Genomic DNA, 45,232 nt, shown 5'->3' on the forward strand with positions numbered 1-45,232 from the left:
ACCGGTTCGGGATCGGCCACGCGACCTTGCAGGTGGAGACTGACGCGGAATGCCGGTTGGAGGCGCGGGGGACGGTGTAGCTCGACAGAAGCCGGTCAGAGATTCTGTGTGTAGAAGTCCAGTCCTTGCAGAGTCTTGTAGAGGCGGCTGCGTCCGCCAGGGCCTTTGTAGCCGTGCGTTCGCCAATAATACAGGTTCGCGACGATCAGATCAGACGGTGGAAGCGTTTCGGTAGCGGCCGTTATCGCGTTCTGGACATGCTGGATGAAAATGGCTTGTTTAGGATAGGCCGTGTTGTTGGCGGTTCGAAGGATGTCGTAGACGTTTTGCATGAACGCCACTGGTAAATTGGGCGCTTGCGCAAAAGCGCCGAACTGACTTTTGATTTTAATAATGTCGGTCTCATCCCGGGCATGAGGCGCGCCGAACGGTCCTGGATGCCGAAGCCTGTTCTTCAGAACCTGGCGCATCAGCCTCATCGCCTCAAAGGACAGGGCCTGATTATAACCGGGAAAATACGGAGCGGGCGCTTCATGAAAGAGCACAAGCTCAATCAGGCCGACGGTCGTCGTCGCCGGTGACAGGGCGAGATCAGCCATGTCGCACCATCACGAACCGGTCGCCATGTGAGCGGCAGGCGCGAACAATCGCGTTGGCGAACGCGCGGGAGACGCCACGAACGCCCTTGACGTCTTTCCAATCAGGATAGACTTCGCTTTCCAAGTCGAAAGAGGCAGCGCCCCAATTGCTGGCACCATCGATCTGGCGCTCCGCCGTTGGCGTATAGGCCAGCACGGCGTGGCCCTCGCTCCAGATCACATAAGCGAGGCGATTGGTGGGCCGCTTATCCGGGGGAAGATCGCGATAATCGGCGACGACGACGCAGATGTGATTGATCCGTACCGTGCCACCTTCATCGACAAGCGACTGTATCTCCCGCTTCATCCCAGGGAAACCGTCGACGCTGCCGATTTTGTGCCATGTCGTGGCAAGCGCCGGTGCCGTGATAAACGACGTCAGCAACGCGATCGTGATTCTAAGCATCAGACTGCCTCCTTTCAGCAACCGTTGCCTCGGCCGATCGTCGACATCGTCAATAAGCCCGCGCCACCGCGAACTCCACTGCCTCGACCATCGCGTCCTTGGCCGGGCAGGCGGGGAACAGCCCCAGCGCATCGATCGCGCGCTGGCCGTAGTGGCGGGCGCGGGCCAACGTGTCGTCGAGCGCGCGGGTGGTGCGGATGCGGTCGGATGCTTCCGCCAGGTCGGTATCGGCGATGCGATGGCCGCCGATCGCCGCCTTCCAAAAGCTGCGCGCCTCGGCGTCGCCACGCGCATAGGCGAGGATCACGGGCAGCGTCATCTTGCCCTCGCGGAAATCGTCGCCGGCGTCCTTGCCCATCGTCGACGCGTCCGAGACATAGTCGATCGCGTCGTCCACCAACTGGAAAGCGATGCCGAGGTTGCGGCCATAGGCGGCCAGCGCCGCCTCCTCGCCCTCCGGCCGCTCGGCCACGACCGCGGCGATGCGGCAGGCGGCGGCGAACAGCGCGGCGGTCTTGGCGTCGATGATGTCGAGATAGCGGTCCTCGCCCAGATCGACGCGGCGGGCGGCGGTGAGCTGGTTCACCTCGCCCTCCGCGATGATCGCCGACGCGCCCGACAGAATCTTCAGCACCTTGAGGCTGCCGTCCTCCACCATCAGCTCGAACGAGCGCGAGAACAGGAAATCGCCGACGAGCACGCTCGCCGCATTGCCCCAGATGATGTTGGCGGTGCGCTTGCCCCGGCGCAGGTCCGAGCCATCGACCACGTCGTCATGGAGCAGCGTGGCGGTATGGATGAACTCCACCGCCGCGGCCAAGCGGTGATGGCGTGCGCCGGTATAGCCGACCAGCCGCGCGCTCGCGAGCGTCAGCATCGGCCGCATCCGCTTGCCGCCGCCCGCGATCAGGTGGCCGGCAAGCTCGGGGATCAGCGGGATTTCCGACTGCATGCGGTCGAGGATGACGGCGTTGACCTGGTTCAGGTCGCCCGCGACCAGCCGCACCATCGGCTCCAGCGTCGGCGCACGGGCGGGGGTGAGCTGGTGGACGGTCGCCATGGCGCGAGCCTTGGCGGGGCGCGGGCGGGGACGCAACCCTTGCCCGGCGCCGCGCGGGCCCGCATGAGGGTGCGCGGGAGAGAAGCTGATGTCCGACGACGTGCTCACCGGCTATCGCAAGAGCATCGACAATATCGACGCGGCGCTGGTCCACCTGCTCGCCGAGCGCTTCAAGGTGACGCAGGCGGTCGGCCGCTACAAGGCGCAGTCCGGGCTGCCGGCGGCCGATCCCGGGCGCGAGGAGCGGCAGATCGCGCGGCTGCGCCGGCTGGCGCAGGAGGCGGAGCTGGACCCGGAGTTCTCCGAGAAGTTCCTGCGCTTCATCATCGACGAAGTGATCCGCCATCATGAAGGGCTGCAACAATGACGCGCTCGCGCGCGATGGGAACGATGACGCGCTCGCGCGCGATCGGCGCATGAGCTTCCTGCTGGCGATCGAGGGTGGCGACGGCGCGGGCAAGGGAACGGCGGCCGCCGAGGTGGTGCGCCAACTGAACGCCGACGGCTGCAGCGCCACATTGCTCTCCTTCCCCCGCTATGCCGACACGGCAGGCGGCTGGGCGCTGGGCGAGTATCTCGCCGGCCGTCTGCCGAGGACCGTGGAGCCCCGCGCGGCGGCCATGCTCTACGCGCTCGATCGGCTGGAATCGTCCGATGCGCTACGCGCGGCGGCGGCGGCGCACGATGTCGTGGTGCTCGACCGCTACATCGCTTCCAACCTCGCCTATCAGGCCGCGAAGGCGCCCGCGGCCGAGGCGGCGGCGCTGATGGCGTGGATCTGGGCGCTGGAGACGCAGACCTTCGGGCTGCCCGCGCCCGACCTCAACGTCTTCCTCGCCACGCCGGTCGACATGGCCCGGCGGCAGATCGCGATGAAGCAGCGGCGCTCCTACACCGACCAGGCGTTCGACCTGAACGAAGCGAACCTGACGCTGCAGGCGCGGGTGCGCGACAATTACGCGGCCTTGGCCGCTACCGCGTGGACGGGCCGCTGGACGACGGTCCACACCGCGACGAACGGCGCGATGCGGACGCCAGCGGACATCGCGGCGGAGATTGTCCGTGCCGTCCCGCTCCCTCAAGGGGAGAGGGACCGGCGAGCGTCAGCGAGCCAGGGAGAGGGGGCGAAGTGAGCAGTCCACCGAGCCCTCTCCCTGCTCGGCTGCGCCGAGCCGTCCCTCTCCCCTCGAGGGAGAGGGACTGGATGCGCGCGCTCTCCCTGCCGGCCCTGCTGCTGCTCGGCGCGGCCCCCTCCCCCGATCTCGCCCGCTGGCGCGCCGAGGCGGCGCGCGTCGAGATCACGCGCGACGATTGGGGCATCGCCCATGTCCACGGCCGCGGCGACGCCGATGCGGTATTCGGCGCGATCTATGCGCAGGCGGAGGACGACTTTCCCCGCATCGAGCGCAACTACCTGACTGCGCTCGGCCGTACCGCGGAGGCGGACGGCGAGGCGGCGATCTGGCAGGACCTGCGGCAACGGCTGTGGGTCGATCCCGCCGCGCTGCAGCGGCAGTATCCGGCCGCGCCCGCATGGCTGAAGGCGCTCTGCACGGCCTGGGCGGATGGGCTGAATTACTATCTCGCCACGCACCCCGACGTCCACCCGCGGGTGCTGCAGCGATTCGAGCCATGGATGGCGCTTTCCTTCACCGAGGGCTCGATCGGCGGCGATATCGAGCGGGTGAACCTGAAGGCGCTCGCCGCCTTCTACGGCGGACAGGCAAGCGCCGCCGCGCTGGCCGAGGCGGCCCGGCGCGATGCGGAGCCGAAGGGGTCGAACGGCATCGCCATCGGTCCCAAGCTCAGCGCCAGCGGCCACCCGCTCCTGCTCATCAACCCGCACACCAGCTTCTTCTTCCGCTCCGAGCTGGAGATGCGCAGCGACGCCGGGCTGCACGCCTATGGCGCGAGCACCTGGGGGCAGTTCTTCCTCTACCAGGGCTTCAACGAGCGGCTTGGCTGGATGCACACGTCGAGCGGCGTCGATACGGTCGACGAGTTCGCCGAGACGCTGGCGGAGAGCCGCGTCGGTCCACAGGCCTATCGTCGCGGCGGCACGATCCTGCACGTCACGGCCAAGCCGATCACCATCGTGTATCGGACCGCGAACGGCGGCGCCGCGTCGCGCACCTTTACCGCGCTCTATTCCGTCCACGGCCCGATCACGCGCGCCGAGGGTGGCAAGTGGATCGCCACCGCGCTGATGTGGAAGCCGGTGCCGGCGCTGGAGCAGAGCTGGCTGCGCACCACCGCGCGCGATCAGGCCGGCTATCTCAAGGTTGCGGCGCTCCAGGCGAACTCCTCCAACAACACCGTCTATGCCGACGCGGACGGCCACATCGCGCTGCTCTTCCCGCAGTTCGTGCCGGCGCGCGACGACCGCCTGGATCGGCGCAAGCCGGTCGACGGCAGCGACCCGGCGGCGGACTGGCGCGGCCTCACCCCGCTGGCGAAGCTGCCGCAGGTGCGCGATCCCAGGGCCGGCTGGCTCTACAACTCCAACGACGCGCCGTGGCGCGCGGCCGGCGCGGACAGCCCGCGACAGGGCGACTTCCCGCGCTACATGGACCAGGCCGGCGACAATTTCCGCGGCGATCATGCGACGGCGCTGCTCGGCCGCGCGCGGGCGCTGACGCCGATGGGCTTGCGGGATATCGCCTACGATCGCGGGATGCCCATGTTCCTGCCGCTGATCGAGCGATTGCGCGACTGGTTCACGCAGCACCCCGACGAGGCGAAGCGGGTGACCGAGCCCTGGGGCCTGCTCACGCGCTGGGACGGGCGCTGGTCGACGGCATCGGAGGCGACGACGCTCGCCAATTACTGGGCGGTGGCGCTGGCCGATGCGGCGGCGCACGCGCCCGAGCTCGGCGGCAACGAGACCGATCGCATCCGCGCCATGCCCGCAGCCCTCGTCTTCGCGGCGCTGGAGCGCGGCGCGGCGGCGGAACAGGCGGCGTGGGGCAGCGTGCACGTGCCCTGGGGCCAGGTGAACTGCTTCCAGCGTAACGACGCCGCCATCGTCCAGCGCTTCGACGATGCCGGCCCCTGCACGCCGGTTCCCTTCGCCAGCGCGCGCTGGGGCAGCCTCGCCTCGTTCGGCGCGCAGCCCTATCCGGGCACGAGGCGGTGGTACGGCACCAGCGGCAACAGCTTCGTCGCCATCGTCGAGTTCGGCCCGCGCGTGCGCGCCTGGTCGGTGACCGCGGGCGGGGAGAACGGTCTTCCCGGTTCGCCGCACTTCGCCGACCAGGCAGGGCGCTATGCGGCCGGCGATCTCAAGCCCGTCTATTTCTGGCCCGACGAGCTCGCCGGCCATGTCGAACGCCGCTACCGGCCGGGAGAGTAGGATGAGCCATTACGCCGACGAACTGGCCGAGCTGCAGCTGGCGCTGGTCCATGCGCAGCAGGCGGCGCAGCACTCGGGCGAGCGCGCCGTGCTGGTGCTCGAGGGACGCGACGGCGCCGGCAAGGACGGGGCGATCAAGCGCATCGTCGAGCACCTTTCCCCACGCGCGACGCGGGTGGTGGCGCTGCCCAAGCCGTCCGACCGCGAGCGGACGCAATGGTATTTCCAGCGCTACGTGCCCCACCTGCCCGCGGCCGGCGAGCTCGTGATCTTCAACCGCTCCTGGTATAATCGCGCGGGCGTGGAGGTGGTGATGGGCTTTTCCACCGCCGCCGAGCAGGCGGAGTTCCTGCGCGACGCCCCTGATTTCGAACGGATGCTGGTGGAGAGCGGCATCCGGCTGGTGAAGGTCTGGCTCGATATCGGCAAGGACGAGCAGAAACAGCGGCTGGACGCCCGCCGCGCCGATCCGCTGAAGGCGCTCAAGGTCTCGGATCTCGACGCCGTGGCGCAGGACAAATGGGCCGAATACTCCGCCGCGCGCGACGCCATGCTGGCGCGGACCTCGACGCCGCTGGCGCCATGGATGTGCGTCGCCGCCGATCACAAGCACAAGGCGCGCATCGCCGTGCTGCGCCATCTGCTGCGTCAGATCGCGCCGGCGGCGATCGCGGCGGAGGTGAAAGACCCCGATCCGGACGTGCTGTTCGCATTCGAGACGGCGGCGACGACGGACGGGCGGCTCGCGCCATAATCCTCCCCGGGACGAGAAGGATTACTCCGCCGCGATCGCCAGCGGTGCGGCCTGGGTCATGCGGTTCCAGGCGTCGAGCGCGGCGATCTTGTACGCCTCGGCCAGCGTCGGATAGTTGAACGTGTTCTCGATGAAATAGTCGATGCCGCCTTTCAGGTTCAGCACCGCCTGGCCGATATGGATCAGCTCGGTCGCGCCCTCGCCGATGATGTGGACGCCGAGCAGGCGATGGGTGCGCAGCGAGAAGATCATCTTCATCATGCCGGTGTCGAGGCCCATGATGTGCCCGCGCGACGTCTCCCGGAACCGCGCCGTGCCGACCTCGTACGGAATGTGGCGGGCGCGCACCTCCTCTTCGGTCAGCCCCACCGTGCTGATCTCCGGCACCGCATAGATTCCGTACGGGAAGTGGCGCGGCGGCGGCGCGGGCTGGAGGCCGAAGGCGTGGCAGGCGGCGAGCCGGCCCTGCTCCAGGCTGGTCGAGGCGAGGCTCGGGAAGCCGATCACGTCGCCCGCGGCGTAAATGTGGGGCACCGCGGTCCGCATCGTCGCCGGCTCGACCGTGATGCGGCCGCGCGCATCCGTTTCGAGACCCGCGGCGGCGAGGTTCAGCCGCGCGGTCGCGCCCACCCGGCCGGCGGCGAACAGCAGCATGTCGCTCGCCACGCTGCGGCCGTCCGCGAAGTGGCAGACGGGGCGGCCGTTCTCGATGACGATCCGCTCGGCCGCGCTGCCCAGCCGCAGGCCCACATTGCGGTAGCGCAGTTCGTGCAGGAACTCGGCGACGATCTCGCAGTCGATAAAGTCGAGGATCGTCTCGCGCGGTTCGATCAGCGTCACCGCCACGTCGAGCGCGGAGAAGATCGTGGCGTATTCGACGCCGATCACGCCCGCGCCCACCACCGTCAGGCTGCGCGGCAGCCGCGGCAGCTCCAGCAGCTCGTCACCGTCGAACACCGTGCAGCCATCGAACGGCACGTCATCGGGGCGGAAGGGCTGCGTGCCGACCGCGATCAGCACGATGTCGGCGGTGACGTGCCGCCCCTCGCCGTCCGGAGTCGTCACCGCAATCGTGTGCGGGTCGACGAAGCTGCCCTCGCGCGCCAGCACCTGCACGCCGTTGCGGCCGAACTGATGCTCCAGCACTTCGACCTCGTGATCGAGCGTCTTGTGCAGCCGGCACATCAGGTCCGCGGCGGAAATGTCCTGCTTCACGCGATAGCCGCGGCCGTAGAAGCCGCGCTCGCGCCAGCCCGACAGGTTCAGCACCGTCTCGCGCAGCGTCTTGGACGGGATCGTGCCGGTATGGACCGAGACGCCGCCGAGGCGCCGCCCGCGCTCGACGACGAGCACCGACTTGCCGAGCTTCGCCGCCTGCACCGCCGCGCGGCGGCCGGATGGACCGGAGCCGAGAACGACGAGATCATGGTGCTGGGAAGCCATGCCGGCGGGCGTAGCGGAACGGGGTTAAGAGTCCCTCATTCCTCCCCGGGACGGGGAGGTGGCGCGCGCGAAGCGCGTGACGGAGGGGGGGCCGATCCGGGCGGTGCACGTAGGCCGGAGCCCCCTCCACCACCGCCTGCGGCGGTGGTCCCCCCGCCCCGTCCCGGGAAGGATTTAGCGCCGCGCCACGGCGAACCCGGCGAAGCTCTGGCTGACCGGCATCAGCTCCAGCGCGTTGATGTTGAGGTGCGGTGGCAGCGTCGCCACCCACCAGATCGTCTCGGCGATGTCCTCGCCCGTCATCGGCGCCGCGCCCGCATAGAGCGTGTCGGATGCATCCCGGCTGCCGGTGCGCACCGCGGTGAACTCCGTCTCGACCATGCCCGGCTCGATCGAGGTGACGCGCACGCCGGTGCCCGCGAGATCGGCGCGCAGGCCGAGCGAGAGCTGGCGCACGAACGCCTTGGTCGCGCCATAGACGTTGCCCCCCGCATAGGGGTAGGTCGCCGCCACGGAGGACAGGTTCACGATCGCGCCCCGCCGCGCGATCAGGCCGGGCAGCAGACGATGGGTAAGCGCGGCGAGCGCGACGACGTTGGTGTCGATCATCGTCGTCCAGTCGGCGAGCGTCGCTCCTTGCGCGGGCGCGGTGCCGAGCGCCAGGCCGGCATTGTTGAGCAGCAGGTCGATCGCGGCCCACTCGCCCGCCAGCCCGTCCATCGCCCCGTCGCGCGCCGCGGCGTCGCGGATGTCGAAGACGAGCGGGAGCAGCGCGTCCCGCCCCAGCTCGTGCGCGAGCGCGTCGAGCCGATCGGCCCGCCGCCCGGTCGCGACCACGCGCCAGCCGCCCGCGACGAAGCGCCGCGCGGCTGCCGCGCCGATGCCCGACGTCGCACCGGTGATGAGGACGGTCTTCATGGTCTTGCTCCGGCAAATCGGGGCGGCGCGGCCGCGCTCAAAGGCCGAGCGTCCACGGCTTGGGCCGGCCGCTGGGATGCGGCTGCCCGTCCAGTCGCTGCGCGCGCAGGATCCGGACGGGTCGGGCGAGCAGCTGCCCCTTCATCGCGCCCGAGCCGCCGCCGGCCGGCTCGGCGAGGATGCGCTTCACCACGTCCATGCCGGTCACCACGCGGCCGAACACGGCATAGCCCAGGCGCTTGCCGTGCGCATCCATGCTCGGGCTCGGCCCGACCAGGATCGAGAAATTGCCCGTCGCCGAATCGGGCTGGTCGAAGCGCGCCATCGTCACCGCGCCCGCGACGTGGCGCAGCCGTGTGCGGCTGGTCCGCTCCAGCGGCACCGGCGGCAGCGTGCGGCGCGGGTCCGTGCCGATGCCGCCCTCGATGAAGCCGCCGCTGGTCGGTCCTCTGGATTTCGCGGCGCGGTAGAAGGTCGTGCCGTCGAACCGGCCGTCATCGACATAGAGCAGGAAGTTGGCCGCCGTCCGCGGCGCATGCGCGCCGTCGACCGCGATCACGATCGGCCCGTCCGAGGTGACGATCCGCACCCGCACCACGCCCGCCGGCGGGGCGGGCGCGGCGGCGAGCAGGGCGAGAGCGGCAAGGGCGAATGCGGCGCGCATGGCGTCGCCTCTAGCCCGCCGGGCGAGACGGTGAAAGGTCAGGCCGGCCGGAAGAGCGTCATCTTCTCCACCGGAACGCGATCCGCCGCCTCGCGCTTCAGCAGCACCCCCGCGCGCCAATAATGATAGATCGGCCACGGCCCCAGGCAGACGACGCTGAGCAATGCGTAACGCAACGACTCCTCGCCGAACCGCGGTCGCAGCTGCTCGCTCAGGAACCCGATGAACGTCGGCCCGAGCCCGAGGCCGATCAGGTTGATGCACAGCAGCGTGATCGCCGCCCAGGAGGCGCGCAGCTGCAGCGGCGCACGCCCCTGCAGCAGGCCGAAGGTCGGACCGAGATAGCTGGTGACGAACAGCAGCGCGAACCAGTAGCCGCCGATCGCGAGATGGCTGTTCCGGGCCAGGAACAGCATGGCGTAGGGCAGCGTGCCGATCAGGTGCAGCCCGACGATCATCCAGGCCTGCGCATGCAGGCCGTAGCGGCGCGCCAGCCGGTTGGCAACCTGACCGCCGGTAAGCCCGGACACCGTCGAGATCACGAATGCGACCGGCGCGACGATGAAGATGATGTTGGTCAGCGTCAGGTGCTGCGATCGCTGGAGGTAGGACGGGCCGAACGCGCCTTGCGCATAGCCGATGCCCGAGATCAGCGTGACGCCGGCGACCAGGTGACGCGCGATCGGATCGCGCCACAGCGACTTGAACGCCTCGCCCATGCCCGGCTGCGTGGCATCGGCCGCGAGCGGCGTGGTTTCGGAGAGGCCGCGGCGCGGTTCCGTCAGGAACAGCTTGATGACGATCGCCAGCACCAGCCCCGGCGCGCCGACCGCGAACATCGCCGCGCGCCAGCCATAGGCATGACCGACCGCGCCGCCGATGAAGGTCCCGGCGAACGCCCCGAGCGTGATGCCCCAGGTGTAGATCGCCATCGCCCCGGCGCGCTGCTCGGGCGGATAGAGATCGGCGATGATCGAGTGGCTGGGCGGGCTCGACCCGGCCTCGCCGACGCCAACGCCGATCCGCGCGAGCAGCAGCTGGGTGAAGTTCGCCGCCAGGCCGCACGCGGCGGTCATGCCGCTCCATAATGCCAGCGCGATGGCGATGATGTTGACGCGGTTGCTGCGGTCGGCGAGCCAGGCGACCGGGATGCCGAGCCCCGCATAGAAGATCGCGAAGGCGAAGCCCTGCACCAGGCCCAGCTGCGTGTCGGTGAGGTGAAGGTCCTTGCGGATCAGCTCCTGGATGATCGCGAGGATCTGCCGGTCCATGTAGCTGCAGAAATAGGCGGCGGTGAGCAGCCCGAGCGTCAGGCTGCGGCGGCGCATGGCGCGGTCGGGATCGGTTGCGTCGCCCGCCATCAGCGTCGCGTCCCCGCGGCGACCCGCGATCCGGCGATGCCCATCGACCCACTCCTTCTTGCCACCGCCCGACGCCTGTTTTCCGCTGCGTCTCCCGACCGGTTAGAAGGTGCGGTATGGCGACGCGGCCGTCAAGCGGCTTGACGGGACCGCCCGCCATCGCCCAACAGACGCACCCATGACGATCCGCAATCAGGCCTATGTCGCCGGCGCGTGGGAGCACCCCACCCGCCACGCCCCCGACAAGTCGACGCCGCAACTCCACGCCGAATGCGCGGCCGGCGCGCTCGCGGACGCGGGGCTCAGCCTCGCCGATGTCGACGGCTATTTCTGCGCAGGCGACGCCCCCGGCTTCGGCGGCATGTCGATGACGGACTATATGGGCCTGAAGGTCCGGCACATCGATTCGAGCGAGACCGGCGGCTCGTCCTACATCCTCCACGTCAATCACGCGGCGCAGGCGATTGCCGCCGGCCATTGCTCGGTGGCGCTCGTCACGCTCGCCGGCCGCCCGCGCACCGAACCCTTCCGCGGCTTCCGGATGAACGCCCCGGAAACGGCTTTCGAAGGATGGGTCGGTGCCACGACGCACAACAGCTACGCCATGTGCGCGGCGCGCCACATGTACGAATACGGCACCACCTCCGAGCAGCTCGCCTGGATCAAGGTCGCCGCCTCGACCCATGCGCAGCATAACGAGCACGCGATGCTGCGCGACGTCGTGACGGTCGAGGATGTGCTGTCCTCGCCGATGATCTCCGATCCGCTGCACCGACTCGACTGCTGCGTGGTGTCGGACGGCGGCGGCGCGCTGATCGTCGTGGCGCCGGAGGTGGCGAAGTCGCTCAAGCGTCCGCTGGTCGCGGTGCGCGGCGCGGGCGAGGCGGTGAAAGGCCCGGCGGGGGGCGTGAACCTGGACCTCACGACATCGGCTGCCGCCCAGTCCGGCCCCGCCGCCTTCGCGGAGGCCGGGGTCACGCCCGCCGACATCAAATACGCCTCGATCTACGACAGCTTCACGATCACCGTGCTGATCCAGCTGGAGGATCTGGGCTTCTGCGCCAAGGGCGAGGGCGGCCGCTTCGTGGCGGACGGCAACCTGATCTCCGGCGCGGGCAAGCTGCCGTTCAACACCGATGGCGGCGGCCTGTGCAACAACCATCCCACCAACCGCGGCGGCATCACCAAGGTGATCGAGGCGGTTCGACAGCTGCGCGGCGAGGCGCACCCGGCCGTGCAGGTGCCCGACTGCGACCTGGCGGTCGCGACGGGGATCGGCGGCTCGCTCGGCGTCCGCCACGGCGCCGCCACCCTCATCATGGAGCGCCAGTGATGACCATGACCGCAGAGCGCAAGCTGCCCGCGCCGGAAGCGAACGCCGAGACCCAGGCGTTCTGGGACGCGGCGCGGGAAGGCAAGCTGATGCTCGGCTATTGCCGCGGCACCGGCCAGTATTTCTACTATCCGCGCGCGCTCAGCCCGTTCACGCTGACCGACGATGTGGAGCTGCGCGAGGCCGCGGGCACGGGCGCGGTCTACAGCTTCTCGACGATGCGGCGGGGGCAGAACACGCCCTACACGCTCGCCTACGTCACCCTGGACGAGGGCCCGGCGGTGCTGACCAACCTGGACGGCGACGTCGACACCTTCGCGATCGGTCAGCGCGTGCGCGTCAAGTTCGCGGCCACCGCCGAGGGTGAGCCGCCCGTTCCCATGTTCGCGCCCGATCAGGGCTGATGGCGGACGCCGGCGCGGAGACGCTCGCCGAACGCGAGGCGGAATATGACGCGTTCGTCGACCGTCATCTGCGCCGCAATTACATCGGCAATTTCATCCACGGGATGCTCGGGCTGACCGGCTTCCGGCTGATCTACGCGCCCACGTTCATTCCGAGCTACATCAACCGGCTGACCGGCTCGGACGCGCTGGTCGGGCTCGGCACCTCGCTGCTCCAGCTCGGCGCGGTGATCTCGCCGATCTTCTCGGCCTCGCGCTTCGAGAGCCAGCCGAAGCTGCTGCCCTACGCCATCCGCACCGGCACGATGATGCGGGTGATGATCCTGGCGCTGGCGATCGCCGGCTGGTTCATCACGGGCCGGCACATGCTGCTGATCGTCACGCTGACCTGCTTCTTCCTGCTCGGCACGTTCAACGGCATCCAGCGCGTCGCCTTCCAGATGTTGATGGCGAAGGTCATCCCGATCCGCCGACGCGGGCGGCTGCAGGCGTGGCGCAACATCACCGGCGGGCTGATCGCGGCGGGGCTGTCCTACCTCGCCGGGGTTTACCTGATCCAGCGCGACATCTGGGGCAACGGCTACGCCACCACCTTCTTCGTCGCCTTCGTGCTGACCAGCCTCGGGCTGACCGCCCTCAGGTTCATGCTGGTCGAGCCGACGCCGGTGCGCCTGCCGCCGGCGATGCGGTTCATGGATCGGGTGAGGACCTTTCCCGTGCTGCTGTCCGACCAGAGCTATCGCTGGTTCATCGCGGCGGAGGCGTTGTGTGTCGCGGCGCGGATCGCGCAACCTTTCTACATCCTTTATGCCGGCCACGAGCTGCACCAGACCGGATCGGGCAAGCTGATCGGCGAGCTCAGCCTCGCCTTTCTGGGCGCTGACACCGCCTCCAACCTGCTGTGGGGCAATATCGGCGACCGCACCGGCTATCGGCTGACCTTCCTCGGCTCGACCGGCGTCTGGGCGGCCGGCATCGCGCTGCTGCTGTTCGTCCACCAGCCCTGGGCGGTGGTGCTGGCGTTTTGCGGGCTCGGCGCGGGCAATGCCGGCTATATGATGAGCCAGCAGACGATGGTGCTGGAGTTCGGCGAGCGCACCGACGTGGCGATGCGCCTCGCGCTGTCGACCACGATCGAGGGGCTGATCTCCTTCATCGGGCCGCTGATCGGCGGCCTCGTCGCGACCACGCTCGGCTACCCGGTGCTGATGAGTGCGGCGCTGGCCTTTCTCGGCGCATCGTTCCTGCTGATCCTGACCAAGGTCACCGAGCCCCGCCACCGCATCGCGCCGGTGATCGGCGATTCGGTCGGCGACACCGACTGAGCGCGTCGCGGCTCAGCGCGGCCGGAGCACCTGTTTCTGCGCCAGCGCGACGCACGAGGCGAAGCCGATCGGCCCCTGCTCGTCATAGAGCCGGCACGTCCCCGCCGCGATCCCGGCGTCCGCGTCGTGGTAGCTGGTCTCGAAGCCGATCCACTCGCCGGCGGGCAGGCGGTGCAGCATGAGCGCGACATCGGTGTTGATATAGCCCAGCCCCGCATCCCCGCTGTGCGCCCAGGGGCTGACGAAGTCGGCCATCGCGGCGACGCGCTGGTACGGGGTCGGCGCGAGCCCCGCGACCATCGGCCGCACCTCCTTCAGCCACGCGCGCCGCTGCCCCGCCTCGCCGAACGCCCCCGCGAAGGGGCGCACGATCCACGGCATCGGCCCATCGCGCAGCCGATCGGGCACGTCGTCGGGCGACGGCGCGTCCCACGGCTCGGGTTTCCATACCGCGCCCGGCGCGTTCTCGTCGGCGGCGAGGAACTGGCACGTCGCGCGGGCCATGTCGCGGTCGCCGGACACGAAGGTCGCGTCCACCACGCGGATGCGCCGCCCCTCGCGCACCACCCGCGTTTCGACCGTCACCGGATCGAAGCCGGGCAGGCGATAGAGATCGACGGTCAGGCGCGCCGGCAGCCATCCCGCGCCGCCATGCCGCCGTTCCAGCTCGCAGCCCAGCAGCCCCGCGACGACGCGGCCGTTGAGCGACTGCGGGTCCCACGGCCCGCGCGCGATCGGATTGGGCAGGAAGCGCTCGCCGTCCTGCTCGAAAAAGGCTTGTTCGGTCATCTTGCCCTGATGCCGCCCGATCCGCCCGAAGTCGAGAAATGCTGTGCGGGTTCGAGGCAAATGCTTCTCGACTAGACGGTATGCCAACGGCAGGAGACATCCATGACCACCCAGCGCTCCTCGACGCTCGCCGCCGCCAGCCTGGTCGCCGTCATGTTCATCAACATGCTGGGTTTCGGCATCGTCATCCCGCTGCTGCCCTTCTACGGCCAGTCGCTGCATGCCGCGCCGTGGCAGATCGCGCTCATCTTCTCCGCCTTCGCGATGGGCGGCTTCTTCGGCGAGCCGTTCTGGGGGCGGTTGTCGGATCGCTATGGGCGCAAGCCGCTGCTGCTCTCCACCGTCACCGGCACGATGTGCTGCTATCTCGCGCTCGCCTTCGCGCCGAACGTGACGATCGCCTTCCTGATCCGCTTCTTCGGCGGCATGGCGAGCGGCAACGGCGCGGTGATGCAGGGCTATATCGCGGACGTCACCCCGGGTGAGAAGCGCACGCGGCGGCTCGCCTGGATCGGGGCGGCGGCCAGCCTGGGGCTGGTGGTCGGGCCGTCGATCGGCGGCGTGTTCGCGCGCACCCATGTCGGGCCGGCCGGGTTCCGCATCCCGCTGCTGATCGCCGCCGCGCTGTCGGCGACCTGCCTCCTGTCGCTCATGCTGTTCATCCGCGAGCCGGACGTCGCCGACCGGCGGCTCCATCCCGCCGGGCCGAGCCGCTGGAAGGCGTTCGGCGAGGTCTCGCGGCACCCCGTGATCGGGCGGCTGATGCTGGTGACGTTCCTGGTCGGCTTCGCCTTCACCGGCATTGAATCGGTCTTCGGCCTGTGGGGCGAGGCGCGGTTCGGCTGGGGGCCCAAGCAGGTCGGCTGGTGCTTCGCCATCGCCGGCGCGGTGTCGGGCTTCACCCAGTTCTTCGTGACGGGGCCGCTGTCCGAGCGGTTCGGCGAGGCCAAGGTGCTCGCGGTCGGCATGGCGCTGACCGCGATCGGCGTCTCGCTGCAGACACAGTCGACGGGGCTGCCGATGACCACCGCGCTGATGGCGCTGACCGCGCTCGGCCAGTCGGTCAGTTGGCCCAATGTCGGCGCGCTCATCTCGCGCAATGCCGATCCGACGCGGCAGGGACAGATTCTGGGGCTGAACAACGCCTGCGGGGCGTTCGCGCGCTTCGCCGGTCCGCTCTCGGCGGGGCTCGCCTTCGCGCATATCAGCCACAACGCGCCTTTCGTGCAGGCGGCGATCGTGGTCGCGCCCGCGATTCTGCTGGCGCTGAGCGCGGTGGGGCGGGTGCGCGAAACCGAGGACAGCCCAGTTCCCACTCGGTCCTGAGTTCGGTCGCGACCCTTTAGCAGCCGCGCGGGCAGCCTAGCCCCGCTCGCGCGCGCGCCGATACGTGCCCAGCACCCGCACCCATTTGCCGTGGAAGCCCAGCTCGTCCAGCGCGCGATCGAGCCCCGGATCGCCCGGCCGCCCCTCGACATCGGCGTAGAACTCGGTCGCCGAGAAGCTGCCGCCGTGCTGATAACTCTCCAGCTTGGTCATGTTGACGCCGTTGGTCGCGAAGCCGCCCAGCGCCTTGTAGAGCGCCGCGGGCACGTTCCTCACCTCGAAGATCAACGTCGTCATCCACGGCCCCTCCCCCACCGGCCGCGGCCCGCCGCGCGCCAGCACCACGAAGCGCGTGGTGTTGTGCTCCGCGTCAGCGATATCGCTAGCGAGCACGTCCAGCCCATAGAGCGCCGCAGCGCCGGGCGGCGCGAGCGCCGCGGCGCCCGGATCGCCGCGCTCCGCGACCAGCGCCGCGGCGCCGGCGGTGTCGGGATAGCTCACCGGGCGCATCCCGTGCGCCTTCAGCCAATGCCGGCACTGGCCGAGCGCCTGCGGATGGCTGATCGCCTCCGTCACGCCGTCCAGCGGCGCGCCGTTCCTGGACAGGCCCATCAGCGCGTAGCGGATCGGCAGGAAGTGCTCGCCGGTGATGACCAGCCCCGATTCGGGCAGCAGGAAGTGGATATCGGCAACGCGACCGTGCAGCGAGTTCTCGATCGGGATCAGCGCGCAGTCGGCGCGACCTTCCTTCACCGCATCGATCGCGTCGGCGAAGTCGAAGCAGGGCAGCGGCAGCCCGTCCGGGAACGCCTCCGTGACAGCGACATGGCTGTTGGCCCCCGGCGCGCCCTGGAAGGCGACCGCGCGTCCAGGCGCGGCGGCGGCAGCCTCGGTCATCGCGGCGACCAGCGCGCGGGCGGGGGCGGGGAAGCTTTCCATCGTGCATCGCCCGTTACGGCGGGCTCGTGCGGCTTGCTAGGGCAGCGGGGCTTTTCTAAGGGCAGGAACGACTTGGCTTCGGGACTGCTGACGCGCATGGACAACAAGACCAACACCATCGCTGGCTGGACGCTGGCGGCGCTCGGCACGGCGCTGGGCCTGTCGATCGTGGGCGGCATGGTGTTCCGGACGGAGGCGCCGGAGAAGGCGGGCTATCCGGTGGAGGCGATGGCGGAAGCCGGCGGCGCGGCCGCGGTGGCCGAGGTGCCGATCGCGGCGCTGCTGCCGACCGCCGATGCCGCCAAGGGCGCCGAAGTGTTCAAGAAATGCGGGGCCTGCCACACCGTCAACCAGGGCGGCGCGAACGGCGTCGGCCCGAACCTGTATGCGGTGGTCGGCGACGCGATCGCGCAGGGCCGCGCCGGCTATGACTTCTCGGGGGCGCTGAAGGGCGTTGGCGGAAAGTGGGACTTCGACAAGCTCAACGCCTGGCTCACGTCGCCCCGCAAGTTCGCCGACGGCACCAAGATGACTTTCGCCGGCCTGTCCAACGAGCAGGATCGCGCCAACGTCATCGTCTATCTGAACAGCCAGGGCTCGAACCTGCCGCTGCCCCCGCCACCGCTGGCCGGTGCAGCCGCGGCGGGCAAGGACGCGGCCGCCGGTGGCAACGCGCCCGGTGGCGCTAAGGGCGGTGCCGGCAGGGGCGCGGCGCCGGGCGCCACCTCCGCCGTCAACGCCGTCGCGACCGATCGGCGCGCCGACACTGGCTCGATCGCCAACACCGGCACGCCCGCCTCGGGTGCACCGTCGGTCGACCCCGCCGCGGCGACGCAGGGAGCGAAGGTCGGCCGCTGAGCGGTAGCCGGCGACGACCGGCTGACTCGCTCAAGGCCGGCCGGCGGGTGGGCGCAGCAAAGCCGTGTCGTCGGTCGTCGCTGCGCTACGCCGGCCGGTCTTGCGCGAGTCGGGCGGACGTGGCCGCCTGCCGCGCTATGACGGCGGCGACGGCTCGGCCCTGGCCCGCTCCTCGTAGAAGCTGCGCACCACCTCCCACGCCTCCTCCGCCGTCTCCACGAACGTGAAGATGGCGAGATCGCGCTCGGAGATCACGCCTTCCTCGACCAGCGCGGGAAAGTTCACCACGCGCTCCCAGAACTCGCGCCCAAACAGCAGCACCGGGATAGGCTGGATCTTGCCCGTCTGAATCAGCGTCAGCAGTTCGAAGAGCTCGTCGAACGTGCCGAAACCGCCGGGAAACGCGGCCAGCGCGCGCGCGTGGAGCAGGAAATGCATCTTCCTGAGCGCAAAATAATGGAACTGGAGCGACAGCGACGGCGTGACATAGGGGTTGGGCGCCTGCTCGTGCGGCAGGACGATGTTGAGCCCCACCGACTCCGCGCCGACGTCCGCGGCGCCGCGGTTCGCCGCCTCCATGATCGACGGGCCGCCGCCCGAGCACACGACGAAGTGACGCATCCCGCGCTCGTCGCGGGGCAGGCGGCTGGTGATCCGCGCCAGCTCGCGCGCGATCTCGTAATATTTGCTCTTCGCGACCAGCCGCTCGGCGAGGCGGCGGCCCGGCTCGTCGGTCGCCATGTCGAGCATCGCCTGCGCCTTGTCGGGCTCGGGAATGCGTGCCGAGCCGTAGAAGACGAAGGTCGACGCGATTTTCGCCTCCTCCATCACCAGCTGCGCCTTGAGCAGCTCGAGCTGGAAGCGGACGGGACGCAGGTCCTCGCGCAGCAGGAAATCCATGTCCTGGAACGCGAGGCGGTAGGCAGGATGTTCGGTCTGCGGCGTCGAGATCGCCGATTTGGCGCTCTCGGCATCCTGCTTGGCGCGCGGGAAAACGCGGGAGGGAACGCGGGTGTCTGTCATCCCAGCCGGTTAGGGCGCGCGGATGACGGGCACAAGTCGCGACCGGTCACCGGCAGAACCGGGCGGCGTCGTCCTCCAGATGGAGGTGATTGGCGTGCGCGGCGTTGTAGTCGGGTGACAGCACCGTGCCGAACCGCTTGCAGGCGGAGCGATGGACGGCCTGCCAGAAGCCGCCGACCGCGGCATCGGCCGATCGCCAGTCGGCGAGCACCGTCACCCGCCGGCCGTCCGCGAGCCTGAACCCCGCGACGTCGATCGCGTTGGCGACGGCATGGCCCGAGCGCCGTCCGGCGTTGGCGGCGGAGCCGACGACGTTGCGGCATGCATAGCTGCCGAACGTGTCGACGCGCGCCAGCTCGCTGCCGAGCAGCTGGAAGGCCGCCGGCGCGACCGCGTTGCGCACCCAGGCGGCGAACGCCCGCCCCTCGCCGCAGCGCACCGCGCCCAGCCCGGCCACCGGCACGCCGATATCGGTCAGCTGCACCGCGCCGGTCAGGCCGCAGCCCTTGCCGTCGTCGCGGTCGGGCAGCGCGCGGAAGCCGACGCCCTCGCTGCGCAGGTCCGCCAGGCACTGCGCCGTCTCGCGCGCCGATGGGCGGGAGAGCGGCCCCTGCCCCGCCGGCCGTTCGATCCGCCCGCAGGCCGCGAGCAGAACGAGCATCGTCATGTCGGTCATGTGCCGGCATCCACGTTCGCACCCAGCCGTCATGCCGGTTGAGTGAACGATGGCGGATGCCGGGACAAGCCCGGCATGACGAACGGGTTGTGCGGCGCGGCCACCTGCCTTAACGCCGTCGACGGGCCACGCGGTCCCAACGCCGCGCGTGCTCTCTGCAAGGAGAGTTGCATTGACCGATACCCTCGCGGCCCCTGCCGCCGCCGTGAAACCTGTCGCCAAGCCGGCGCGCCCCTTCTTCTCGTCGGGTCCCTGCGCCAAGCCGCCGGGCTGGGACGCCGCCAGGCTCGCCACCGCCAGCCTCGGCCGTTCGCACCGCTCCAAAGTCGGCAAGCAGCGGCTCGCCTATTGCATCCAGCTGATGCGCGAGGCGCTTCGCCTTCCCGACACCCACCGCATCGGCATCGTCCCGGGCTCCGATACCGGCGCGTTCGAGATGGCGATGTGGACGATGCTGGGGGCCCGCCCGGTCACGACGCTGGCCTGGGAGAGTTTCGGCGAGGGCTGGGTCACCGATGCGGTCAAGCAGCTCAAGATCGAGCCGACGGTGATCCGCGCCGAATACGGCCATCTTCCCGATCTCGCGCAGGTCGACTGGGGCCACGACGTGCTGTTCACCTGGAACGGCACCACCAGCGGCGTGCGCGTGCCGGACGGCGACTGGATCGCCGCCGACCGTGAAGGGCTGAGCTTCGCCGACGCGACCTCGGGCGTGTTCGCCTACGACCTGCCGTGGGACCGGATCGATGTCGCCACTTTCTCCTGGCAGAAGGTGCTGGGCGGCGAGGGCGCGCACGGCGTGCTGATCCTGGGCCCACGCGCGGTCGAGCGGCTGGAAAGCTACACCCCCGTGTGGCCGCTGCCCAAGGTGTTCCGCCTCACGGCCAAGGGCAAGCTCACCGAAGGCGTGTTCGCGGGCGAGACGATCAACACGCCCTCGATGCTGGCGGTCGAGGATGCGATCTGGTGCCTGGAATGGGCGCGCGATCTCGGGCCGGACGGCCTCAAGGCGCGCGTCGCCGCCAACGCCGCCGCGCTCGATCGGATCGTGGCGGCGCGCGACTGGCTCGGCCACCTCGCCGCCGACCCGGCGAGCCGCTCGCAGACCAGCGTGTGCCTGACGGTCGCGGGCGCGGACGAGGCCCTCATCAAGAAGATGGCGGCACTGCTCGAAGGCGAAGCGGCGGCGTTCGACGTCGCCGGCTATCGCGACGCCCCGCCCGGCCTGCGCATCTGGTGCGGCGCGACGGTCGATGCCGCCGACATCGCCGCGCTCGGCCCGTGGCTCGACTGGGCCTATGCCGCGGCGAAAGGCTGATCGCTTCGTCCCTCTCCGGACAGGGGAGAGGGACAGCTCGCGAACGTGCCTCTCACCTGCCCCTCACCCTGGCGCTGACGCGCCTGTCCCTCTCCCCTGCAGGAAGAGGGTAGAAGGAACATCCCATGCCCAAGGTGCTTATTTCCGACAAGATGGACCCCAGGGCCGCCCAGATCTTCCGCGAGCGCGGGGTCGAGGTGGACGAGATCACCGGCAGGACGCCCGACGAGCTGAAGGCGATCGTCGGCCAGTATGATGGCCTCGCGATCCGCTCCGCGACCAAGGTCACCAGGGCGATCCTCGACGCCGCGCCGAACCTCAAGGTGGTCGGCCGCGCCGGCATCGGCGTCGACAATGTCGACATCCCCGCCGCCTCCGCCAAGGGCGTGGTGGTGATGAACACCCCGTTCGGCAACTCCATCACCACCGCCGAGCACGCCATCGCGCTCATGTTCGCGCTCGCCCGCCAGCTGCCCGAGGCGGACGCCTCCACCCAGGCCGGCAAGTGGGAGAAGAACCGCTTCATGGGCGTCGAGCTGACCAGCAAGACGCTGGGCCTGATCGGCGCGGGCAATATCGGCTCGATCGTCGCCGAGCGCGCGCGGGGCCTCAGGATGCGCGTGATCGCCTATGATCCGTTCCTCACCCCCGAGCGCGCGGTGGAGATGGGCGTCGAGAAGGTCGATCTCGACACGCTGCTGGCGCGGGCCGACTTCATCACGCTCCACACGCCGCTGACCGATCAGACCCGCAACATCCTCTCCGCCGAGAACCTGGCGAAGACCAAGAAGGGCGTCCGCATCATCAACTGCGCGCGCGGCGGGCTGATCGACGAGGCGGCGCTGAAGGCGGGGCTCGATGCCGGCCACATCGCCGGCGCCGCGCTCGACGTGTTCGTCGACGAGCCGGCCACCGCCTCGCCGCTGTTCGGCACGCCGGGCTTCATCTCGACGCCGCACCTCGGCGCGTCGACGACGGAGGCGCAGGTCAACGTCGCGATCCAGGTCGCCGAGCAGATGGCCGATTTCCTGACGTCGGGCGGCATCACCAACGCGCTGAACGTGCCCTCGCTGTCGGCGGAGGAGGCCCCCAAGCTGAAGCCGTACATGGCGCTGGCCGAGAAGCTCGGCAGCCTGATCGGCCAGCTGGCGCATGGCGGGCTCAGCGGCATCGCCATCGAGGTGGAGGGTGCGGCGGCCGAGCTCAACCAGAAGCCGATTACCTCGGCCGTGCTCGCTGGGCTGATGCGCGTCCATTCGGACACGGTGAACATGGTCAACGCGCCGTTTCTCGCCAAGGAGCGCGGCCTCGACGTGCGCGAGGTGCGCCACGATCGCGAGGGCGACTACCACACGCTGCTCCGGGTGACCGTGACGACCGACGGCGGCGACCGTTCGGTGGCGGGCACGCTGTTCGGCGACGCGGCACCGCGCCTGATCGAGCTGTTCGGCATCAAGGTGGAGGCGGACCTGGCCGGGCCGATGCTCTACGTCGTCAACGAGGACGCGCCCGGCTTCATCGGCCGGCTCGGCTCGCTGCTGGGCGAAGCGGGCGTCAACATCGGCACCTTCCACCTCGGCCGCCGCGCGGCGGGCGGGGAGGCCGTGCTGCTGCTCTCGGTCGACGAGCCGGTGACGGCGGACCTGCTGGCGCGGGTCAAGGCGCTGCCGGGGGTGCGAACGGTGATGGGGCTGACATTCTAGCTCTCGTCATGCCGGGCTTGTCCCGGCATCCACGTTCGACCAAGCGTTTAAGCCGATCGGCGCTAACGACGGTGGATGCCGGAACGGGCCCGGCATGACGAGGGAATGATGACCGCGCTCCTGCCCTCTGGTTTCCACGATCGCCTGCCACCGCATGCCGACGCGGCGGCGGCGCTGGAGGCGCGGGTGCTGGGCGTCGCGCACAGCCATGGCTATGAGCGCGCCGATCCGCCGCTGGCCGAGTTCGCCGACGGGCTGGCGGCGCGGCTGAAGGCGGGTGGCCTGCGGGATGCGGTGCGCTTCGTCGATCCGGTCAGCCAGGCGACGCTGGCGATCCGGCCGGACCTGACCGCGCAGATCGCCCGCATCGCCGCGACGCGGATGGGCCATCACCCACGCCCCGTGCGCCTGTCCTATGCGGGGTCGATCCTGAAGCTGCGCGCGCCTGAGCTTGCTCCGGCACGGGAACGCCGACAGATCGGCTGCGAGCTGATCGGGCTCGATACCGTCGCCGCCGCGCAGGAGATCGTGGGCGTCGCCGCCGAGGCGCTCGCGGCGGCGGGTGCGACGGGCGTGTCGATCGATTTCACGCTGCCCGACCTCGTCGACACGCTCGCCGCCGGGCCACTGCCGGTCGCGCCGGAGCGCGTCGGGGCGCTGCGCGACCGGCTCGACGCCAAGGACGCGGGCGCGGTGGCTGAGATCGCGCCGGCCTATCTGCCGCTGATCGAGGCGGCCGGGCCGTTCGACGCCGCGCTCGCCCGGCTGCGCGCGTTCGACGCCGCCGGCGCACTCGCCTCGCGCCTCGCGGGGCTGGGGCGCATCGTCGCGGCGCTCGGGCCGGACGTGCAGCGGACGCTCGACCCGACCGAGCGGCACGGCTTCGAATATCAATCCTGGCTCGGCTTCTCCCTGTTCATCGCGGGCGCCCCGCGCGAGGTCGGCCGCGGCGGCGCCTACACGATCGTCCACGAAAGCGGCGCGGAGGAGCCCGCCACCGGCTTCTCCCTCTTCACCGACGCGCTCGCCGCCGATGTGGTCCCCGAGCGCCGCCGCCTCTTCCTGCCGCTCGGCACCCCGGCGGAGGTAGGGGCCGCCATGCGCGCCGAGGGCTGGGTCACGGTCGCAGCGCTGCAGCAGGGCGACACGTCCGCGGCGCAGCTCTGCACGCACGAGTGGCGAGACGGCGAACCGCGTGGGGTGGCTCGGCCGTAGCGGTTGCTCGGGTGTTTAGCTGCCGTTGCGCTGGGGGCGGTTCATTACCGCCCTGACGGACAACCCGGTGAACAACGCAATCGCGATCGTCGGAAGAGCGACGTAGACCAGAAAGCCTTTGTGGCAATCACGGCCCGTGGCGCAGTCGCCAAGCGCATCCACGAGAACGAGAATACCGAAGAGCGGCGCGCCGACCAGCGCGGCGGCGGCGCTGCCCCACTTGCCACCCCGTGTAACGCCACCTCGGTAACCATCCATCTTGCGACTAAACGCGCGCGGGGAAGGTCCGCCACTGGAAGCGAGCGGATGGGCGGCACCCGCGCAAGCCGACAAGGTCACTGGCTTCCTGCGTTCCACCGCATGGCTGCGTGGACGCTCGGCCCGGCACCGTTTAACGCGCCCCCGCAACAACCAGGAATAAGCGCGTGGCCAATGTAGCGGTGATCGGCGCCCAGTGGGGCGACGAAGGCAAGGGCAAGATTGTCGACTGGCTCGCCGAGCGTGCCGATCTGGTGGTGCGGTTCCAGGGCGGGCACAATGCCGGGCATACGCTGGTGGTCGGCGGCGAGACGTTCAAGCTGTCGCTGCTGCCATCGGGCATCGTCCGCGGCACGCCCTCGGTGATCGGCAATGGCGTGGTGCTCGATCCCTGGGCGCTGCGCGACGAGGTGGGCCGGCTGCAGGCGCAGGGCGTCACCGTCACGCCGGCGGTGCTGAGCGTGGCCGAGACCTGTGCGCTGATCCTGCCGCTCCACGGCGAGCTGGACGGGCTGCGCGAGGACGCCAGCGGCGCGGGCAAGATCGGCACCACGCGGCGCGGCATCGGCCCCGCCTATGAGGACAAGGTCGGCCGGCGCGCGATCCGGCTGTGCGACCTCGCGCACCTCGACGGCCTGGAGCCGCAGCTCGATCGGCTGCTCGCGCATCACGATGCGCTGCGCGCGGGCTTCGGCGAGGCGCCGATCGACCGCGCCGCGCTGCTCGCGCAGCTGCAGGACATCGCCGCCTTCGCGCTGCCGTTCGCCAAGCCGGTGTGGCGCGACCTGAACGAGGCGCGCAGCCGCGGCCGGCGCATCCTGTTCGAGGGCGCGCAGGGCGTGCTGCTCGACATCGATCACGGCACCTATCCGTTCGTCACCTCGTCCAACACCGTGGCGGGCGCGGCGGCGGCGGGATCGGGGCTGGGACCGGCGGGCGTGGGCTTCGTGCTCGGTATCGCCAAGGCCTATACGACCCGCGTCGGCTCCGGCCCCTTCCCGACCGAGCTGGACGACGCGATCGGCGAACGACTGGGCACGCGCGGGCGCGAGTTCGGGACGGTGACGGGCCGCAAGCGGCGCTGCGGCTGGTTCGATACGGTGCTGGTGCGCCAGTCGGCGGCGGTCGGCGGCATCGCCGGCATCGCGCTCACCAAGCTGGACGTGCTCGACGGGTTCGAGGAGGTGCGCATCTGCACCGGCTACCGCCTGCGCGGGGCCGAGCTGGACTATCTGCCGCCGCATTCGGCCGATCAGGACGCGGTCGAGCCGGTTTACGAGACGGTGGAGGGGTGGAGCGAGTCCACCGCCGGCGCGCGCAGCTGGGCCGATCTGCCGGCTGCCGCGATCAAATATATCCGTCGCGTGGAGGAGCTGATCCGCTGCCCGGTGGCGCTGGTCTCGACCAGCCCCGAGCGGGACGACACGATCCTGGTCCGCGATCCGTTCGCGGACTGACACGCCCGCGCGCTTGAAGACGAACGGCCGGGCGGTGCGCCCGGCCGTCGTCATAGGCTTACTTCGGCGTGGCCGTCGTGCCGCCGGCAGTCGAGCCCGCCGTGCCGGTGGTGCCCGTCGTCCCGGTGGTGCCGGTCATGGTGCCCATCGTGCCCGTGGTCGCGCCGGTGGTGCCGCCCATCGTCCCGCTCATCCCACCGGTCGTGCCGGCGGTGCCCGGCGAACCCGGGGTGTCGACGCCGGTGGTGTTGCTGCCGGAGGTGCCCGTCGTGCCGCCCATCGTGCCGCCCATCGTGCCGGTGTCGGTCGTGCTCGACCCCGTGGTCGTGCTCGATCCGCCCGAGCGACCCCGCGAACCGCGGCGCGACGCGCGGGTTCCCGTCCGCGTGGATGTGCTCGAAGTGCTCGACGGCGTGCTGGCAGACTGGCCGGACATGCCGCCGGTCTGACCCATGCTCGTGTCCGACGTACCGGTGGAAGACCCGGTCGAGCTGCCCATCGTCGAGCCGGTCGAGCCGCCCGTCGTCGAGCCCGTGCTGCCCGAGCCCGAGGTCGTCTGGGCCAGCGCGGCAGTGCAGAACAGCAGCGGCATGGCGGCCGCAATCATATAGCGTTTCATAGCAATTCTCTCCTTGAGGATACAGAAACTCAAGGTAGCTCAACGTATTGGTTAAGGCCGGGTTCCGGCCAGCTCAGCCGCACTGGGCGCGGTGAAGCAACGCCTGGTCCGCAAGCACCAGCGCCATCATCGCCTCTACTACCGGCGCACCCCGGATGCCGACGCAGGGATCATGGCGGCCTTTGGTGGCGATGGTGGTCGCCTCGCCGGCGCGCGTGATCGTCTCGACCGGTGTCAGGATGGAGCTGGTCGGCTTGAACGCCACGCGCAGGCGGATCGGCTGGCCGGTGGCGATCCCGCCGGCGATCCCGCCGGCATGGTTGGCAAGGAAGCGCGGGCCTTCACTGCCGGGCCGCATGGCGTCGGCGTTCGCCTCGCCGGTCGCGGCGCCGGCCGCAAAGCCGTCGCCGATCTCCACGCCTTTCACCGCGTTGATCGACATCGCCGCCGCCGCCAGCTCCGCATCCAGCTTGGCGTAGAGCGGCGCGCCCCAGCCGGCCGGCACCCCGATCGCCTCGCACATCACCACTGCGCCCAGCGACGACCCCGCCTTGCGCGCGCCGTCGACCAGCGCTTCCCAGCGGACGGCGGTGTCCGCATCGGGACAGAAGAACGGATTGCAGTCGATCTCCGCATCATCGAACATGGCGGGGTCGATCGCATCGCCGCCGATCGCCTCCACCCAGGCGCGGACGCGGACGTGCGGGATCACCAGCCGCGCCACCGCGCCCGCCGCCACCCGCGCCGCCGTCTCGCGTGCCGACGAGCGCCCGCCGCCGCGATGGTCGCGAACGCCGTATTTGGCGTCGTACGCATAGTCGGCATGGCCGGGGCGATAAGCCTCGGCGACCTCGCGATAATCCTTCGAGCGCTGGTCGACATTCTCGATCATCAGGCTGATCGGCGTTCCCGTCGTGCGCCCCTCGAACACGCCGGAAAGGATGCGGACCTGATCGGGCTCGCGCCGCTGGGTGGTGAAGCGCGACTGGCCGGGGCGGCGCCGGTCCAGCCAGGGCTGGATGTCCGTCTCGGCGAGCGCCAGCCCCGGCGGGCACCCGTCCACCACCGCGCCCAGCGCCGGCCCGTGGCTCTCGCCCCAGGTGGTGAAGCGGAAGACCCGGCCGAAGGTGTTGAAGCTCACGCGGCCTGCGCCGGCGCTCCGACTACCCAGCGATCGGAAAGAAGGGTTGCCACCGCGATGTCCTCATCGATGCCGTCCCAGTGAATCCCGCTGGGCGACAGAAAACAATCCTCACGCGCGGCAGGCGTTGCATGAAGAAGCCTGGGGAACCAGACCAGCGGAACACCGATCGTACGCCCGTCCTCAAGCGTCACCCACATCGAGTCGTCGTCAAATCTGACCATTGTCGGCTCGGGCGAAGAATGCGTTCCACTCACGTTCGATCTCCTCACGCCGCTCGACGACGATCTGCTCGATGAGGCGCAGCTCGCGCGGGTCAAGACGGCGGTTATAGGCCATCCTCAACACGGGATACAGCCACAGCTTCGCCGTGCCGCCAGGTCTCGACACGTGTATGTGCACCGGCTCCCTCGGACTGCCCTCAAACGAGAAGAAGTGAAAGCGATAGCCTGACTGACGGAAGATGACCGGCATCTACACCAGCGCGATGTCCGGTGCGTCCTCCGCCTTCATGCCGATGACGTGGTAGCCGGCGTCGACGTGATGAACCTCGCCCGTCACCCCGCTGGCCAGATCGGACAGCAGGTAGACGCCTGCGCCGCCGACGTCGTCGATCGTGACGTTGCGCTTGAGCGGCGCGTTCAGCTCGTTCCATTTCAGGATCAGGCGGAAGTCGCCGATGCCGCTCGCCGCCAGCGTCTTGATCGGGCCGGCGGAAACGGCGTTCACCCGGATGCCGTCGCGGCCGAGATCGACCGCCAGATACTGCACGCTCGTCTCCAGCGCCGCCTTCGCGACGCCCATCACGTTGTAGTGCGGGATGACCTTCTCCGCGCCGTAATAGCTCAGCGTCAACATGCTGCCACCCGGGCGCATCATGCGGGCGGCGCGCTGCGCCACCGCGACGAAGCTGTAGACGCTGATGTTCATCGTCAGCAGGAAGTTGTCGAGGCTGGTGTCGACATAGCGGCCGCGCAGCTCGTTCTTGTCGGAGAAGCCGATGGCGTGGACGACGAAATCGATCTGCGGCCAGGCGACGGCGAGCGCGCCAAAGGTGCGGTCGAGCGCCGCCATGTCGGCCACGTCGCATTCGAACAGCCGCGCGATGCCGAGCTCCTCGGCCAGCGGGCGGACCCGCTTCTCCATCACCTCGCCCTGATAGCTGAACGCCAGCTCGGCGCCCTGCTCGGCCAGCTTCCTCGCGATCCCCCAGGCCAGCGACTTGTCGTTCGCCAGGCCCATGATGAGCCCGCGCTTGCCCTGCATCAGTCCGGTCACGTCTTCACTGCCCCCGCTTCCGCTCCCGTCGCCACATCGTCGGCCTTCTGCGCCGCGTCGCCGCCTTCTTGCGCCGCCTCGCGCGGTTCCGCCAGCGCCGCGTTCAAGTGCGCGCCGAAGACGAAGCCGAGCCCCACCAGCCAGAAGAACAGCAGCATGACGACGACCCCCGCCAGACTGCCATAGGTCGCGCCATAGCCCCCAAGCAGCTTCAGGACGAAGGGCAGCAGCGCGGTGATGCCGATCCACCAGCCCGCGGTGAACAGCGCGCCGGGCCATTTCCGGCTGGATGTGCGTCGGTATTTGGACGGCGTGCAGAGATAGAAGAGCAGATAGAGCGCACCGAACATGATCGCGCCGGGAATCAAGCGCGACAGCCCCAGCCAGTCGGCGATCCGCTCGGTACCGGGGATCAGGGTGTAGATGAAATGCTCCGCGCCGGTCAGCACGCCCTGAACGAGGAACGACAGCATCGCCAGCACCACCGCGCCGACGATCGCGCCGGACGACGCGAGCCGCGCCCGCCAGAACGGCGCGGAGGATTTGGTGCCGTAGGCGCGACGGAAGATATCCCGGATCGTCTCGATGAAGCCCGAGACCGTCCACAGCCCCACCGCCCCGGCGATCCACAGAAGCGAGCCGGTCCTCGAAGTGATGACGCTGACGATCGGCCCGCGCAGCATGACCGCCGTCTCGCGCGGCAGCGTGTGGAGGAAGGTGACGACCGCGCTCTGCGCGGTCGCGCTCTGCCCCAATACCGAGAACACCGCCGCCGCCGTGATGAAGAACGGGAACAGCGTCATCAAGGCGAGGTAGGCGAGGTTGCCGGCGTGGATGAAGCCGTCGTTGAAGACGCCGACCGCCGCGCGCTTCACCACCTCCAGCATCGCCTCGCCAGGCCTTAGTCGATCGAGCTCGCGGCGGAGGCGACCTTGCTGCTTCGCCCGGTCCTCCGGCGTGAGTGTTGGAGCGATCTCGCTGGTGGCCACGACGCGGGCTTAGACGCCCATCACCGTGCGCGGGTTCCCGTCCGCCCCTGACCAGCCGTCGACGAACTGCTCCAGCGCCGCGTCGCCGGCCGGCACCATCACCTGCAGCGTGACGAGCTGGTCGCCGCGGCCGCCGCCCTTCCTGTGAAAGCCCTTGCCCTTCAGCCGCAGCGTGCGGCCGGAGGACGTGCCCTTCGGGATGGTGAGGTTGACCGGCCGCTCGACGGTGGGCGCGCGCACCTGGCCGCCCAGCACGGCCTCCTTGAGGCTGATCGGCAGGTCGAGGCGGATGTCGTCGCCGTGGCGGGTGAAGAAGCGGTGCGGCTGCACCTCGATCGTCACGAGCGCGTCGCCGGCGCCGCCGGGGCCGGGCTCGCCCTTGCCGGCAAGGCGCATCTGCGTGCCGGTCTCGACGCCGGGGGGCAGCTTCAGGTCGAGCGCGCCGTCGGGCAACTGCACCCGCTGCGGCGCGAGCGTCGCGGCGTCGACGAAGGGCACCTGCAGCCGATAGGAGAGGTTGGCGCCCTTGGCGGCGGCGGCGCGACGGCCGAAGCCGGAGGTGAAGCCGCCGCCGCCCGCGCCGCCGCGCCCGCCGAACAGCCCTTCGAAAATGTCGCCCATCTCCGCCGTGTCGCCGCCGAACTCGAAGCCCTGGCTGCGGAAGCCGCCGCCTGGGCCGCCCGGCTGCGCGCGCCCGCCCATCCCGCCCGCACCATAGCCGAACGGCGCGGCGGGGTTGCCGTCGCCGTCGATCTCGCCGCGGTCGAAGCGCGCGCGCTTGTCCTTGTCGCTCAGCAGGTCATAGGCGTTGGTCACCTGGCTGAACCGTGCGGACGCCTTGGGATTGTCCTTGTTGCGGTCGGGGTGAAGCTCCTTGGCGAGCTTGCGGTATGCCTTCTTGATGTCGGCCTCGGACGCGCCGCGTGCCACCCCCAAGGTCTGATACGGATCGGCCATTTGGGTCCCCAGTGTATTACCCGACTATGTGGGGCAGCCGCGCGGGGAGCGCAACGACCTGCCCGCGCGTTAGGCGCGCGAAGGAGTATGATGATGGCGGAACGGCAGGACGGGGTCGAGGACGCGCCGGGCAAGACGGCGGGCGGCGGCGAGAGCGCGGGCGGCGCCTATCCGAACCCGCAATCGGGCAAGCAGCCGGGGGGCGGCTTCCTGGGCCATGGCGGCCAGACCGACATCGATTATTCGGGCACCGGCGCGGACGATGACGACGTCGGCAACGACAATGCGGTGACGGGCAAGGAATAACCCTCTTCACCCCGGTCGTGAGAGGAAACGACGTCGTCTTCCTCGATCGGCGCGACGTCGACGGAGACTTCCATCCGCTGCGCGCCCGAGCCGAGCACGACGCCGTCCACCGGCGCGATGTCGGCGTAATCGCGGCCGACCGCCATCACGATATGGTCCCCCGCCATCCAGATGCCGTTGGTCGGGTCGAGCCCGATCCAGCCCTGCGCCGGGCCGCACCACAGCAGCACCCAGGCATGGGTCGCGTCGGCGCCCACCAGGCGCGGCTCGCCGGGCGGCGGCAGCGTGCGGATATAGCCCGAGGCGTAGGCCGCCGGCAGCCCGGCGGCGCGCAGGCCCGAGATCATGATCTGCGCGAAATCCTGGCACACGCCCTTGCGCAGCGCGAACGCCTGGGCGGGCGGCGTATCGACCAGCGTGGCGGTGGCGTCGAAGGCGATCTCCCGCTGAATGCGACGCGCGAGCGCGATGCCCGCCTCCAGCGCGTTGCGCCCGGGCGCGAGATCGGCGGCGCACCAGTCCGCGATGGCGGGATCGAGCGGGATGCGCGGCGAGGGGTAGAGGAATGCAGCCGGACCGTCCGGCGCCGGGTCGCCGCTCGCGCGCGCCATCGCCGCCACCTCCGCCAGCGTCGGATCGCCCACGCCGGGCATCGGCACCCAGCGGTCCACGTCGACATGCGCGACGCTCTCGATCGTGAGGTCGGTCACCGGCTGGTCGATCACCAGCCGCGTCACGTTGGCAAGCGGGGTCTGGACCGGGGCGCGGCTGGCCGTCCCCGCCGGCTGCACCGTCAGGCGGTAGTCGAGCAGCCGCTGGCCGGGCCAGGCGATCGGATGCAGCCGGAGGTTGCACCGCGCGAAGCCGACCGGCTCGGCATAGGTGAAACAGGTGACGTGGCGGATGGCGTAGATCATCAGGCGAGCGTCAGCCCGCCGGCGCGCAGCGGCTCCGCGCCGCGCAGGAAATAACGCCGCGCCACCGCGTCGGACAGGCCCGCCAGCCGCCGCTCGACCTCCCACAGCCAGTCGGCATCCACCGTCGCGGCGCCGGCGGCGGCTGCCAGCGCCGCCAGCGCGGCGGCCTCCGCCTGTTGCGGCTCGGCCATGCCGTCGTCGCTCAGCACCGGTAGCTCGCCGAGCCGCGCGGCGATGCAGGCGAGCTGGAAGGCGAGCGCGCGCGGGTTGCCGCCGTCCAGCGCCACCAGATCCACCACGGGCACGCGCGCAATGCCGGTCAGGTAACGCTGGCGGTAGGAAATCTGGCTGTCCGCGAGGTCGAGCAGCACCGACCAGTCATCGGGCGCGCCGCCGGGCAGCCCGAACAGGCGCACGGCGCGCGCGATCGCGAGACCCCGCTCGAGACGGCGGCCGAGATCGAGGAAGCGCCAGGCGTCGGTGCGGACCATGTGCTCGGCCGCGAGCCCGGCGATCGCGGCATAGCGGCGCTGCAGCGTACCGGTGCGGTCCAGCATGCCGCGCTGGGTGGGGAACGGCGCCTCCAGCAGGCGGATCATGTCGGCGGACAGCCGGTCGCGCATGCCATCGCCGAGGCGACGTGCCTGGGCGTTGATGCCGGCGACGGAGCTGTCGCCCGTCGCCTCGATCGCGGTGCGGGCGAGTGCCGTCAGGTGCTGGCGCGCGACGCTGGGCGGCGGCGGCGCGGCGCCCATGCCGACGATCAGCCCGACCAGCCGCCCGACCGTCTCGGGCGCGAGCACGGCGCCGCCGGCCGCGTCGATGGAATCGCCGAGCAGCAGCCGGATCGCGCCCAGCAGCGTCTCGCCCCGCTCCAGATAGCGGCCCAGCCAGAAGATGTCGTCCGCGACCCGGCTCGGCAGCGTGCCGGGATTGCGGCGGACCGCCAGCGTATCGGCCGCGGGCAGGAGCGAGACGGGCGCGACCGGCTCCGGCCCGAACACCGCGACATCGGCGGACCAGCTCCCCTCGCCGATCACCGCCGTGGGCGCGTCCGCCTCCTCGCCGATCCGCGCGAAGCCGCCGGGCAGCACCGTCCAGCCGCCATCGGCCCCGCGCGCCGCGAAGACGCGCAGCGTGAACGGGCGCGGCGCCAGCGCGGCGCCGATCACGACCGGCATCGTGGCACGCCGGACCGGCTCCTGCCCGACATAATCCTGCGGTCGTCGCGCGAGATCGGCGAGCAGCGCCGCGCGCGCCGCGCCGTCCAGCGCGGCGCCTGCGACCGGCTCGCCGCCGGGCAGGCCGAGCGGCGGATCGGCGAAGGCTGGGGCGATGACGAGGCGGTCCAGGTCGCGCTCGACCTGCGCGCGCTCGCGCTCCTGCCCGCACCACCAGGTCGCCACCTGTGGCAGCCGCAACGGCGCGCCGGTCAGCGGCTCGGCGAGCGCGGGCAGGAACGCCGCGAACGCGCGCGCCTCCAGCATGCCCGCGCCCGGCGCGTTGGAGAGGACGAGATGGCCCGCCGCCCAGGCGTCCATCAGCCCCGGCACGCCGATCTGCGAGCGGGTGTCGAAGGTGAGCGGATCCAGCAGTCGCGGATCGACCCGTCGCCACAGGGCGTCGATCCGCTTCAGCCCGGCGACGGTGCGGACGTAGAGCTTGCCGTCCAGCGCGGCGAGGTCCGCGCCTTCGACCAGCAGGAAGCCGAGATAGCGCGCCAGATGCGCCTGCTCGGCATAGCTCGGGCTGTAGCGGCCGGGCGTCAGCAGCCCGATGCGCGGGTCGGCGCGGCGACACATGGCCGCGAGGCCGGCGCGCAGCGCGGCGAAGAACGGCGCATGACGCTGGACGTTCAGCCGCTCGCCCAGCCCGCCCAGCGTGCGGCTGACCGCCAGCCGGTTCTCGAGCGCATAGCCCACGCCCGCCGGCGCGCGCAGATGATCGGCGAGCACGCGCCAGCGGCCATCCGGGCCGCGCGCCAGATCGACGGCGACGCAATGGAGATGGCGCCCGCCGGGCGGTGGCAGGCCGACCAGCTGGCGCAGGTAGAGCGGGCTGCCGGCGGGCACCGCGGCGGGCAGCCGGCCGTCGGCGACGAGGCGCTGCAGGCCGTAGAGGTCGGCGAGCACCGCCTCCAGCAGCTCCGCACGCTGCACGACGCCGGCGGCGATGCCGTCCCACTCGGCCGCGGGGATCAGCAGCGGCACGGGTGAGACCGGCCAGGGGCGCTCCTCCGCCTCGCCGACGGTGCGGAAGCCGATGCCGATATCGGCGGCATGACGGCGGACGCGCTCGCGGGCATGATCGAGGTCGTCGGAGGCGACGGCGGCCAGCTCGGCCAGCATCGTCGCCCAGGCCGGATCGGGCGCCGCCGCCAGCACGTCCTCCGCCGGCGCGCGCGCGCGATACTCGGCGAGCCACCGGGCAGCGTGGCTCTGCGCATCGAACAGCGGGGCGGGCTGGGTCGCCATGACCAGGCGATCGTCTTCCATCCGATGCTGCGATGCAATGACTTAGAGGTAGCAGGTAACCGGTAGCCGCGAAGTTGATCCAGGGAGCCGCGCTGTGCCTGACCCCTGACGGCTCCTCCCTGCTACCTGCCACTACCCTTCAAAAATCCGGCAATTCCTGGTCCGCCACGCCCCAGCCCTGCAACGCGCGGCTGTTCGCGCGCGCCAGCAGCGCCGCGCCGTCGCGCACGCCCCAGCGATGGGCGGAGTCGAGGTCGCGCAGCTCCGTCCAGCTGACCGGCGCCGCGACGGGCGCGCCGGCGCGGGCGCGCGCGGCATAGGGCATGATCGCGGTCGCGCCGCGGCCGTTGCGCAGATAGTCGATGAAGATGCGCCCCGTCCGCTTGGCCTTGGTCATCACCGCGACGAAGCGGTCCGGCTCGGCGGACGCCAGTGCGCGGGCGAAGCGCTCGGCGAAGTCGCGCACCGCCGGCCACTCCGCGCGCGGCTTCAGCGGCACGACGACATGCACCCCCTTGCCGCCCGACAGCAGCGGGAAGCTGGTGAGCCCCAGCTCGGCGAGCTGGTTCTTCAGGTGCTCGGCGGCGCGCTTGGTGGCAGCGAAGTCGAGGCTTTCGTCCGGGTCGAGATCGAACACCAGCCGGTCCGGCTTTTCCAGCGCGGCGACGGTCGATCCCCAGCCGTGGAACTCGATCGTGCCCATCTGCACGCAGGCGACGAGGCCATCGGCGGCATCGACCCAGAGATAATCCTCGGTCGAGCCGTCCTTTTCCCGGACCGCCACCTGATGAACCTGGTCGCCGAACGCGCCGGCGTCATGCTTCTGGAAGAAGCAATGCTTGCCGCGGCCCTGCGGACAGCGGACGAGACTGACCGGCCGGCCGCCGACCCAGGGCAGCATCGCCGGCGCGATCAGGGCGTAATAATCGGCCAGATCGCCCTTGGTCACGTCCGAGTCCGGAAAGATCAGCCGGTCGCGGCTGCTCACCTTGACGCTGGTCGTGACGGCCGGCGGCGGCGGCGCCGGGATTTCGGCGACCACCTCGGCAGCCGGCTTGTCGCCGCGCAGGCCGAAAAAGCTGGAGTGACGCAGCACGCCGTCTGGGGTCACCTCGGCAAAGGCGATCTCGGCGACCAGTTCGGGCTCCACCCAGTGCGCGTTGCGGACCGCCGCGCGCGGCGCTTCGACGGTGGGCGTCGGGCGCGCCAGCTTCGCCATGCGCGCGGAGAGGTCGGCCATCATGTCCTGGTCGAAGCCGGTCCCGACCTTGCCGGCATAGCGCAGCCTGCCGTCCTCGTGCAGGCCGAGCAGCAGCGAGCGGAAGCCGCGGCTCTTGTCCGACGCGGTCCAGCCGACGATCACGAACTCCTGCCGCTGCGTGCATTTGGCCTTGAGCCAGGCCCTGGAGCGGGTGCCGCGATAAGGCGCGTCGGCGAGCTTGGAAACAACCCCCTCCAGCCCCTCCGCGCACATCCGCGCGAACAGCGCCTCCCCGGCGCCGAGCACATGTTCGGCGAACTGGAGCCGCTCGTCGTCCTTGCCGACGATCCCGCGCAGCCGCTCCTTGCGCTGGACATTAGGCAGCCCCGTCAGGTCCTCGCCGTCGAGCTGGAGCAGATCGAACGCGAAGCAGGTCATCGCGCCGCCGGTCGAGATCGCGTCCTTCAATGTCGAAAAGTCGGGGCGGCCGTCCTTGAACGCGACGATCTCGCCGTCGATCAGCGCCGAGCCGACGGGCAGCGCGGCGGCGGCTTCGGCGATCCCGGCGAACTTGTCCGTCCAGTCGAGGCCGGAGCGCGTGTAGACCTTCGCTCGTCCCCCGCCGACGGCGATCAGCGCGCGGTAGCCGTCATATTTGATCTCGTGCAGCCAGGCCGAGCCGGCCGGCACACTGTCCACGAGGGTGCAGAGCTGCGGTTCCTGAAAGGCCGGCAGCTTCGCTCCTTCCCGGGACCGGGAGGAGGACCGCCGCGCCCCCTGGCGCGGTGGTGGAGGGGGCTCCGTGCTATCGGCGCCCCCTGGTGCCGAGCCCCCGCCACCACGCGGCTTGCGCCGCGTGGTCTCCCTCCCCGTCCCGGGGAGGAGTTTGGGAGCAGCACCGGTCTCGATCTCCACCATCGTCCGGCCGGTGGCGACGCTGGTCAGCGCCTCTTCGGTCAGCGCATCCGTCCCTCCGGCATGGCCGTCGTCGATCTTGCGCAGCAGCCAGTTCTCCGCCTTCTCTTTCCCGCGCGGCTTGAGGCGGATCATCAGCCACTCGCCACGCATCCGCTCGCCTTGAAGCGTAAAGTGGAGGTGCCCTTCCGCGAGCGTCTTGCGCGGGTCCTTGCCCGGCACCGGCGTCCACGTGCCGCGATCCCACAGCATCACCGTGCCACCGCCATATTCGCCCTTGGGGATCGTCCCCTCGAACGTCGCGTAGGAGATGGGGTGATCCTCGGTGCGCACCGCGAGCCGCTTGGCGTCGGGGTCCAGGCTGGGGCCGCGCGTCACCGCCCAGCTCTTGAGCACCCCGTCCAGCTCCAGCCGGAAATCCCAATGCAGCCGCGACGCGTCGTGCTTCTGGACCATGAAGCTGTCGCCGTCGCCCGGCCTGAACTCGCCCGCGGGCTCGGCGGTCTTCGCGAAGTCCCGCTTGGCGTTGTAGCGCGCGAGGGGATCGGCAGCGGCCATCACGCCCGCTTGCGGGCGGGGGGTTTCTTCGCCGGAGCGGCAGCTTCCGCCTTGGACGGCGCGGCGGCCGCCGGCTTCTTGGCGGCCGACTTGCGCGCGGCGGGCTTCTTGGCCGGCGCGGGTGCGGCGTCGTCGTTCGCCGCGCCGCCGCGGCCCTCCATCGATTTCTTGAGCGCCGCCATCAGGTCGACGACGTTGCTGCCGGAGCGGCCGCCGCCGGCATCCTTGTCCTCGATGATCTTCTTGCCGTGCGCCTGGCGCTTGCGTTCGACCAGGTCGCGCAGCGCGTCGACATAGCGGTCGTGATATTCCTTGGGATCGAAGGCGGCGGTCTTGCGGTCGATCAGCGCCCCGGCGAGATCGAGCAGCTCGGGGTCGGGCGTGTCGTCCGGGATCTCGCGGAAATAATTCTGCGCCTTGTTGACCTCGTCGGCGTAGCGCAGCGTCTCCAGCACCATGCCGCGCCCGCACGGCTTCAGGCTGACCACATATTCACGGCCGCGCAGCGCCAGCTGGCCCAGCCCGACCTTCTTCGCCCGGCGCAGCGCCTCGCGCAGCACGATGAAGGCCTCCTCGGCGAGATCGTCGGCGGGGACGACGAAGTAAGGCTTCTCGTAATAGAGCACGTCGATCTCGGACGCATCGACGAACTGCGTCAGCTCCAGCGTCTTCTTCGATTCGAGCTTCACCGCGTCGATCTCGTCCTGCTCCAGCAGCACGAACTCGCCCTTGGCGACCTCATAGCCCTTCATGATCTCGGCGGCGTCGACCGGGCCGACGCCGGTCACCACCTTCTCGTAGTGGATCGGCTTGCCGGTCGGCTCGTGGATCTGCTTGAAACTGATCTGCGCGCCCGATTTCGTCGCCGAGTAGATTTCGACCGGAATCGAGACCAGCGCCAGCCGGATCTGCCCTTGCCAATATGCGCGCGCCGCCATCCGAACCGCCTCAACCGTTGCGAAGGCGATTCAATCGTCGGGCGCGGGAGTCGTTCCCCGGACCGCCCGAGACTCAGCTCGCCTTCTTGGCGCTCTTGTTGCACTTGGCCAGATCGTCGGCGCCGAGCGGACCTTTCTCGCCCTCGTAGGACGTTACCGCGCCAGCCGCCTTGGCGATCTCGCGGCAGCCCCGGGCGTCACCGAAGCGGCCGTTGATCGCGGGGCCGGTGCAGGACGCGCCCGTGCAGGTCCAGGTGGTCGCGATCGCCTTCACCGTGTTGTTGGCGGCCGGCGCGGCCAGCGTGACACGGATCGGCGCGCCCGTCTGCGCCAGAGCGGGGACGGCGAGGACGGTGGCGGCGGCGAGCGCCAGGACAAGTTTCGTCATGCTGTGCTTTCCTCTGCTAGGAAGGTCGGGTGCAGCGCTGCGGCAGGTCGTGGGACCTTGAACGCCATCATTGCTCATTGTGCAGTGCGGTAGTATGACACTGGTCATATAACAAGAGGAAAGTTTCAAGAGAGGACGTATGCGCTATTGTTCGGAGCACAAGGCGCAGACCCGCGAGCGGGTATTGGCGGCGGCGGCGGCCGCGATCCGCGCCGATGGGCCGGAACGGGTGAGCGTCGCGGCGCTGATGGCCTGCGCGGGGCTGACGCATGGCGGCTTCTATGCGCACTGGCCGTCCAAGGACGCGTTCCTCGCCGACGCGATCGACCGGATGTTCGCGGATGGCGCCGCAACGTATCTCGCCGATCCCGACGCGGACCCGCGCGAGGTCTTGGCGCGCTACGTCGACGACTACCTGTCGATGACGCATCGCGACGGGCGCGCGCGCGGCTGTCCCGCCCCGACCCTCGCCGGCGAGCAGCACCGCCTGCCCGAACAGGCGCGCGAGCGCTTCGCCGCCGCGATCGTCCGCATGATCGGGCGCGTCGGCGGACTGCTGGAGCGTGGCGGGATCGACGAACCGCAGGCCCGCGCCGCGTCGGCGGTGGCGGAGATGGTCGGCGCGGTCGCGCTCGCCCGCGTGATGGCTGCCGAACCCGCCGAGGCGCTGCTGGCGGCGGCGCGGCGCTCGGTGCGGGCGAAGCTCGATCTGCCGGCGTCCGCCGCCGCATGACGGGAACAATGCCGGCGAGACCGTCGCCCCGCCACGCCGTTTATGTCCAATCCCGCCCGCGTGCAGCGTGATAAACCTGGATCAATGGCTCCGGTCTCAGCGCCCGGCGAGCCGCGGCACCGACCGCCTGGTCGGCGCCGTGTCCTTTCGGGGCCAGGGAGGGATTATGGCTGTTGCACCACTGCCGCGCCCGCACGGGGGCGTTCGCGGCGCCGATCTGTCGCGCAGCTCGGTCCTGTTCGGCGGCCCGTTCGGCAGGATCTTCCGCGCCTTGCCGCCGGCGGACTATGGCGCCGACGAGGCTGCGAATCTGGCGGCGTTGAAGAAGCTCGCCGCGGCGATGCTGGCGGCTCCCGACCCGATCAGGAACGGCCCGGACGCCGAGGAGAGCGGCATCCCCGCCGCCTTCACCTATTTCGGCCAGTTCGTCGACCACGACCTCACCTTCGATCCGGCGAGCAGCCTGCAGAAGCAGAACGACCCCGACGCGCTGGTCGATTACCGCACCCCGCGCTTCGACCTGGACAATGTCTACGGCCGCGGCCCCGACGACCAGCCTTATCTCTACAGCGACGGGCTGCACTTCAACCTGGGTCGCGCGCTGACCGGCGCGGCGCACAATCCCCATGCGCACGATCTGCCGCGCAGCAGTCCCGCGCCGACGGCGGCCGGCGCGCATCCCGCCAGGCGGGCGATCATCGGCGATCCGCGCAACGACGAGAACGTCATCGTCTCCCAGCTCCAGGGGCTGTTCCTGCGCTTTCATAACCACCTGGCCGACAAGCACGGCGACTTCGCGGCGGCGCAGCGGGCGGTGCGCTGGCACTATCAATGGGTCGTCCTCAACGACTTCCTGCCGACGATCGTCGCGGACACCGTGCTCCAGGAGGTCCTGCCGCATGTGGCGGCGGGCTCGGACCTCGTCACCGACCCGCCGAAGCTGCGCTTCTACAAACCAAGGAACGAGGCGTTCATGCCGCTGGAGTTCTCCGCGGCGGCCTATCGCTTCGGGCACTCGATGGTGCGGCCCGAATACCAGCTCAATCCGACGCTGAAACACCCGCACGTCATCTTCGCGGGCGATTCGACCCACCCGAACCTCAAGGGCTTCCGGCAGCTTCCGGCGGACTGGGCGATCGACTGGCGCTTCTTCATCGATCTGGAGCAGCTCGACTGGGGCACCGAGGACCCCGAAGTCCACGATCCGCGGAACAACAACCGGGTGCAACTGGCGTACAAGATCGACACCTCGCTGGTGAACCCGCTCGGCCACCTGCCCTCGACGATCGGCGCGGACCCGGACGCGCTGGCGCTGCGCAATCTGGAGCGCGGCTGGCGAATGCGGCTACCCAGCGGCCAGGCCGTGGCGCGCGCGATGGGCGAAGTTCCGCTGCTCGATCTGGCGATCAATATCGGCAAGTTTACCGGCAGTGACCCGCTGACGCCGATCACGGAGATCGACCCCGTGTTCGCCGACAATTGTCCGCTATGGACCTATGTGCTCGCAGAAGCGGTCAAGAAGCCGGTCCCGATCATGACGAGCCAGGGCACCAAGACGTGCGAGGCGCGCCTGCTCGGGCCCGTCGGCGGCCGCATCGTCGCCGAGACCATGGTCGGCCTGATGCTGGCCGATTCCAGTTCGTACGTGGCGCAACACCCGCGCTGGACGCCCGACGCCGAGCTGATGGAGAACGGCAGGTTCGGCCTGCGCGAGCTGATCAAGGCCGCGCTGGCGACCTGACGCACGCGACGGGCGGGAAGTGGGTTCAGCAAATCGGGGCATGGTGCTATCGCCGCGGCGATGGACGATCCCCTCGCCCTCTTCGACGCCTGGTTCGCGGAAGCCAAGGCGAGCGAGCCGAACGATCCCAACGCGATGGCGCTGGCGACGGCGGACGCGCGTGGACAGCCGTCGGCGCGCATGGTGCTGCTGAAGGGGCACGGGCCGGACGGCTTCGTGTTCTACACCAATCGGGAGGGCCGCAAGGCAGCGGACCTCGCCGCCAACCCGCAGGCGGCGCTGCTCTTTCACTGGAAGTCGCTCCGGCGGCAGGTGCGGCTGGAGGGGCCGGTGAGCCTGGCGAGCGACGCCGAGTCCGACGCCTATTTCGCGTCGCGCAGCCGCGACTCGCAGTTGGGGGCTTGGGCCTCCGATCAGTCGCGCCCGCTCGAGTCCCGCGCCACGTTCGAAGCGCGGTTCGGCGAGATGCAGGCGCGGTTCGAGGGACAGGACCTGCCGCGGCCGCCCTTCTGGGGAGGCTATCGCGTCGCGCCGGCCGTGATCGAGTTCTGGCAGGATCGTGCGCACCGCCTCCACGAACGCCGCGTCTTCACCCGCGCCGGGGACGGGTGGACGGAAGGGATGCTCTACCCATGACGGCAAGAACATGACGAGCGACGAACGCCGCCGCGTGATCCCGCTCGCGATCCGCGCCGCGCTGGCCAGCGTCGCAATGGCGACGGGGCTGCTCGCGCTCAAGGGCTATGCCGCCTGGGCGACCGGCTCGGTGTCGATGCTCGGCAGCCTCGCCGACACCGCGCTGGACCTGCTCGCCAGCCTCGTCACCCTCTACGGCGTCAAGCTCGCCGCCGAGCCCGCCGATCACGACCACCGCTTCGGCCACGGCAAGGCGGAGGCGCTGGCGGCGCTGTTCCAGATCATGCTCATCACCGCCTCGGCGGTCGGCATCGCCTGGCGCGCGGTGCTGGCGCTGGGCGGCAGCGCCCCGACCCGCGAGGCCGGGCTCGGCATCGCCGTGTCGCTCGCCGCCATCGCCGCGACGCTGGTGCTGCTCGCCTATCAGCGCCGCGTGATCCGGCAGACCGGCTCGGTCGCGATCCTCGCCGACAACATCCACTACCAGTCCGACGTGGTGCTGAGCGCCGCGGTGATCGTGGCGCTGGTGCTCGATCAGCAGCTCGGCTGGCGCAGCGCCGATCCGCTGCTCGGCATCGCCATCGCGCTGTGGCTCGCCTGGGGGGCGATCCGCGCCTCTTCCAACGCCGTCGACCAGCTGATGGACAAGGAATGGCCCGAGCAGCAGCGCGCGGCGTTCCTGGAGGTGGCGGCGCGCCAGCCGGGGCTGCGCGGCATCCACGATTTCCGCACCCGGCGCTCGGGCGCGCACGACTTCGCGCAGTTCCACATGGAGGTGGACCGCGCGCTGACGGTGGGCGACGCGCACGATCTGGTCGAGAGCATGGAGGGGGCGCTGCGCCGCGCCTTCCCCAAGGTGGAGGTGCTGATCCATCTCGATCCCGAGGGCCATGTCGACACCGACAACCCGCTGGTCGAGGCGGACGTGACGCCGCACTGGTTCGGGAAGCGGTTTTGAGGATCCCGTTCGCGCAGATCGACGCCTTCGCCGACGCCCCGTTCGGCGGGAATCCGGCCGCGGTGATGCCGCTGACCGCATGGCTCGACGACACGACGCTGCAGGCGATCGCGGCCGAGAACAACCTGAGCGAGACCGCCTTCCTCATCCCCGACGCGCGCGGCCCGGATCAGGGTGGGGCGGATTACGAGCTGCGCTGGTTCACGCCAGCGACCGAGGTGGCGCTGTGCGGCCATGCGACGCTGGCGAGCGGGCATTTCGTGCTGTCCTCCGCGGACGATCGCACGGCCGTCACCTTCCGCACCCGCCAGGCGGGCGTGCTGGCGGTCGCGCGCGCGGACGCCGGCTACCAGCTGGAGCTGCCGGCCTGGGCGCCCGCGCCGAAGCCGTTGCCTGCGATCGTCGCGGGCCTGGGGCTCGAAGGGCGAACGGTCGAGACGCTGTGGCACCCCAGGCACTACGGCCTGATCGTCGTCGAGGACGAGGCGACGGTGCTCGGCCTCGCGCCCGACTTCCGCGCGCTCGCGGCCGAGGGCGACGTGCTGACGATCGTCACCGCGCCGGGATCGCAGACCGACATCGTCAGCCGCGTCTTCGCCTGCGGGGCGGGCATCGACGAGGACCCGGTGACGGGCTCGGCGCACGCGGTGAGCGCCCCCTACTGGGCCAGGCGCCTCGGCCGCGACCGTTTCACCGCCTTCCAGGCCAGCGCCCGCGGCGGCCGGCTGACCTGCGAGGTACGGGGTGATCGCGTCGTGCTCGGCGGCGCCTGCGTCACGGTGATCGAGGGGACGTTCCTGCTGCCCTAGGCGCAGCGCGGCAGGCGGCCACGCCCGCCCGACTCGCGCCAGCCCGGCCGGCGAGCCCTCAGGCTCGACCGACGACGCGGCTTCGCTGCGGCGGCAGCCCTGCCTGTCCGGATCACCGCCCTGTCTCCGCCGCGATGATCCGCCCGATCGCGGCATGATTGCCCGGGATGTCGCCCTCCGGCGTGTTCCCCAGCCGCACCACCACCAGCTTCGCCTCCGGCACGACGACCACATGCTGCCCGAGATGCCCCTCCGCCGAATAGGTGCTTCCCGGCGCGCCGGGGTACATCACCGGCTGTCCCGGCGCGGCGGGGCGGTTGAGCCAGGTCTGCGCGCCGTAATTGCCCGCGGTCGACGCCGGCCGGCGCATCGTGTCGAGCCAGGCGGGCGCGATCACCTGCCGCCCGTCAGGTCCCCTGCCGTCGATCAGCAGCCGCCCGAACCGCCCCCAATCGTCCAGCGTCATGTAAATGAGCGACCCGCCGACCTGCGTCCCCGCGCCGTCGAAATCCATCACGGCGCTGCCGATCCCCGCCGGCCCGAACAGCCGCGCCTGCGCGAACGCCTGGTAGGCCTTGGCGCGGACCCGCGGATCATGGCTCGGCGTCAGCGTGCGGGTGACGATCTCGGCCAGGATGTCGGCGGTGAGCGTCGAATACTCCCATCGCGTGCCGGGCTGTGCCGTCAGCGGCTGCGCGATCGCGGCGGCGGCCATGCCGTCCGTCCCCCAGACGAACTCTACCTGATTGGTGTCGGACCGCTCGATCGGATCGCCGACCTCGGTATGCCGCAGCCCGGAGGACATGGTGAGCAGTTGCCCGAGCGTGATCCGCCCGCGCGGGTCGTCCGCCCGGCGATGCCATTCGGCGATCGGCGCGGGCGCATCCAGCTGCAGCCGCCCGTCGGTGACGAGCGCGCCGACCAGGATGCCGGTGACGGTCTTCGCCATCGACCAGCTGATGAAGCGGTTCGCGTCGCCATAGCCCGGCGCATAGCGTTTCTCGATCACCCGCCCGTCGCGGATCAGCAGTGCCGCGCGCGTCTCGCCGAGCCCGGGCGCGAACAGCGGCGCGAGCGGATCGGCCGGCGGCGCGCTGGACCCGGCGGACGCGGCGGCGGCAAGGACGAGCAACAGGCTTGGCAGGCGCATGGTGAGGAGCTTAGGCTCGCCCGCGATGAGGGCAAGACGGATCGGGCTGGTGGTGCTGGCGCTGCTCGCGGCGGTGCTGGCCGGCGGCTGGCGCTACGTGCAGGGCAAGCGGCCGCAACTGGAGCTCGGCGTCGGCTATGCCGCGCGCGTGGCGTGCGGCTGCCGCTACATGGGCAACCGGCCGCTGACGAGCTGCTACAAGGATTTCGAGCCGGGCATGGCGCCGATCCGGCTGAAGGAGGATGCGGGCGCGAAGGCGATCACCGCCTATGTCCCGCTGATCGCGCACCGCACCGTCCGCTTCGACCCGGTGCTCGGCTGCCAGCCGGAGCCGTTTCGGGGTCGCAGGCTGCCATTGCGCTGAGCCAAGATGAACACCCGAACGTCTGCTTGTGGGTGGAAAAAGCGGAACGGCTGCTACCGAGATCGACGGCCGTAGAACATGACGGCGCAGAACATCACCGCCCCGCAGATTAGCGCGTTAAACAGGCTGCCAAATAATACGGACAGGCCGACCTGCCCGTCCCCGCGTGCATCGGTGTGCATATACCACTGGGTGAGTGCCGCCTTAGACAAGAAGAAAGCAAGGGGGAGCGTGGCGGCCGCGAGCAAAGCGGCGAGAGCAAATCGCTTCCATGTCATCAGGGGACATTGCTCGCATTAGCGGGTTTTCGCAACTTGGCGGCTGCGCCCTAACCGCTTTCGGCGGCGGCGAGGTCGCACGCGAACGGCCCGACGTTGTGGTTATCGGACCTTCGCCTTCATCATGCGGGCAAGCGTATGGTTTGACCAATACGCGTTTCTGCCCGCATGCGCCTTCAGGCCACTTGCTATGTGACCAGCTTCAGCCGCTTCCTTGATCTCTCCAATCTCAAAGCCGTCATGATAGCTCTCTGGGCCAAGAGTCCCCGTCGGGAATTGCAACGAGGTAAGCTGCACACCCGAACCGAATGTGGCGGCTCGGCTGTGTCCGGATTATTAAGCCCGCTCGCTCGCAGGTTCGCTTCCGCAACCACAAGCTGTCTTTCCGTCCGCGAAGGCCAAACTACTGTCGCCGTTCCTGCATCGTGCGACCCTACCGATTGGAGCCGATGTCCGCTATTGGGCGATTGTGTTGAAGAAGTGGGGGTTGGGCGGTGGCGTGACGTTGGTCTGAGGCGGCCGAGCGGCGCGGATCCGGCTCAGGCGGGTAGCGGCTGTGCCGGCATCGGGATCAGCTTGGCGACCTTGCGCAGGTTCTGGGCAGTGGCGGCGATGAGCCCCAGCTTGCGGCACACGAGCACGAAGCGCCGACACGCCGCCTG

The 45,232-nt window shown here is 70.3% G+C and carries 46 protein-coding genes and 1 pseudogene (1 of these 47 running past the window's edge); 23 read left to right on the forward strand and 24 right to left on the reverse strand.

The window, feature by feature from the left end; genetic code table 11:
* Positions 1 to 80 (forward strand): annotated as a pseudogene (locus tag ACFE64_RS06490) (cation diffusion facilitator family transporter) (its annotated part extends 404 nt beyond the left edge of the window); the annotation flags it as partial.
* Between the two features lie 15 nt (positions 81 to 95).
* Here the strand turns inward: ACFE64_RS06490 and ACFE64_RS06495 are convergent.
* Genes ACFE64_RS06495 through ACFE64_RS06505 form a run of 3 tightly spaced genes read right to left on the reverse strand, consistent with a single transcriptional unit; the run spans position 96 to position 2,104 of the window.
* Positions 96 to 599, reverse strand: a complete 504-nt coding sequence (locus ACFE64_RS06495) for a hypothetical protein (protein WP_375391644.1) — start codon at positions 597 to 599, stop codon at positions 96 to 98.
* The gene (locus tag ACFE64_RS06500; protein ID WP_375391645.1) at positions 592 to 1,044 is read right to left on the reverse strand and encodes a hypothetical protein; all 453 of its coding nucleotides are present in this window, start codon (positions 1,042 to 1,044) and stop codon (positions 592 to 594) included. The genes ACFE64_RS06495 and ACFE64_RS06500 overlap by 8 nt, the downstream gene beginning before the upstream one ends.
* Positions 1,045 to 1,093: 49 nt before the next feature.
* Positions 1,094 to 2,104: a polyprenyl synthetase family protein gene (locus tag ACFE64_RS06505; RefSeq protein ID WP_375391646.1), complete on the reverse strand. Its 1,011-nt coding sequence runs from the start codon at positions 2,102 to 2,104 to the stop codon at positions 1,094 to 1,096.
* Between the two features lie 88 nt (positions 2,105 to 2,192).
* Here ACFE64_RS06505 and ACFE64_RS06510 point away from each other — a divergent pair, with 88 nt between their 5' ends.
* The 4 genes from ACFE64_RS06510 (at position 2,193) to ppk2 (ending at position 6,210) form a co-directional block, all read left to right on the forward strand.
* On the forward strand, positions 2,193 to 2,471 hold the full coding sequence (locus ACFE64_RS06510) for a chorismate mutase (RefSeq protein WP_375391647.1): 279 nt from the start codon (positions 2,193 to 2,195) through the stop codon (positions 2,469 to 2,471).
* Positions 2,452 to 3,237 carry a thymidylate kinase gene (locus ACFE64_RS06515; protein WP_375391648.1) on the forward strand — a complete coding sequence of 262 codons (786 nt, stop codon included), beginning with the start codon at positions 2,452 to 2,454 and terminating at the stop codon, positions 3,235 to 3,237. The genes ACFE64_RS06510 and ACFE64_RS06515 overlap by 20 nt, the downstream gene beginning before the upstream one ends.
* A 71-nt stretch (positions 3,238 to 3,308) precedes the next feature.
* Positions 3,309 to 5,456, forward strand: a complete 2,148-nt coding sequence (locus ACFE64_RS06520) for a penicillin acylase family protein (protein ID WP_375391649.1) — start codon at positions 3,309 to 3,311, stop codon at positions 5,454 to 5,456.
* Position 5,457: 1 nt separating this feature from the next.
* The gene (ppk2, locus tag ACFE64_RS06525) at positions 5,458 to 6,210 is read left to right on the forward strand and encodes a polyphosphate kinase 2 (protein ID WP_375391650.1); all 753 of its coding nucleotides are present in this window, start codon (positions 5,458 to 5,460) and stop codon (positions 6,208 to 6,210) included.
* Between the two features lie 21 nt (positions 6,211 to 6,231).
* Here ppk2 and sthA read toward each other — a convergent pair whose 3' ends face one another.
* The 4 genes from sthA to ACFE64_RS06545 all read right to left on the reverse strand — a co-directional run bounded on the left by sthA (position 6,232) and on the right by ACFE64_RS06545 (position 10,596).
* Positions 6,232 to 7,653, reverse strand: coding sequence for a Si-specific NAD(P)(+) transhydrogenase (gene sthA, locus ACFE64_RS06530; RefSeq protein ID WP_375391651.1), 1,422 nt, complete (start codon positions 7,651 to 7,653; stop codon positions 6,232 to 6,234).
* 174 nt (positions 7,654 to 7,827) lie between these two features.
* Complete coding sequence (locus ACFE64_RS06535; protein WP_375391652.1) at positions 7,828 to 8,571, reverse strand: SDR family NAD(P)-dependent oxidoreductase; 744 nt, start codon at positions 8,569 to 8,571, stop codon at positions 7,828 to 7,830.
* A gap of 37 nt (positions 8,572 to 8,608) precedes the next feature.
* The gene (locus ACFE64_RS06540) at positions 8,609 to 9,235 is read right to left on the reverse strand and encodes a peptidylprolyl isomerase (protein WP_375391653.1); all 627 of its coding nucleotides are present in this window, start codon (positions 9,233 to 9,235) and stop codon (positions 8,609 to 8,611) included.
* Positions 9,236 to 9,273: 38 nt separating this feature from the next.
* Entirely contained in the window at positions 9,274 to 10,596 is a 1,323-nt protein-coding gene (locus ACFE64_RS06545) for a spinster family MFS transporter (protein ID WP_375391654.1), read from the reverse strand.
* A gap of 178 nt (positions 10,597 to 10,774) precedes the next feature.
* Between ACFE64_RS06545 and ACFE64_RS06550 the strand changes: the two genes are divergently transcribed.
* From ACFE64_RS06550 to ACFE64_RS06560, 3 genes are read left to right on the forward strand one after another with little or no spacing between them, the layout of a single operon-like run.
* Positions 10,775 to 11,929 carry a thiolase domain-containing protein gene (locus ACFE64_RS06550; protein ID WP_375391655.1) on the forward strand — a complete coding sequence of 385 codons (1,155 nt, stop codon included), beginning with the start codon at positions 10,775 to 10,777 and terminating at the stop codon, positions 11,927 to 11,929.
* On the forward strand, positions 11,929 to 12,333 hold the full coding sequence (locus ACFE64_RS06555; RefSeq protein ID WP_375391656.1) for a Zn-ribbon domain-containing OB-fold protein: 405 nt from the start codon (positions 11,929 to 11,931) through the stop codon (positions 12,331 to 12,333). Before ACFE64_RS06550 ends, ACFE64_RS06555 begins: the two co-directional genes overlap by 1 nt.
* A complete protein-coding gene (locus ACFE64_RS06560; protein ID WP_375391657.1) occupies positions 12,333 to 13,658 on the forward strand; it encodes an MFS transporter in 1,326 nt (441 codons plus the stop codon). The genes ACFE64_RS06555 and ACFE64_RS06560 overlap by 1 nt, the downstream gene beginning before the upstream one ends.
* A 12-nt stretch (positions 13,659 to 13,670) precedes the next feature.
* Here the strand turns inward: ACFE64_RS06560 and ACFE64_RS06565 are convergent, their stop codons facing one another.
* Entirely contained in the window at positions 13,671 to 14,447 is a 777-nt protein-coding gene (locus ACFE64_RS06565) for a thioesterase family protein (protein ID WP_375391658.1), read from the reverse strand.
* A gap of 102 nt (positions 14,448 to 14,549) precedes the next feature.
* Here ACFE64_RS06565 and ACFE64_RS06570 point away from each other — a divergent pair, with 102 nt between their 5' ends.
* Positions 14,550 to 15,773 carry an MFS transporter gene (locus tag ACFE64_RS06570; RefSeq protein WP_375391659.1) on the forward strand — a complete coding sequence of 408 codons (1,224 nt, stop codon included), beginning with the start codon at positions 14,550 to 14,552 and terminating at the stop codon, positions 15,771 to 15,773.
* Between the two features lie 36 nt (positions 15,774 to 15,809).
* On the opposite strand, the gene ACFE64_RS06575 is transcribed toward ACFE64_RS06570, so the two are convergent.
* Entirely contained in the window at positions 15,810 to 16,712 is a 903-nt protein-coding gene (locus ACFE64_RS06575) for a prephenate dehydratase (RefSeq protein ID WP_375391660.1), read from the reverse strand.
* A gap of 72 nt (positions 16,713 to 16,784) precedes the next feature.
* Here ACFE64_RS06575 and ACFE64_RS06580 point away from each other — a divergent pair, with 72 nt between their 5' ends.
* Positions 16,785 to 17,570, forward strand: coding sequence for a c-type cytochrome (locus ACFE64_RS06580; protein WP_375391661.1), 786 nt, complete (start codon positions 16,785 to 16,787; stop codon positions 17,568 to 17,570).
* A gap of 135 nt (positions 17,571 to 17,705) precedes the next feature.
* Here ACFE64_RS06580 and ACFE64_RS06585 read toward each other — a convergent pair whose 3' ends face one another.
* Entirely contained in the window at positions 17,706 to 18,593 is an 888-nt protein-coding gene (locus ACFE64_RS06585) for a TIGR00730 family Rossman fold protein (RefSeq protein ID WP_375391662.1), read from the reverse strand.
* A 46-nt stretch (positions 18,594 to 18,639) separates the two neighbouring features.
* Positions 18,640 to 19,260: an extensin family protein gene (locus tag ACFE64_RS06590; RefSeq protein ID WP_375391663.1), complete on the reverse strand. Its 621-nt coding sequence runs from the start codon at positions 19,258 to 19,260 to the stop codon at positions 18,640 to 18,642.
* Positions 19,261 to 19,441: 181 nt separating this feature from the next.
* Here ACFE64_RS06590 and ACFE64_RS06595 point away from each other — a divergent pair, with 181 nt between their 5' ends.
* From ACFE64_RS06595 to ACFE64_RS06605, 3 genes are all read left to right on the forward strand, one after another.
* Positions 19,442 to 20,587, forward strand: coding sequence for a phosphoserine transaminase (locus ACFE64_RS06595; RefSeq protein WP_375391664.1), 1,146 nt, complete (start codon positions 19,442 to 19,444; stop codon positions 20,585 to 20,587).
* A 125-nt stretch (positions 20,588 to 20,712) separates the two neighbouring features.
* Positions 20,713 to 22,290 carry a phosphoglycerate dehydrogenase gene (gene serA / locus ACFE64_RS06600; RefSeq protein WP_375391665.1) on the forward strand — a complete coding sequence of 526 codons (1,578 nt, stop codon included), beginning with the start codon at positions 20,713 to 20,715 and terminating at the stop codon, positions 22,288 to 22,290.
* Positions 22,291 to 22,398: 108 nt separating this feature from the next.
* Complete coding sequence (locus tag ACFE64_RS06605) at positions 22,399 to 23,505, forward strand: ATP phosphoribosyltransferase regulatory subunit (RefSeq protein WP_375391689.1); 1,107 nt, start codon at positions 22,399 to 22,401, stop codon at positions 23,503 to 23,505.
* Positions 23,506 to 23,520: 15 nt separating this feature from the next.
* Here ACFE64_RS06605 and ACFE64_RS06610 read toward each other — a convergent pair whose 3' ends face one another.
* Positions 23,521 to 23,763 (reverse strand): hypothetical protein, encoded by a 243-nt coding sequence (locus tag ACFE64_RS06610; RefSeq protein ID WP_375391666.1) that lies wholly within the window; start codon positions 23,761 to 23,763, stop codon positions 23,521 to 23,523.
* 167 nt (positions 23,764 to 23,930) lie between these two features.
* Between ACFE64_RS06610 and ACFE64_RS06615 the strand changes: the two genes are divergently transcribed.
* The 3 genes from ACFE64_RS06615 (at position 23,931) to ACFE64_RS06625 (ending at position 25,831) form a co-directional block, all read left to right on the forward strand.
* Complete coding sequence (locus ACFE64_RS06615) at positions 23,931 to 25,220, forward strand: adenylosuccinate synthase (RefSeq protein WP_375391667.1); 1,290 nt, start codon at positions 23,931 to 23,933, stop codon at positions 25,218 to 25,220.
* A gap of 68 nt (positions 25,221 to 25,288) precedes the next feature.
* Positions 25,289 to 25,669 (forward strand): hypothetical protein, encoded by a 381-nt coding sequence (locus tag ACFE64_RS06620; RefSeq protein ID WP_375391668.1) that lies wholly within the window; start codon positions 25,289 to 25,291, stop codon positions 25,667 to 25,669.
* Between the two features lie 3 nt (positions 25,670 to 25,672).
* Positions 25,673 to 25,831: a hypothetical protein gene (locus tag ACFE64_RS06625; RefSeq protein WP_375391669.1), complete on the forward strand. Its 159-nt coding sequence runs from the start codon at positions 25,673 to 25,675 to the stop codon at positions 25,829 to 25,831.
* A gap of 81 nt (positions 25,832 to 25,912) precedes the next feature.
* On the opposite strand, the gene aroC is transcribed toward ACFE64_RS06625, so the two are convergent.
* Genes aroC through ACFE64_RS06655 form a run of 6 tightly spaced genes read right to left on the reverse strand, consistent with a single transcriptional unit; the run spans position 25,913 to position 30,204 of the window.
* Positions 25,913 to 26,980: a chorismate synthase gene (gene aroC / locus ACFE64_RS06630; RefSeq protein ID WP_375391670.1), complete on the reverse strand. Its 1,068-nt coding sequence runs from the start codon at positions 26,978 to 26,980 to the stop codon at positions 25,913 to 25,915.
* A complete protein-coding gene (locus tag ACFE64_RS06635; RefSeq protein ID WP_375391671.1) occupies positions 26,977 to 27,180 on the reverse strand; it encodes a DUF2442 domain-containing protein in 204 nt (67 codons plus the stop codon). The genes aroC and ACFE64_RS06635 overlap by 4 nt, the downstream gene beginning before the upstream one ends.
* 10 nt (positions 27,181 to 27,190) lie before the next feature.
* Positions 27,191 to 27,454 (reverse strand): DUF4160 domain-containing protein, encoded by a 264-nt coding sequence (locus ACFE64_RS06640; RefSeq protein ID WP_375391672.1) that lies wholly within the window; start codon positions 27,452 to 27,454, stop codon positions 27,191 to 27,193.
* Positions 27,455 to 28,258 (reverse strand): enoyl-ACP reductase FabI, encoded by an 804-nt coding sequence (gene fabI, locus ACFE64_RS06645; protein WP_375391673.1) that lies wholly within the window; start codon positions 28,256 to 28,258, stop codon positions 27,455 to 27,457. It abuts the gene before it with no gap.
* The gene (locus tag ACFE64_RS06650; RefSeq protein ID WP_375391674.1) at positions 28,255 to 29,247 is read right to left on the reverse strand and encodes a YihY/virulence factor BrkB family protein; all 993 of its coding nucleotides are present in this window, start codon (positions 29,245 to 29,247) and stop codon (positions 28,255 to 28,257) included. Before ACFE64_RS06650 ends, fabI begins: the two co-directional genes overlap by 4 nt.
* Before the next feature lie 9 nt (positions 29,248 to 29,256).
* The gene (locus ACFE64_RS06655; RefSeq protein WP_375391675.1) at positions 29,257 to 30,204 is read right to left on the reverse strand and encodes a DnaJ C-terminal domain-containing protein; all 948 of its coding nucleotides are present in this window, start codon (positions 30,202 to 30,204) and stop codon (positions 29,257 to 29,259) included.
* A 93-nt stretch (positions 30,205 to 30,297) separates the two neighbouring features.
* Here ACFE64_RS06655 and ACFE64_RS06660 point away from each other — a divergent pair, with 93 nt between their 5' ends.
* A complete protein-coding gene (locus ACFE64_RS06660; protein ID WP_375391676.1) occupies positions 30,298 to 30,510 on the forward strand; it encodes a hypothetical protein in 213 nt (70 codons plus the stop codon).
* Here ACFE64_RS06660 and ACFE64_RS06665 read toward each other — a convergent pair.
* The 5 genes from ACFE64_RS06665 to ACFE64_RS06685 form a co-directional block, all read right to left on the reverse strand.
* Positions 30,444 to 31,427, reverse strand: coding sequence for a transglutaminase N-terminal domain-containing protein (locus ACFE64_RS06665; protein ID WP_375391677.1), 984 nt, complete (start codon positions 31,425 to 31,427; stop codon positions 30,444 to 30,446). The two genes, ACFE64_RS06660 and ACFE64_RS06665, sit on opposite strands and share 67 nt — an antisense overlap.
* Positions 31,427 to 33,901, reverse strand: coding sequence for a circularly permuted type 2 ATP-grasp protein (locus tag ACFE64_RS06670; RefSeq protein ID WP_375391678.1), 2,475 nt, complete (start codon positions 33,899 to 33,901; stop codon positions 31,427 to 31,429). The genes ACFE64_RS06665 and ACFE64_RS06670 overlap by 1 nt, the downstream gene beginning before the upstream one ends.
* A gap of 139 nt (positions 33,902 to 34,040) precedes the next feature.
* A complete protein-coding gene (gene ligD / locus ACFE64_RS06675) occupies positions 34,041 to 36,575 on the reverse strand; it encodes a DNA ligase D (RefSeq protein ID WP_375391679.1) in 2,535 nt (844 codons plus the stop codon).
* A complete protein-coding gene (locus ACFE64_RS06680; protein ID WP_375391680.1) occupies positions 36,575 to 37,513 on the reverse strand; it encodes a Ku protein in 939 nt (312 codons plus the stop codon). Before ACFE64_RS06680 ends, ligD begins: the two co-directional genes overlap by 1 nt.
* A gap of 73 nt (positions 37,514 to 37,586) precedes the next feature.
* Complete coding sequence (locus tag ACFE64_RS06685) at positions 37,587 to 37,901, reverse strand: hypothetical protein (RefSeq protein ID WP_375391681.1); 315 nt, start codon at positions 37,899 to 37,901, stop codon at positions 37,587 to 37,589.
* A 139-nt stretch (positions 37,902 to 38,040) separates the two neighbouring features.
* Between ACFE64_RS06685 and ACFE64_RS06690 the strand changes: the two genes are divergently transcribed.
* From ACFE64_RS06690 to ACFE64_RS06710, 5 genes are all read left to right on the forward strand, one after another.
* Complete coding sequence (locus ACFE64_RS06690) at positions 38,041 to 38,634, forward strand: TetR/AcrR family transcriptional regulator (protein WP_375391682.1); 594 nt, start codon at positions 38,041 to 38,043, stop codon at positions 38,632 to 38,634.
* A gap of 166 nt (positions 38,635 to 38,800) precedes the next feature.
* The gene (locus ACFE64_RS06695; RefSeq protein WP_375391683.1) at positions 38,801 to 40,375 is read left to right on the forward strand and encodes a heme peroxidase family protein; all 1,575 of its coding nucleotides are present in this window, start codon (positions 38,801 to 38,803) and stop codon (positions 40,373 to 40,375) included.
* Between the two features lie 60 nt (positions 40,376 to 40,435).
* On the forward strand, positions 40,436 to 41,011 hold the full coding sequence (gene pdxH, locus ACFE64_RS06700) for a pyridoxamine 5'-phosphate oxidase (RefSeq protein WP_375391684.1): 576 nt from the start codon (positions 40,436 to 40,438) through the stop codon (positions 41,009 to 41,011).
* Positions 41,012 to 41,021: 10 nt separating this feature from the next.
* Positions 41,022 to 41,969, forward strand: a complete 948-nt coding sequence (locus ACFE64_RS06705) for a cation diffusion facilitator family transporter (RefSeq protein WP_375391685.1) — start codon at positions 41,022 to 41,024, stop codon at positions 41,967 to 41,969.
* On the forward strand, positions 41,966 to 42,778 hold the full coding sequence (locus tag ACFE64_RS06710; protein WP_375391686.1) for a PhzF family phenazine biosynthesis protein: 813 nt from the start codon (positions 41,966 to 41,968) through the stop codon (positions 42,776 to 42,778). The genes ACFE64_RS06705 and ACFE64_RS06710 overlap by 4 nt, the downstream gene beginning before the upstream one ends.
* Positions 42,779 to 42,890: 112 nt before the next feature.
* On the opposite strand, the gene ACFE64_RS06715 is transcribed toward ACFE64_RS06710, so the two are convergent.
* The gene (locus ACFE64_RS06715; RefSeq protein ID WP_375391687.1) at positions 42,891 to 43,928 is read right to left on the reverse strand and encodes a serine hydrolase domain-containing protein; all 1,038 of its coding nucleotides are present in this window, start codon (positions 43,926 to 43,928) and stop codon (positions 42,891 to 42,893) included.
* A gap of 25 nt (positions 43,929 to 43,953) precedes the next feature.
* Between ACFE64_RS06715 and ACFE64_RS06720 the strand changes: the two genes are divergently transcribed.
* Positions 43,954 to 44,292, forward strand: coding sequence for a hypothetical protein (locus ACFE64_RS06720; protein WP_375391688.1), 339 nt, complete (start codon positions 43,954 to 43,956; stop codon positions 44,290 to 44,292).
* Positions 44,293 to 45,232 lie beyond the last annotated feature (940 nt).

Source organism: uncultured Sphingomonas sp. (genome assembly GCF_964250165.1).
GTDB lineage: Bacteria > Pseudomonadota > Alphaproteobacteria > Sphingomonadales > Sphingomonadaceae > Sphingomonas.

Excerpts from the sequence above, each read along its gene's own strand:
- ACFE64_RS06495 (WP_375391644.1), bottom strand. The coding sequence starts at position 599 with ATGGCTGATCTCGCCCTGTCACCGGCGACGACGACCGTCGGCCTGATT.
- ACFE64_RS06500 (WP_375391645.1), bottom strand. The coding sequence starts at position 1,044 with ATGCTTAGAATCACGATCGCGTTGCTGACGTCGTTTATCACGGCACCG.
- ACFE64_RS06505 (WP_375391646.1), bottom strand. The coding sequence starts at position 2,104 with ATGGCGACCGTCCACCAGCTCACCCCCGCCCGTGCGCCGACGCTGGAG.
- ACFE64_RS06510 (WP_375391647.1), top strand. The coding sequence starts at position 2,193 with ATGTCCGACGACGTGCTCACCGGCTATCGCAAGAGCATCGACAATATC.
- ACFE64_RS06515 (WP_375391648.1), top strand. The coding sequence starts at position 2,452 with ATGAAGGGCTGCAACAATGACGCGCTCGCGCGCGATGGGAACGATGAC.
- ACFE64_RS06520 (WP_375391649.1), top strand. The coding sequence starts at position 3,309 with ATGCGCGCGCTCTCCCTGCCGGCCCTGCTGCTGCTCGGCGCGGCCCCC.
- ppk2 (WP_375391650.1), top strand. The coding sequence starts at position 5,458 with ATGAGCCATTACGCCGACGAACTGGCCGAGCTGCAGCTGGCGCTGGTC.
- sthA (WP_375391651.1), bottom strand. The coding sequence starts at position 7,653 with ATGGCTTCCCAGCACCATGATCTCGTCGTTCTCGGCTCCGGTCCATCC.
- ACFE64_RS06535 (WP_375391652.1), bottom strand. The coding sequence starts at position 8,571 with ATGAAGACCGTCCTCATCACCGGTGCGACGTCGGGCATCGGCGCGGCA.
- ACFE64_RS06540 (WP_375391653.1), bottom strand. The coding sequence starts at position 9,235 with ATGCGCGCCGCATTCGCCCTTGCCGCTCTCGCCCTGCTCGCCGCCGCG.
- ACFE64_RS06545 (WP_375391654.1), bottom strand. The coding sequence starts at position 10,596 with ATGGCGGGCGACGCAACCGATCCCGACCGCGCCATGCGCCGCCGCAGC.
- ACFE64_RS06550 (WP_375391655.1), top strand. The coding sequence starts at position 10,775 with ATGACGATCCGCAATCAGGCCTATGTCGCCGGCGCGTGGGAGCACCCC.
- ACFE64_RS06555 (WP_375391656.1), top strand. The coding sequence starts at position 11,929 with ATGACCATGACCGCAGAGCGCAAGCTGCCCGCGCCGGAAGCGAACGCC.
- ACFE64_RS06560 (WP_375391657.1), top strand. The coding sequence starts at position 12,333 with ATGGCGGACGCCGGCGCGGAGACGCTCGCCGAACGCGAGGCGGAATAT.
- ACFE64_RS06565 (WP_375391658.1), bottom strand. The coding sequence starts at position 14,447 with ATGACCGAACAAGCCTTTTTCGAGCAGGACGGCGAGCGCTTCCTGCCC.
- ACFE64_RS06570 (WP_375391659.1), top strand. The coding sequence starts at position 14,550 with ATGACCACCCAGCGCTCCTCGACGCTCGCCGCCGCCAGCCTGGTCGCC.
- ACFE64_RS06575 (WP_375391660.1), bottom strand. The coding sequence starts at position 16,712 with ATGGAAAGCTTCCCCGCCCCCGCCCGCGCGCTGGTCGCCGCGATGACC.
- ACFE64_RS06585 (WP_375391662.1), bottom strand. The coding sequence starts at position 18,593 with ATGACAGACACCCGCGTTCCCTCCCGCGTTTTCCCGCGCGCCAAGCAG.
- ACFE64_RS06590 (WP_375391663.1), bottom strand. The coding sequence starts at position 19,260 with ATGACGATGCTCGTTCTGCTCGCGGCCTGCGGGCGGATCGAACGGCCG.
- serA (WP_375391665.1), top strand. The coding sequence starts at position 20,713 with ATGCCCAAGGTGCTTATTTCCGACAAGATGGACCCCAGGGCCGCCCAG.
- ACFE64_RS06605 (WP_375391689.1), top strand. The coding sequence starts at position 22,399 with ATGACCGCGCTCCTGCCCTCTGGTTTCCACGATCGCCTGCCACCGCAT.
- ACFE64_RS06610 (WP_375391666.1), bottom strand. The coding sequence starts at position 23,763 with ATGGATGGTTACCGAGGTGGCGTTACACGGGGTGGCAAGTGGGGCAGC.
- ACFE64_RS06625 (WP_375391669.1), top strand. The coding sequence starts at position 25,673 with ATGCTCGTGTCCGACGTACCGGTGGAAGACCCGGTCGAGCTGCCCATC.
- ACFE64_RS06635 (WP_375391671.1), bottom strand. The coding sequence starts at position 27,180 with ATGTGGGTGACGCTTGAGGACGGGCGTACGATCGGTGTTCCGCTGGTC.
- ACFE64_RS06640 (WP_375391672.1), bottom strand. The coding sequence starts at position 27,454 with ATGCCGGTCATCTTCCGTCAGTCAGGCTATCGCTTTCACTTCTTCTCG.
- ACFE64_RS06655 (WP_375391675.1), bottom strand. The coding sequence starts at position 30,204 with ATGGCCGATCCGTATCAGACCTTGGGGGTGGCACGCGGCGCGTCCGAG.
- ACFE64_RS06660 (WP_375391676.1), top strand. The coding sequence starts at position 30,298 with ATGGCGGAACGGCAGGACGGGGTCGAGGACGCGCCGGGCAAGACGGCG.
- ACFE64_RS06665 (WP_375391677.1), bottom strand. The coding sequence starts at position 31,427 with ATGATCTACGCCATCCGCCACGTCACCTGTTTCACCTATGCCGAGCCG.
- ACFE64_RS06670 (WP_375391678.1), bottom strand. The coding sequence starts at position 33,901 with ATGGCGACCCAGCCCGCCCCGCTGTTCGATGCGCAGAGCCACGCTGCC.
- ligD (WP_375391679.1), bottom strand. The coding sequence starts at position 36,575 with ATGGCCGCTGCCGATCCCCTCGCGCGCTACAACGCCAAGCGGGACTTC.
- ACFE64_RS06680 (WP_375391680.1), bottom strand. The coding sequence starts at position 37,513 with ATGGCGGCGCGCGCATATTGGCAAGGGCAGATCCGGCTGGCGCTGGTC.
- ACFE64_RS06685 (WP_375391681.1), bottom strand. The coding sequence starts at position 37,901 with ATGACGAAACTTGTCCTGGCGCTCGCCGCCGCCACCGTCCTCGCCGTC.
- ACFE64_RS06690 (WP_375391682.1), top strand. The coding sequence starts at position 38,041 with ATGCGCTATTGTTCGGAGCACAAGGCGCAGACCCGCGAGCGGGTATTG.
- ACFE64_RS06695 (WP_375391683.1), top strand. The coding sequence starts at position 38,801 with ATGGCTGTTGCACCACTGCCGCGCCCGCACGGGGGCGTTCGCGGCGCC.
- pdxH (WP_375391684.1), top strand. The coding sequence starts at position 40,436 with ATGGACGATCCCCTCGCCCTCTTCGACGCCTGGTTCGCGGAAGCCAAG.
- ACFE64_RS06705 (WP_375391685.1), top strand. The coding sequence starts at position 41,022 with ATGACGAGCGACGAACGCCGCCGCGTGATCCCGCTCGCGATCCGCGCC.
- ACFE64_RS06715 (WP_375391687.1), bottom strand. The coding sequence starts at position 43,928 with ATGCGCCTGCCAAGCCTGTTGCTCGTCCTTGCCGCCGCCGCGTCCGCC.
- ACFE64_RS06720 (WP_375391688.1), top strand. The coding sequence starts at position 43,954 with ATGAGGGCAAGACGGATCGGGCTGGTGGTGCTGGCGCTGCTCGCGGCG.